Origin of the sequence: Mesorhizobium sp. ESP-6-4 (genome assembly GCF_020164735.1) — a bacterium.
Taxonomy (GTDB): domain Bacteria; phylum Pseudomonadota; class Alphaproteobacteria; order Rhizobiales; family Rhizobiaceae; genus Mesorhizobium.
Genome location: NZ_JAIUGS010000021.1, coordinates 1 through 55,065, shown reverse-complemented (window position 1 = coordinate 55,065; position 55,065 = coordinate 1). Strand labels below are relative to the sequence as shown.

The 55,065-nt window shown below is 64.0% G+C and carries 58 protein-coding genes and 1 tRNA gene (1 of these 59 only partly in view); 37 read left to right on the top strand and 22 right to left on the bottom strand.

What is annotated here, in order from left to right:
• On the bottom strand, positions 1-286 hold the start of the coding sequence (locus LB523_RS25655; RefSeq protein WP_224608248.1) for a bifunctional 5-dehydro-2-deoxygluconokinase/5-dehydro-2-deoxyphosphogluconate aldolase. The gene continues 1,649 nt to the left of window position 1, outside the view; 286 of the gene's 1,935 nt are visible here — the first part of the coding sequence; the start codon lies at positions 284-286; the stop codon falls past the left edge of the window.
• A gap of 154 nt (positions 287-440) precedes the next feature.
• Complete coding sequence (locus LB523_RS25650; RefSeq protein ID WP_176477064.1) at positions 441-1,286, bottom strand: MurR/RpiR family transcriptional regulator; 846 nt, start codon at positions 1,284-1,286, stop codon at positions 441-443.
• A gap of 158 nt (positions 1,287-1,444) precedes the next feature.
• Between LB523_RS25650 and LB523_RS25645 the strand changes: the two genes are divergently transcribed.
• Positions 1,445-2,554: a Gfo/Idh/MocA family protein gene (locus LB523_RS25645; protein WP_224608245.1), complete on the top strand. Its 1,110-nt coding sequence runs from the start codon at positions 1,445-1,447 to the stop codon at positions 2,552-2,554.
• 69 nt (positions 2,555-2,623) lie between these two features.
• Here the strand turns inward: LB523_RS25645 and LB523_RS25640 are convergent, their stop codons facing one another.
• The 7 genes from LB523_RS25640 to iolE all read right to left on the bottom strand — a co-directional run bounded on the left by LB523_RS25640 (position 2,624) and on the right by iolE (position 9,718).
• Positions 2,624-3,562 carry a sugar phosphate isomerase/epimerase family protein gene (locus LB523_RS25640; RefSeq protein WP_224608242.1) on the bottom strand — a complete coding sequence of 313 codons (939 nt, stop codon included), beginning with the start codon at positions 3,560-3,562 and terminating at the stop codon, positions 2,624-2,626.
• A 33-nt stretch (positions 3,563-3,595) separates the two neighbouring features.
• Entirely contained in the window at positions 3,596-4,588 is a 993-nt protein-coding gene (gene iolG, locus LB523_RS25635; RefSeq protein WP_224608240.1) for an inositol 2-dehydrogenase, read from the bottom strand.
• A 63-nt stretch (positions 4,589-4,651) separates the two neighbouring features.
• Positions 4,652-5,470 (bottom strand): carbohydrate ABC transporter permease, encoded by an 819-nt coding sequence (locus tag LB523_RS25630; RefSeq protein WP_095768049.1) that lies wholly within the window; start codon positions 5,468-5,470, stop codon positions 4,652-4,654.
• Positions 5,467-6,360 (bottom strand): carbohydrate ABC transporter permease, encoded by an 894-nt coding sequence (locus LB523_RS25625; RefSeq protein WP_224608236.1) that lies wholly within the window; start codon positions 6,358-6,360, stop codon positions 5,467-5,469. Before LB523_RS25625 ends, LB523_RS25630 begins: the two co-directional genes overlap by 4 nt.
• Positions 6,361-6,371: 11 nt before the next feature.
• Entirely contained in the window at positions 6,372-7,685 is a 1,314-nt protein-coding gene (locus LB523_RS25620) for an extracellular solute-binding protein (protein ID WP_224551448.1), read from the bottom strand.
• Positions 7,682-8,779 (bottom strand): ABC transporter ATP-binding protein, encoded by a 1,098-nt coding sequence (locus LB523_RS25615; protein WP_224608233.1) that lies wholly within the window; start codon positions 8,777-8,779, stop codon positions 7,682-7,684. Before LB523_RS25615 ends, LB523_RS25620 begins: the two co-directional genes overlap by 4 nt.
• 27 nt (positions 8,780-8,806) lie before the next feature.
• Complete coding sequence (iolE, locus tag LB523_RS25610; RefSeq protein WP_224525869.1) at positions 8,807-9,718, bottom strand: myo-inosose-2 dehydratase; 912 nt, start codon at positions 9,716-9,718, stop codon at positions 8,807-8,809.
• Positions 9,719-10,270: 552 nt separating this feature from the next.
• On the opposite strand from iolE, the gene LB523_RS25605 reads away from it, so the two are divergent.
• The 7 genes from LB523_RS25605 to LB523_RS25575 all read left to right on the top strand — a co-directional run bounded on the left by LB523_RS25605 (position 10,271) and on the right by LB523_RS25575 (position 18,893).
• Positions 10,271-11,743: a PLP-dependent aminotransferase family protein gene (locus LB523_RS25605; RefSeq protein ID WP_224608230.1), complete on the top strand. Its 1,473-nt coding sequence runs from the start codon at positions 10,271-10,273 to the stop codon at positions 11,741-11,743.
• 203 nt (positions 11,744-11,946) lie between these two features.
• Positions 11,947-12,873, top strand: a complete 927-nt coding sequence (locus LB523_RS25600) for an ArsR/SmtB family transcription factor (RefSeq protein ID WP_224608227.1) — start codon at positions 11,947-11,949, stop codon at positions 12,871-12,873.
• Between the two features lie 184 nt (positions 12,874-13,057).
• On the top strand, positions 13,058-14,569 hold the full coding sequence (locus LB523_RS25595) for an alpha-N-arabinofuranosidase (protein ID WP_224608224.1): 1,512 nt from the start codon (positions 13,058-13,060) through the stop codon (positions 14,567-14,569).
• 43 nt (positions 14,570-14,612) lie between these two features.
• A complete protein-coding gene (locus tag LB523_RS25590) occupies positions 14,613-15,704 on the top strand; it encodes an ABC transporter ATP-binding protein (RefSeq protein ID WP_224608221.1) in 1,092 nt (363 codons plus the stop codon).
• A 1-nt stretch (position 15,705) separates the two neighbouring features.
• Complete coding sequence (locus tag LB523_RS25585; RefSeq protein ID WP_224608218.1) at positions 15,706-16,641, top strand: carbohydrate ABC transporter permease; 936 nt, start codon at positions 15,706-15,708, stop codon at positions 16,639-16,641.
• The gene (locus LB523_RS25580) at positions 16,638-17,486 is read left to right on the top strand and encodes a carbohydrate ABC transporter permease (protein ID WP_224608216.1); all 849 of its coding nucleotides are present in this window, start codon (positions 16,638-16,640) and stop codon (positions 17,484-17,486) included. Before LB523_RS25585 ends, LB523_RS25580 begins: the two co-directional genes overlap by 4 nt.
• A gap of 93 nt (positions 17,487-17,579) precedes the next feature.
• Positions 17,580-18,893, top strand: a complete 1,314-nt coding sequence (locus LB523_RS25575; protein ID WP_411966495.1) for an ABC transporter substrate-binding protein — start codon at positions 17,580-17,582, stop codon at positions 18,891-18,893.
• Between the two features lie 103 nt (positions 18,894-18,996).
• Here LB523_RS25575 and LB523_RS25570 read toward each other — a convergent pair whose 3' ends face one another.
• Positions 18,997-19,641: a GntR family transcriptional regulator gene (locus LB523_RS25570; RefSeq protein WP_224526221.1), complete on the bottom strand. Its 645-nt coding sequence runs from the start codon at positions 19,639-19,641 to the stop codon at positions 18,997-18,999.
• A gap of 323 nt (positions 19,642-19,964) precedes the next feature.
• Here LB523_RS25570 and LB523_RS25565 point away from each other — a divergent pair, with 323 nt between their 5' ends.
• From LB523_RS25565 to atzF, 8 genes are read left to right on the top strand one after another with little or no spacing between them, the layout of a single operon-like run.
• A complete protein-coding gene (locus LB523_RS25565; protein ID WP_095768062.1) occupies positions 19,965-21,092 on the top strand; it encodes a BMP family ABC transporter substrate-binding protein in 1,128 nt (375 codons plus the stop codon).
• Between the two features lie 21 nt (positions 21,093-21,113).
• On the top strand, positions 21,114-22,238 hold the full coding sequence (locus tag LB523_RS25560) for an ABC transporter permease (RefSeq protein ID WP_224608212.1): 1,125 nt from the start codon (positions 21,114-21,116) through the stop codon (positions 22,236-22,238).
• Positions 22,238-23,164 (top strand): ABC transporter permease, encoded by a 927-nt coding sequence (locus tag LB523_RS25555; RefSeq protein WP_224608209.1) that lies wholly within the window; start codon positions 22,238-22,240, stop codon positions 23,162-23,164. The genes LB523_RS25560 and LB523_RS25555 overlap by 1 nt, the downstream gene beginning before the upstream one ends.
• Before the next feature lie 14 nt (positions 23,165-23,178).
• Complete coding sequence (locus LB523_RS25550; RefSeq protein WP_224525839.1) at positions 23,179-23,880, top strand: cysteine hydrolase family protein; 702 nt, start codon at positions 23,179-23,181, stop codon at positions 23,878-23,880.
• Positions 23,881-23,890: 10 nt separating this feature from the next.
• Positions 23,891-25,423, top strand: a complete 1,533-nt coding sequence (locus tag LB523_RS25545; RefSeq protein ID WP_224608205.1) for an ABC transporter ATP-binding protein — start codon at positions 23,891-23,893, stop codon at positions 25,421-25,423.
• Positions 25,423-26,091, top strand: coding sequence for a cysteine hydrolase family protein (locus tag LB523_RS25540; protein WP_140655605.1), 669 nt, complete (start codon positions 25,423-25,425; stop codon positions 26,089-26,091). Before LB523_RS25545 ends, LB523_RS25540 begins: the two co-directional genes overlap by 1 nt.
• On the top strand, positions 26,084-26,434 hold the full coding sequence (locus LB523_RS25535; RefSeq protein WP_224608202.1) for a cupin domain-containing protein: 351 nt from the start codon (positions 26,084-26,086) through the stop codon (positions 26,432-26,434). Before LB523_RS25540 ends, LB523_RS25535 begins: the two co-directional genes overlap by 8 nt.
• A complete protein-coding gene (gene atzF, locus LB523_RS25530) occupies positions 26,431-28,233 on the top strand; it encodes an allophanate hydrolase (RefSeq protein ID WP_224608199.1) in 1,803 nt (600 codons plus the stop codon). Before LB523_RS25535 ends, atzF begins: the two co-directional genes overlap by 4 nt.
• Before the next feature lie 328 nt (positions 28,234-28,561).
• Here the strand turns inward: atzF and LB523_RS25525 are convergent, their stop codons facing one another.
• Positions 28,562-28,801 (bottom strand): hypothetical protein, encoded by a 240-nt coding sequence (locus LB523_RS25525; protein ID WP_224608196.1) that lies wholly within the window; start codon positions 28,799-28,801, stop codon positions 28,562-28,564.
• Positions 28,802-28,812: 11 nt separating this feature from the next.
• Complete coding sequence (locus LB523_RS25520; RefSeq protein ID WP_224608193.1) at positions 28,813-29,547, bottom strand: phosphoribosyltransferase; 735 nt, start codon at positions 29,545-29,547, stop codon at positions 28,813-28,815.
• Between the two features lie 258 nt (positions 29,548-29,805).
• Between LB523_RS25520 and LB523_RS25515 the strand changes: the two genes are divergently transcribed.
• The 3 genes from LB523_RS25515 to LB523_RS25505 all read left to right on the top strand — a co-directional run bounded on the left by LB523_RS25515 (position 29,806) and on the right by LB523_RS25505 (position 31,544).
• Positions 29,806-30,234 carry a CBS domain-containing protein gene (locus LB523_RS25515; RefSeq protein ID WP_095768072.1) on the top strand — a complete coding sequence of 143 codons (429 nt, stop codon included), beginning with the start codon at positions 29,806-29,808 and terminating at the stop codon, positions 30,232-30,234.
• 353 nt (positions 30,235-30,587) lie between these two features.
• Positions 30,588-31,025: a DUF2267 domain-containing protein gene (locus tag LB523_RS25510; RefSeq protein WP_224608190.1), complete on the top strand. Its 438-nt coding sequence runs from the start codon at positions 30,588-30,590 to the stop codon at positions 31,023-31,025.
• A 48-nt stretch (positions 31,026-31,073) separates the two neighbouring features.
• On the top strand, positions 31,074-31,544 hold the full coding sequence (locus LB523_RS25505; RefSeq protein WP_224608187.1) for a YbhB/YbcL family Raf kinase inhibitor-like protein: 471 nt from the start codon (positions 31,074-31,076) through the stop codon (positions 31,542-31,544).
• Between the two features lie 39 nt (positions 31,545-31,583).
• Here LB523_RS25505 and LB523_RS25500 read toward each other — a convergent pair whose 3' ends face one another.
• From LB523_RS25500 to LB523_RS25485, 4 genes are all read right to left on the bottom strand, one after another.
• Positions 31,584-33,059: an FAD-dependent oxidoreductase gene (locus tag LB523_RS25500; RefSeq protein ID WP_224608185.1), complete on the bottom strand. Its 1,476-nt coding sequence runs from the start codon at positions 33,057-33,059 to the stop codon at positions 31,584-31,586.
• A gap of 1 nt (position 33,060) precedes the next feature.
• On the bottom strand, positions 33,061-34,050 hold the full coding sequence (locus LB523_RS25495) for a hypothetical protein (protein WP_224608182.1): 990 nt from the start codon (positions 34,048-34,050) through the stop codon (positions 33,061-33,063).
• Between the two features lie 394 nt (positions 34,051-34,444).
• Positions 34,445-34,521, bottom strand: a tRNA-Arg gene (locus tag LB523_RS25490).
• Positions 34,522-34,774: 253 nt separating this feature from the next.
• Positions 34,775-35,698, bottom strand: coding sequence for a DUF1003 domain-containing protein (locus LB523_RS25485; RefSeq protein ID WP_224608179.1), 924 nt, complete (start codon positions 35,696-35,698; stop codon positions 34,775-34,777).
• 500 nt (positions 35,699-36,198) lie between these two features.
• On the opposite strand from LB523_RS25485, the gene LB523_RS25480 reads away from it, so the two are divergent.
• On the top strand, positions 36,199-36,648 hold the full coding sequence (locus LB523_RS25480) for a universal stress protein (protein ID WP_224608176.1): 450 nt from the start codon (positions 36,199-36,201) through the stop codon (positions 36,646-36,648).
• A 243-nt stretch (positions 36,649-36,891) separates the two neighbouring features.
• Here the strand turns inward: LB523_RS25480 and LB523_RS25475 are convergent, their stop codons facing one another.
• Positions 36,892-37,908, bottom strand: coding sequence for a D-alanyl-D-alanine carboxypeptidase family protein (locus LB523_RS25475; RefSeq protein WP_224608298.1), 1,017 nt, complete (start codon positions 37,906-37,908; stop codon positions 36,892-36,894).
• A gap of 304 nt (positions 37,909-38,212) precedes the next feature.
• On the opposite strand from LB523_RS25475, the gene LB523_RS25470 reads away from it, so the two are divergent.
• From LB523_RS25470 to LB523_RS25455, 4 genes are all read left to right on the top strand, one after another.
• Positions 38,213-40,021, top strand: a complete 1,809-nt coding sequence (locus LB523_RS25470) for a methyl-accepting chemotaxis protein (protein ID WP_224546592.1) — start codon at positions 38,213-38,215, stop codon at positions 40,019-40,021.
• Positions 40,022-40,261: 240 nt separating this feature from the next.
• Positions 40,262-41,368: a hypothetical protein gene (locus LB523_RS25465; protein WP_224608173.1), complete on the top strand. Its 1,107-nt coding sequence runs from the start codon at positions 40,262-40,264 to the stop codon at positions 41,366-41,368.
• Positions 41,369-41,527: 159 nt separating this feature from the next.
• On the top strand, positions 41,528-42,154 hold the full coding sequence (locus tag LB523_RS25460; RefSeq protein WP_140843669.1) for a nucleoside triphosphate hydrolase: 627 nt from the start codon (positions 41,528-41,530) through the stop codon (positions 42,152-42,154).
• A 150-nt stretch (positions 42,155-42,304) separates the two neighbouring features.
• Entirely contained in the window at positions 42,305-42,622 is a 318-nt protein-coding gene (locus LB523_RS25455) for a hypothetical protein (protein ID WP_224608170.1), read from the top strand.
• A gap of 4 nt (positions 42,623-42,626) precedes the next feature.
• Here the strand turns inward: LB523_RS25455 and LB523_RS25450 are convergent, their stop codons facing one another.
• The 3 genes from LB523_RS25450 to LB523_RS25440 form a co-directional block, all read right to left on the bottom strand.
• Positions 42,627-43,331 carry a glutathione S-transferase family protein gene (locus LB523_RS25450; protein WP_224608167.1) on the bottom strand — a complete coding sequence of 235 codons (705 nt, stop codon included), beginning with the start codon at positions 43,329-43,331 and terminating at the stop codon, positions 42,627-42,629.
• Positions 43,332-43,468: 137 nt separating this feature from the next.
• Positions 43,469-44,677, bottom strand: a complete 1,209-nt coding sequence (locus tag LB523_RS25445; protein WP_224608164.1) for a beta-ketoacyl-[acyl-carrier-protein] synthase family protein — start codon at positions 44,675-44,677, stop codon at positions 43,469-43,471.
• Between the two features lie 4 nt (positions 44,678-44,681).
• A complete protein-coding gene (locus tag LB523_RS25440) occupies positions 44,682-44,936 on the bottom strand; it encodes an acyl carrier protein (RefSeq protein WP_041003067.1) in 255 nt (84 codons plus the stop codon).
• A 203-nt stretch (positions 44,937-45,139) separates the two neighbouring features.
• Here LB523_RS25440 and LB523_RS25435 point away from each other — a divergent pair, with 203 nt between their 5' ends.
• The 5 genes from LB523_RS25435 to LB523_RS25415 are packed head-to-tail and all read left to right on the top strand — an operon-like array spanning position 45,140 to position 47,544.
• Entirely contained in the window at positions 45,140-46,021 is an 882-nt protein-coding gene (locus LB523_RS25435) for an urease accessory protein UreD (RefSeq protein WP_224608161.1), read from the top strand.
• Between the two features lie 21 nt (positions 46,022-46,042).
• Positions 46,043-46,345 carry an urease subunit gamma gene (locus tag LB523_RS25430; RefSeq protein ID WP_041003069.1) on the top strand — a complete coding sequence of 101 codons (303 nt, stop codon included), beginning with the start codon at positions 46,043-46,045 and terminating at the stop codon, positions 46,343-46,345.
• A 12-nt stretch (positions 46,346-46,357) separates the two neighbouring features.
• Complete coding sequence (locus tag LB523_RS25425) at positions 46,358-46,612, top strand: DUF1272 domain-containing protein (RefSeq protein WP_140756795.1); 255 nt, start codon at positions 46,358-46,360, stop codon at positions 46,610-46,612.
• Between the two features lie 25 nt (positions 46,613-46,637).
• Positions 46,638-47,231, top strand: a complete 594-nt coding sequence (locus LB523_RS25420) for a HupE/UreJ family protein (protein ID WP_095768088.1) — start codon at positions 46,638-46,640, stop codon at positions 47,229-47,231.
• A 7-nt stretch (positions 47,232-47,238) separates the two neighbouring features.
• Positions 47,239-47,544 carry an urease subunit beta gene (locus LB523_RS25415; protein WP_224608158.1) on the top strand — a complete coding sequence of 102 codons (306 nt, stop codon included), beginning with the start codon at positions 47,239-47,241 and terminating at the stop codon, positions 47,542-47,544.
• Positions 47,545-47,564: 20 nt separating this feature from the next.
• On the opposite strand, the gene LB523_RS25410 is transcribed toward LB523_RS25415, so the two are convergent.
• Positions 47,565-48,050 carry a hypothetical protein gene (locus LB523_RS25410; protein ID WP_140843683.1) on the bottom strand — a complete coding sequence of 162 codons (486 nt, stop codon included), beginning with the start codon at positions 48,048-48,050 and terminating at the stop codon, positions 47,565-47,567.
• A 117-nt stretch (positions 48,051-48,167) separates the two neighbouring features.
• Positions 48,168-48,545 carry a hypothetical protein gene (locus tag LB523_RS25405; RefSeq protein ID WP_140843685.1) on the bottom strand — a complete coding sequence of 126 codons (378 nt, stop codon included), beginning with the start codon at positions 48,543-48,545 and terminating at the stop codon, positions 48,168-48,170.
• Positions 48,546-48,712: 167 nt separating this feature from the next.
• On the opposite strand from LB523_RS25405, the gene ureC reads away from it, so the two are divergent.
• The 8 genes from ureC (at position 48,713) to LB523_RS25365 (ending at position 54,942) form a co-directional block, all read left to right on the top strand.
• Positions 48,713-50,425: an urease subunit alpha gene (ureC, locus tag LB523_RS25400; RefSeq protein WP_411966493.1), complete on the top strand. Its 1,713-nt coding sequence runs from the start codon at positions 48,713-48,715 to the stop codon at positions 50,423-50,425.
• Between the two features lie 93 nt (positions 50,426-50,518).
• The gene (locus LB523_RS25395; protein ID WP_224608155.1) at positions 50,519-51,112 is read left to right on the top strand and encodes a hypothetical protein; all 594 of its coding nucleotides are present in this window, start codon (positions 50,519-50,521) and stop codon (positions 51,110-51,112) included.
• Between the two features lie 57 nt (positions 51,113-51,169).
• Positions 51,170-51,775 carry a glutathione S-transferase family protein gene (locus tag LB523_RS25390; protein ID WP_318011998.1) on the top strand — a complete coding sequence of 202 codons (606 nt, stop codon included), beginning with the start codon at positions 51,170-51,172 and terminating at the stop codon, positions 51,773-51,775.
• Positions 51,772-52,362: an urease accessory protein UreE gene (gene ureE / locus LB523_RS25385; RefSeq protein ID WP_224608149.1), complete on the top strand. Its 591-nt coding sequence runs from the start codon at positions 51,772-51,774 to the stop codon at positions 52,360-52,362. Before LB523_RS25390 ends, ureE begins: the two co-directional genes overlap by 4 nt.
• Positions 52,355-53,026: an urease accessory protein UreF gene (locus LB523_RS25380; RefSeq protein WP_224608292.1), complete on the top strand. Its 672-nt coding sequence runs from the start codon at positions 52,355-52,357 to the stop codon at positions 53,024-53,026. The genes ureE and LB523_RS25380 overlap by 8 nt, the downstream gene beginning before the upstream one ends.
• Complete coding sequence (locus LB523_RS25375; RefSeq protein ID WP_224608146.1) at positions 53,023-53,463, top strand: DUF3995 domain-containing protein; 441 nt, start codon at positions 53,023-53,025, stop codon at positions 53,461-53,463. The genes LB523_RS25380 and LB523_RS25375 overlap by 4 nt, the downstream gene beginning before the upstream one ends.
• Positions 53,460-54,092, top strand: a complete 633-nt coding sequence (gene ureG, locus LB523_RS25370) for an urease accessory protein UreG (RefSeq protein WP_224608143.1) — start codon at positions 53,460-53,462, stop codon at positions 54,090-54,092. Before LB523_RS25375 ends, ureG begins: the two co-directional genes overlap by 4 nt.
• A gap of 82 nt (positions 54,093-54,174) precedes the next feature.
• Complete coding sequence (locus LB523_RS25365) at positions 54,175-54,942, top strand: class II aldolase and adducin N-terminal domain-containing protein (RefSeq protein WP_224608141.1); 768 nt, start codon at positions 54,175-54,177, stop codon at positions 54,940-54,942.
• The last annotated feature ends 123 nt before the right edge of the window (positions 54,943-55,065 follow it).

Below are 55,065 nucleotides of genomic sequence, written 5' to 3'. Positions count from 1 at the left end.
GTTCCTTGTCAGTCTTCAGCCCGTCGACCGAGACGCCCTCGCGCTTGAGCTGCTCGCGGATGAAGCGGCCCATCTGCTCGTCGCCGACCCGCGTCAGCAGCGCCGAGCGCAGCCCGAGCCTTGCCGTGCCGACGGAAATATTGGCCGGACAGCCGCCGACCGACTTGGCGAAAGAGGTGATGTCCTCCAGCCGCGAGCCGATCTGCTGGCCATAGAGATCGACCGAAGCGCGGCCGATGGTGATGACGTCGAGCGGCGGGTATTTCCCTTCCACGGCTTCGCCCATTCGAACCTCCCATCGGCCTTGTTGGATAGAGCAGCGTCGTTTTGGACAGCACGCGCCGGCGACGGCGTGGTGTCGTCAATATGAAATATTAATTCCAATCTACAGTCAATATGGAACGAGCATTCCCGAACCGAAAAGCGCTCGTCTGGGAGGCTCAGCCCTTGCGTCGGCGCCCGGCTTCGCGGCGCTTCTCGCCCACGGCGACGGTCAGCGCCATGGCCAGCGCCATCGTCGCCGAGATCGAGCGGAAGCCGCCGAAATCGGCCTCGGCGACCTCGAACCAGACCTTGGCGAATTGCGCCAGCGGCGAGAAGGACGAGTCAGTGATCGCCACGATCGGCACTCCCTGCTCGGCGATCGAGCGCGTCTCCTCGATGGTCGCCGGCGCGTAAGGCGAGAAGCTGATGGCGATGACGGCGTCGCGCGGCGTGGCGAAGCCGATCATCTCGGCGTTCAGCCCCGCGGCCGATTCCACCAGCTGGTTGCGGATCTTGAGCTTGCCCAGCGCATAGGCGATGTAGGACGCCACCGGATAGGAGCGGCGCTTGGCCAGCACATAGATCGTCTCGGCCTTAGCCAGGAGCGCCACCGCCTCCTCGAAATGGGCATCGTTGAGCGAGCGTGAGATGTCGCCCAGCGAGGTGCTGGCGGCGGCGACGAAGCCGTCGAAGATCGCCCGATGCCCGCGGCCTTCCTCGGCCTTGGCGCGCAGCGCCGCCAGCCGCTCGTCATAAGAGGAGTTGCGCTCGCGCAGCCGCTCGCGGAAAACCTGCTGCAGGCTGGTGAAGCCGTCGAAGCCGAGCTGCTGGGCAAAACGGATCAGCGTCGAGGGCTGCACGCCGGCCGAGGCGGCGATGCTTGCCGCCGTGCCGAAGGCGATGTCGTCGGGATTGTCGAGCGCATAGGCGGCGATCTGCGCGATCCGCTTGGGCAGGCTCGCGCGCCTGTCCAGGATCGTCGCGCGCAGCGTTTCGAAATCGCGAGGCACCCGTTCGTCCATCGTCGCTCCGCCCACGCTCATAAGGTTTTGTCCCTCTCCTGCCTCATCATAGCGAGTTCGCGCAAGAACACCATAAAAAATGATTTAGATGTTCCATTCTTTACTAAAATGGATTAATTCATCCATACGAGCTTTCCTTTAGTCTGGAGACAATCGACATGGTCGGAGTGGGCCTCATCGGCACGGGCTTCATGGGCAAGTGTCACGCCATTGCCTGGAACGCGGTGGGCACGGTCTTTCCCGATGTCGACAAGCCCAAGCTGGTGCATCTGGGCGAGGTGAATGACGAGCTTGCAAAACGCAAAGCTGCCGAGTTCGGCTTCGCAAAAGGCTCCGGCGACTGGCGCGCCGTGGTCGAGGATCCGGATGTCGAAATCGTGTCGCTGACCACGCCCAACCAGTTCCACCCGGAAATGGCGATCGCCATCCTCGAAGCCGGCAAGCATCTGTGGTGCGAGAAGCCGATGGCGCCGAGTTTCGCCGAGGCCGAGGCGATGGCGAATGCCGCAAAAAAATCCGGCAAGGTCGCCGTGCTCGGCTACAACTACATCCAGAACCCCGCCATCCGTCATATCGGCGCGCTGCTCGAGGAAAAGATTATCGGCGATGTCAATCTCGTGCGCATCGAGATGGACGAGGACTTCATGGCCGACCCCGAAGCGCTGTTCTTCTGGAAGCACGAGGCTTCGTCCGGCTATGGCGCGCTCGACGATTTCGCCGTGCATCCGCTGTCGCTGATCAGGGCGCTGTTCGGCCGCGTTTCGCGCGTCATGTGCGACATGGTCAAACCCTATGCCGACCGCAGGACCGCTTCCGGCGCCCGCCGCGCGGTCGAGACCTATGACATCGCCAGCGTCTTGATGCATCTCGAGAACGGCGTTGCCGGCTCGCTGCTGGTCAACCGCTCGGCCTGGGGCCGCAAGGGCCGCATTGCCATCCAGATCTTCGGCTCGAAGGGCTCGATCCTCTACGACCAGGAGCGGATGAACGAGTTTCAGCTCTACCTCACCGCCGACCGGCCAACCGAGCAGGGCTACCGCACTATCCTGGTGGCGCCGCACCACAAGCCCTACGATTCCTTCCTGCCGGCGCCCGGCCACGGGCTGGGCTTCAACGACCTCAAGATGATCGAATGCCGCGAGCTCCTGATGCGAATCGCTGGTAAGCCGGCCCGCATCATCGACTTCGACGAGGGGCTGGAGATCGAGCGCTCCGTGCATGCCATGGCCCGTTCGTTCCAGGAGCAGCGCTGGGTTAATGTGAGATAGGCCTGCCGGCCATCGAGGCCGCCGCAACGGGCGGTGATCAACTACCAATGCAGGACCGGATCTGAGCATTCAGGCCAGGTTGATAGCGACGTTGCGCAGCAGCGCCACGGATTTGCGCATGCCTTCCATTGGTGACAGCATCATGTCCTCGTGCTCGATCGACAGCACGTCGTCGTAGCCGGCCTGCTTCAGCGCCGTGCAGAACTGCCGCCACCAGGTCTCGCCGTGGCCGTAGCCGAGCGTGATGTAATTCCAGGCCCTTTCGGCATAATGATTTGGCGGGCGCGCATCGAGCGTGCCGTCGATGGCCGCCGGTATAGGTTCGATGCGTGTGTCCTTGGCGTGGACATAGTAGATCGCCGAGCCAAGCTTGCGCACGGCGGCAATGGGATCGGCGCCCATCCACATCGGATGGCTCGGATCGTAGTTGGCGCCGACCGTCTCGCCGACCGCATCGCGCAGCCGGAACAGCGTCTGGACATTGTACACGGCCTGATGCCCATGCAGTTCCAGGCAAAGCTTCCTGATGCCCAGATTGTTCGCAAATTCGATGAGATCGCGCCAATACGGGATGATGCAATCGTCCCACTGGTAGCGCTGTATGTCGGCGCATTCGAGCGGCCAGTCGGTGATGATCCAGTTGGGATTGGTGTCGCCGGGTCCGCCCGGCAGCCCGGACATCATCACCACCCGGTCGATGCCCATCAGGCTCGCCAGCCGGATCGTGTCCTCGGTCACTTGGCGATGCTGCTTGCCCTGCGGTCCCGGATGCAGCGGGTTGCCGGAGCAGTTAAGCGCCGCGATCGTCAGCCCGTGGTCGCGAACCTTGGCGACGAATTCGGTTCGGGTCGTCTTGCTGTCCAGCATGGCGGTCAGATCGATGTGCGGCGCCGACGACCAGTTGCCGCAGGCGAACTCCAGCGTCTCCAGTCCGAGATCGGCCGAGGCGCGCAGCATCTCGTCGAAGGACAGGTTGCCGAGGCTGTCGGTGATCATGCCAATCTTCATTTCGGAAACTCCCGCTTATTTTGGACCATCCGCTCACAGCTCTACGGGTTCGAACCTGCCGGACCGGGCCGACGCTAGCGCTGCCTCGCAGAGGATCATGGCCTTGCGCCCATCGCTGGCCGTGACCGCCGGACTCCTGCCCGTCTCGACACAGGTGATGAAGTGATCGATCTCGGCGGCGTAGGATTCCGCATAGCGTTCGACGAAGAAGTAGTAGGGCTTGTCGCGCGATATACCTTTGCCGCCATACATTTCCACAGAGGTCGGCAGCCGGTTGCCGGCCTGCAGCATGCCGTCGGCGCCGTGCACCTCGATGCGCTGGTCGTAGCCGTAGGCGGCCCTGACGCTGTTGTTGATGTGACATTGCCGGCCGGACGCCGTTCGCAGGATGAACATCGCGGTGTCGTAGTCGCCGAGCTTCCTGTATTGCGGCGCAACAAGCGAGGAGCCGGTCGCGAAAAGCTCCACAGGCTCTTCGCCAAGCATATTCCGCGCCATGTCGAAATCGTGGATGGTCATCTCGCGAAAGACGCCGCCGCCTCCGGCCAGCGCTTCCTCGGTCTCCGGTTCGGGATCGCGGCTGGTGATGATGACCTGCTCGACGGCGCCGATCTCGCCATCGTCGAGGCGCTCCTTCAGCGCCCGGAAGCTCGGATCGAAGCGGCGGTTGAAGCCGATCTGGAACGGCACGCCGGCTTTCGCCACAGCGGCCAGGCACTCGTCCGTGCGCTTGAGGTCGAGGTCGATCGGTTTCTCGCAGAAGATCGCCTTGCCCTTTGCCGCCGCTGCCATGGCAAGCTCCGCGTGCGTGCGCGTGGCCGAGGCGATGAACACCATTTTCACTACCGGATCGTTCATAACGGTTTCGGTGTCCACGATCTCGGCGCCGGTTACGGCGGCGACCTTCTCGGCCGCCTCGCGATTGGGATCGACGACGTAGCGCAGCCGCACCTTCGGGTGGCGCGCGAGATTGCTCGCATGCACGCGGCCGATCAGCCCCACCCCGAACAGACAAACATCCATCATGCGTTCGACTTTCTCATCAGGCCGCTCCAGCGCTGCCGGCCGGTTCGTGTATCCGAGCGGCAATCATTTCACCGCGCCCATGGTCAGCCCGCGCACCAGATGCCGCTGCACCAGGAGTGCAAAGAAGACGATCGGCAACGCGCCGATGACGCCGGCGGCCGCCATCGAGGCCCAGTCGGTATCGATGCGCCCGATGAGTGTGGCGGTGCCGCGCGGCATGGTCATCGCCCGCGGCGTCGCGGTCAGCGCCAGCGCAAAAAGGAATTCGTTGAAGGTGACCAGCACGGCGAAGATCGCGGTGGCCGCGAGCCCTGGTGCCGCCAATGGCAGCGTGATGCGGCGGAAGGCGCCGAAGCGTGAATCGCCGTCCACCATGGCCGCCTCCTCGAGGTCGACCGGGATCTCGCGGAAGAAGCTCTCCATCATCCACACGCAGAAGGTGACGTTGAAGGCGGTGTAGGTGGCGATCAGTCCGAGCCAGCTGTCGAGCAGCCCGAGGCTCAGCATCAAGAGATAGACGGGTATCAGGATCACCACCGGCGGGATGATGCGCAGTGTCAGGAGGAAGAGCCCGATCTTGCGCTCCGCGGCGAACGGCAGGCGGAACCTCGCGATCGCGTAGGCGCCCATCGCGCCGAAGACCAGCGCTATCGCGACCGAGAAGAAGGTGACCACCACCGAGTTCGTCAGGTAGGAGCCGAACTGCTTTTCGGTGAACAGCCTGACGTAATTGTCGAGCGTCGGCACATGCGGATAGAGCGTGCCTTCCTGCGTGATCTCGCGGTTGGACTTGAGCGAGGTGGACACCAGCCAGTAGATCGGCAGCAGCACCACTGCCAGCACGAAAATGGTGGTGAGGATGCGCGCCAGGCGGGTGCTCATGACGCGTCGATCCTGCGCAGGAGCCTGATGGCGCTGAAGGCGAGCGCGAGCACGACGAGGCCGATCGTCACGAACAGCGCCGCCGCGTATCCGGTCTGCTGGAATTTGAAAGCGGTGTCATAGCCATAGATCGAGATCAGCCTCGTCGCTTCGCCCGGCCCGCCACGGGTCAGCACGAAAACCTGGTCGAAGGTGCCGAAGGCATCGATGGTGCGGAGCACGATGGCGACCGCCAGCACCGGCCGCATCATCGGGAAGGTGAGATCGGCGAAGACGCGCCAGGACCCGGCACCGTCGACGCGCGCCGCCTCGAACGGCTCGTGCGGCAGCGACTGCAGGCCGGCGAGCAGGATGAGGAACATCAGCGGCGTCCACTCCCAGACGTCGAGCACGACAAGGCCGATGAAGGCATTGAGCGGGTTTCCGAGGATCTGGACCTCGCCGCCGCCCATGGCCTCCGAGAGCGCCGTCAGCATGCCGGCGTCGCTGGCGTAGATCAGCCTGAACAGGATGGCGACGACGACCGGCGTGATCACCATGGGAATGATCAGCACCGTCCTGAGCAGCCGAATGCCGCGGAATTCGTGCAGGCAGAACAAGGCAAGCGCGAAGCCCAGCACCGCCTCGATCGAAACCGACAGCGCCACGAACTTGACCGTGACCCACAGCGAATTCAGGAACTGTGCGTCGCTCCAAAGCTGCACATAGTTCCGGAAGCCGACATGGGAGACCGGCGAGCCGTAGCGGTAAGCCCTGGTGCTGGCGCGCAGCCCGTCCCAGAGCGGGTAGACGAGCACGCCGAGCACGATCGTCAGGCCCGGCGCAAGCATGAGATAGGGGAGGGCGAGGTCGAGCCCCGCCCCCTGCAGGCGATATTTGCGTGCCTGCATGCCGGTTTGCATCAGTAGTACCCGGCCGTGGTCAGATAGTCCTTGACCTGCTTGGCCGCCGTGTCCAGGGCCGCACCGCCGCCGGAGCCGGCCTGCAAAGCCTTGTTGAGCTCGATGCCGAGCAGTTCCTCGACCTTCGCCCAGTCGGGGGTGCGCGGCCGCGGCAGCGCGCCGGCGTCGAGTTGCTGCAGGGCGACCGGTATCAGACGGTTGCCGGGCTTGGCGATGCCGAAGGCGCTGCGCTTGACCGGGATCGAGCCCGCTTCCGAGAGCTTGGCCTGTGTTTCGGCGCTGACATACCACTTCAGGAATTCGATCGAGTTCGCCTTGTTGGGCGCTGATTTCGGCACGCCGGCGATGAAGATGCCCATCTGGGCGATCGCCTTTTCCTGCTTCGGCACAACGCCGAAATCGAGCTTGCCGGCCACCTTGGTCTGGGCGGGGTCGTCCGCCTTCAATGCGTTGCCCGAATATTGGATGATCGCCCCTGCCTCCCCGCCGAGGATCGCCGCGCCCTCTTGGTCGGAGTCGAACTCGACCACGCCGCTCGGCGCGTTCTGCTTCATCGTGCCGACGAAGAAATCGGCCGAGGCCTTGCCTTCGGCCGAATTGAAGATCGGGTTCCACTTGTCGTCGAAGAAGGAGCCGCCGAACGACAGGAAGACCGGATACCAGCTGGTGACGATCGGGTTGCCGGAAACGCCGCGGAAGACGACCGGGTATTTGATCTTGCCGGCCGCGACGCCTTCCTTGCCCTTGGCGATCACCTCGTCCCAGGTCTTGGGCGCACCGCCGGTGAAGACGTCGTTGCGATAGGTCAGCGTCTGCAGGTCGCCGACGAAGGGCACGCAGATCAACGTCGGCTTGGCGTTCTCGAAGCCCTTGACGCGCGGCCCCTTCTGCGGCGGCCAATAGCCCATGTCGATCATCGCGCCGATCCAGTCCTTGTCCGACCCATCGATGCCTCCGGCGCCAAGATCCTCGAGCACGTTGGCGGCGCCGAACTGCGGCACCCATGGGTCGTCGAGCAGGTAGAGGTCATACTGGCCGGCGCCGCTCTGGGCGTCGGCGAACCACTTCTCGAGCGTCACCCCGTATTCGTCCTCGAGGAACTGGATGTCGAAGCCCTGCTCCTTGGCCAGCGGGATGATCTTTTCCTTGAACGGCGTCAGGCCGCCATCGGCGAAGGCACCGATGATCACCTTCTTTCCGGCTGCGCGGGCAGGCATCGGCAGGCCAAGCGTGGTGAGGGCGGTGGTCGCCAAAGCCAGGCCAAGCCCACCCTTGATGACGGAGCGGCGAGTAAGTCTGCTGGAATGCATCATGTCACTCTCCCATTGTTGTTGACCCTGTGGACGGCTGTCAGGCCGTCCGAATTGAAGAAACAGGCGTTCGCCGGGTCGAAGGCGACGCCGATGCTTTCACCCACCACACCCCTGAAATCGCGTCCGGCACGCACCTGGACGTTGCCGGCTTCGAGGCGGACATTGACCAGCGTCTCGTTGCCCATCGGTTCGACGACGTAGATTTCGCCGGGCAGGGCATCGGGCGTGGCGACGCCGGCAGCGCTGCAGTCCTCCGGCCGGAGGCCGATTTCGGCGACGGAGGCGGCGCGGCAGGCAGCAAGCCGCGCGGCGTCCAGTGGGACGACCTTGCCGGCCACGATGATGCCTTGCTCGCAAAGCGCTGCCGGCAGAATGTTCATCGGCGGGTTGCCGACGAAGGTGGCGACGAAGCGGTTTGCCGGGCGGTCGTATATCTCGATGGGCGGCGCCATCTGCTGCAGCTCGCCGCCATGCATGACGGCGACGAAGTCGGCCATCGTCAGGGCTTCGACCTGGTCGTGGGTGACGTAGATGGTGGTGGCGCTGAGGCGCTGGCAGAGCCGCTTGATCTCGCCGCGCATGGTGAGCCGCAGTCTTGCGTCGAGATTGGACAGCGGCTCGTCCATCAGGAAGGCCGCCGGGTCGCGCACGATGGCGCGGGCCAGCGCGACGCGCTGGCGTTGTCCGCCCGAGAGCTGGCGCGGACGGCGGTCGAGCAGATGGCCGATCTCGAGCACGGCGGCGACCTCGCCGATCTTGGCCTTTCGCCCGGCTTCGGGCGTGCCGCGTATCCACAGCGGATAGCCGATATTTTCGGCGACCGTCATCTGCGGATAAAGCGCGTAGCTCTGGAACACCATGGCGATGTCGCGGTCGCGCGGCTGCAGCCGGGTGACGTCGCGTTCGCCGATAAAGACCTTGCCGGCGGTCGGCATGTCGAGCCCAGCCAGGATGCGCAGCGCCGTCGTCTTGCCGCAGCCCGACGGGCCGAGCAGGGCGAGGAATTTGTGGTCCGGCACCGCAAGGTCAAGCGATCGCAGCACGTTGAGCGCGCCGAAGCTCTTGACCACCTTCTGGTACAGAACCGAACTCATCTGCCTCCCCGGCGCCCCATGCTTTCTTCAGGCCTTGCGCTCGTGGACGTAGAAGCCCGCGCCTTCGGCCAGCCTCTTCAGATTCCGATACCCCATCGTCGCGTAGGTCAAGGGATGCGCCTTGGCCGGATCCTGCTCGGCTTCCACAACCAGCCAGCCGGAATAGCCCTGGTCGGCGAGTATCTTTAAGAGCGTCGGATAGTCGATCGCGCCGTCGCCCGGCACGGTGAAGATGCCTTCCATCACCGCGCCCATGAAGCTCATGTCGGCCTCACGCGCCTTCTTTAAGATGGCCGGGCGCACATCCTTGCAATGGACATGCACGACGCGCTCGACATGCCGGCGCAGCAACTGCTCCGGGTCACCGCCGGAAAAGGCGCAGTGCCCGGTATCGTAGAGCAGGCCAACCGCCTCGCCGGTTGTATGCATCAGCCTGTCGATTTCCGCGTCGGTCTCGACGATCGTGCCCATGTGGTGATGGAAGGCCATGCCGACGCCGAAATCGGAAAACCGCTCGGCGAGCCGGGTGATCTTGGCGCCATAGGCCTTCCATTCCCCGTCCATCAGCTTCGGCCGCTGCGAGATCGGATCGTGGATCGCGCCATGCCGGCCGCGCGAGGTGTCGGCATAGACGACGCGCCTGGCGCCGAGGTCGCGAAGCAGCGTCAGATGCGGCCGGATCGCCTCGAACTCCTCGTCCACCTCCTTCTCGCAGATGCGACCGTCATACCAGCCGGAGACCAGCGCCAGTCCGTAATGGTCGAGGATGGGCCTCAGCGCACGGCTCTCGCGCGGGAACTTGCCGCCAAGCTCGGTGCCGGCATAGCCGGCTTCCGCTGTCTCGCTGAGGCAGGTCTCGAGCGGCGTGTCGCCGCCCAGTTCCGGCACGTCGTCATTGGTCCAGGTGATCGGGTTGATGCCAAGTCGAACTGTCGTCATTGCTCGCTTTCCGCCCCGCAGCCATGATGGCTGCGGGGTGTCCTGTCTCGGGAGGAGATGCTGCGGTTGCCGGCGGCGGGGCGAAAACCCTGCCGTTTCGTTCGGCAAGACGCCCTCCCAGCGCCGCGCCTCAGATGTCCCCGTCTTACATGTCCTTGTCGACGTCTTACCCCGACGTCATTGAGCGAAGTCTACGCCGCTCTGTCTCCATCGCGAGGGCCAGTTTTCCGGAAAATGAAGGAACCAGTTTGTGCGGAGAGGCGGGTGTGGCAGGATGGATAGATGGGCAACCTCGAAATCATTGATCGTCGGCGCGAGGCCCCCCTCTCTGGCCTGCCGGCCATCTCCCCCTCAAGGGGGGAGATCGGATGTCGCGCCGGCTTTCGCCAATCGCCGACGTCGCAAAGAAAAGCGAGACGCCTGAACTGCCAATCTCCCCCCTTGTGGGGGAGATGTCCGGCAGGACAGAGAGGGGGGCGAAGGAACTCGACCTTGCAGCACAAGCGTGTCGCGGCACGCCATTGCCATTGCATCCACGGGTGGGGATAAACGATGCGCTCCCACCCCAAACCCCAGGCGTTCCCGCTCGACATGCTGGCCGTGAACCGCTCGAGCCCCGAGCACCTTTCGCGCCAGCTCTATCACGGCCTCGTCGCCATCATCCGCAACCGCACGCTGGCGCCAGGCTCGGAGCTTCCTTCCACCCGCGCTCTGGCCGCCGAGCTCGGCCTTGGCCGCAACACCATCGTCGCCGCTTATGACCAGCTCGTCACCGAAGGCTATCTCGCCAATCGCCAGGGCGCCCGCCCGGTCATCGTCGACCTGCCCGAAGGCCCGCGCGAGACAGCGACCGAGGAGCCGCCGGTGCCGCTGCGCCAGCCCTCGCTGCGCGGCCAGCAGCTGCTGAGCCAGCCCTATCACCACGGCAGGCCGGGGCATGTCGCGTTCCACCCCGGCATGCCGGACGCGCAGAGCTTTCCCTTCGGCGTCTGGGGCCGCCTGGTTGCGCGCCGCGCCAGCCATGGCGGCGAGACGCTGTTCGGCACCTATGACGTCACCGGCCATCCAGCGCTCAAGGAAGCGATCGCCGGCTATCTCTATTCCGCGCGCGGCGTGCGCTGTCGTCCCGAGCAGATCGTCATCACCACCGGCGCGCAGGCCGCCTTCGATCTTTTGGCCCGCCTGCTGCTTGATCCCGGCGACACGGTGTGGATGGAGGAGCCAGGCTATTACGGCGCCAAGGCCGCCTTCACCGTGGCCGGCGCAAGAATCCTGCCGATTGCGGTCGACCAGGAGCGCGGCTGGCGTCTCGATGCGCCGGATTTTTCGCCCCGCCTCATCTATGCAACGCCGGCCTGCCAGCATCCGCTCGGAATCACCATGCGCATGGAGGAGCGGCTGCGCCTGCTCGACATCGCCGAGACCGCGAATGCCTGGGTGATCGAGGACGATTTCGACGGCGAGTACCGCTTTCAAGGGAGGCCCGTGCCGGCGATCCAAAGCATGGACCGCTCCGGCCGCGTCATTTATGTCGGCACCTTCGCAAAGCTCCTGTTCCCGGCGCTGCGCCTCGGCTTCATGGTGCTTCCGCCGGAGCTTGCAGGCCGCATCGTCAACGCGCTTTCCACCACCGGTCAGTTCGCGCCGCTGCTGCTGCAGGCCGCCTTGGCCGACTTCATCACCGAAGGCCATATGAGCCGGCATCTGAAGCGCATGCGCCGCATCTACGCCCAGCGCCGCCAGCTTTTTCGCGACATCGTGACCGAGCGCCTGCGCGATGAGATCACGCTGTCCCCCGCCGAAGCCGGCATCCAGGTGGTGGGCTATCTCAAGGATGGCATCGACGACATCAAGGTCAGCCAGGCCGCAGCAAAAAGGGCGATCAACGTCTCGCCGCTGTCGAAATATTTCCAGAATACGGCCCCGACGCAAGGCCTGGTGCTGGGCTATGCGGCGTGTGATGCCGCGCAGACGCGGGACGGGGTGGAGCGGCTGGCGCAGGCGATCCGCGAGACGCTGGTGTGAGGGTTTCGCGGCGCCGGTAAATGGCGCGCCCGACGTCCTGCTTGGCTAGGTCGCTCGAGGCGGCAAGCCTGCCGAGGAACAAATGGCCTCTTCGCGGTCGCTCAACCAAAAAGGTGCATGGAGTGCCGCCGCCGCATTGATTGAATCAATTATCCCGATATACAAGCTGATTTCGGGTGCAAATCGCATAGGCTGGAAATCCATTGAGTCGCAATTTTCTGGTGATCGACCCTGAGGAGGGCATGGCCGTTCTTAAGGGCCTTGCCTCTTCGGCGCGCATTTCCATGCTGAGGCTGCTGCATGAGAAGGGGCCGATGAATGTCAACGAAATAGCCTCCGTGCTGTCGCTGCCGCAGTCGACGGTCTCGACCAATATCCAGGTGCTTGAGGATGCGGGCCTGATCCGCACCGAGAACCAGAAGGCGAAGAAAGGCAGCCAGAAGATCTGCTATCCGACCGCCGAGGAAGTGCTCGTGGTCTTCAAGAGCGAGTATCGTGCGGTCAAGAACGACGCGATCGAAGTATCGATGCCGATCGGGCTTTACACCGGCTTCGAGGTCACCGCGCCCTGCGGTCTCTGTTCGCCGGACGGGATCATCGGCCTGCTCGATGTGCCCAACACCTTCCTGGATCCGGACCGTATGAAGGCCGGTTTGTTGTGGTTCACGCGCGGCTTTGTCGAATATCAGTTTCCGAACAATGCCAAGCTCGCCAATGCCGAGATTACCGAGCTCGAGCTGGTGGTGGAACTGTCCTCGGAAGTTCCAGGCACCAGCGCCGACTGGCCCTCCGACATCACGCTGACGATCAATGGCGTCGACGTCGGCACCTGGACGTCACCCGGCGATTTCGGCGACAAGCGCGGCGTTTTCACGCCCTCCTGGTGGAAGCTCAAGGGCTCGCAATATGGCAAGCTGAAGAACTGGCGGGTTTCCGCTGACGGAACCTATGTCGACGGTGTCAGGATTTCCGAGACCAGCCTCGCCGCCCTCGACCTCAAGGGCCATCATTCGATCCGGGTTCGTATCGGCGTCAAGGACGACGCCGAGCGTCCCGGCGGAATCAATATTTTCGGCAAGGGATTTGGAAATTACGATCAGGACATTCTGCTGAGGATCAAAACCGGTTGATATCGTCAAATCGGGTCTCAAAAATAGCGCAATAATTTCAAGCGCTTGGCTGCATTTGCGGCTGAGGCTGCCGGTCAATTGTCAGACTTTTGGCGGTTTTTCGCTTGACGAACGGATGCTGTTTCCCTTTGATATCTAATAAGGTGATTTAAATCAGCATTTATGATACTCTCGGAGGGAACGCATGAAGGCGGCCGTTACGGCGCATCCGCGTTATATCGTCTCGAAGATCGATCCCAGGCTCTATGGATCCTTCATCGAGCATCTTGGGCGGGCGGTCTATACCGGCATCTATGAGCCCGGTCACGCGACGGCGGATGACAATGGCATGCGTCGGGACGTCATCGATCTCGTCAGGGAGCTCAAGGTCCCGATCGTCCGCTATCCCGGCGGCAATTTCGTATCCGCTTACAATTGGGAAGACGGCGTCGGCCCGAAGGACGGGCGCCCGGTGCGCCTCGACCTTGCCTGGCACACGTCGGAAAGCAACGAAGTCGGCCTGCATGAATTTGCCGACTGGTGCGCCTCGGCGAACACCGAGATGATGCTTGCCGTCAATCTCGGCTCGCGCGGCCTCGATGAAGCCCGCAACCTTCTGGAATACGCCAATCATCCCGGCGGCAGCGAGTGGAGCGACAAGCGCATCGCCAACGGCCGCAAGGAGCCCTTTGACGTCAAGCTCTGGTGTCTTGGCAACGAGATGGACGGTCCTTGGCAGATCGGCCACAAGACCGCCGACGAGTATGGCCGCCTGGCCCACGAGACCGCCAAGGCCATGCGTGCCTTCTCCAAGTCGCTCGAACTCGTGGTCTGCGGCTCGTCAAATGCCAAGATGCCGACATACCCGGAATGGGAAGCGACCGTTCTCGATCATACTTACAACGAGGTAGATTACATCTCGCTGCACATGTATTTCGACAATGAAGCCAACGACGCGCCGAACTATCTAGCCATGAGCGAGAAGCTCGACGCTTACATTGTCTCGGTCGCCGGCGTCATCGATTATATCAAGGCCAAGAAGCGCTCCAAGAAGCAGGTCTACATCTCGTTCGACGAATGGAACGTCTGGTACCATTCCAAGGAGCAGGACAAGAAGATCCTTGGCGGCAATGAGGGTTGGCCCTTCGCCCCGCCATTGCTCGAAGACATTTACAATTTCGAGGACGTGCTGCAGGTCGGCCTGATCCTCAACACCTTCATCCGTCGCTCCGACGTGGTCAAGATCGCGTGCTTGGCGCAGCTGGTCAACGTCATCGCGCCGATCATGACCGTTCCCAACGGCCCGGCATGGCGTCAGACGATCTTCTATCCTTATCTCTATGCCTCGATCTACGGCCGCGGCAATGCGCTGGATCTCAAGGTGGAAAGCCCGACCTACAGCTCCACCGTCGCCGGCGACGTTTCCTATGTCGATGTCGCCGGCGTGCATGACACGGAAACCGGACATGTCACCTTCTTTGCCGTCAGCCGCCATTCGAGCCAGGAAATCGAAACCGCGATCGACATAGCGGGCTTCGGCGCGGCTGAGATCGTCGACCATCAGCTGATGACGCATGCTGATCTGAAAGCCGTCAATTCGGCGCAGAACCCAAGCAATGTCGGTCCCAGGAAGGGGACCGGCGCGTCGCTGGTGGGCGGCAAGTTGAGCCTGCCGCTGCCGCCCTATTCCTACCAGATGGTCCGCCTGAAGCTCTGACTTCAGGCGCATCGTCGTGCATGGGCTGAGGAGGAGCCTCGACGTGACGGCCGATATCGAGATCAGGAATGTGAGCAAGCATTTCGGCGCCATGACGGTGCTGGATGATCTGTCTCTCTCCATCAAGGCACGCGAATTCATCGTGTTTCTCGGGCCCTCCGGCTGCGGGAAATCGACGCTTCTGCGCATGATCGCGGGCCTCGAAACTGTCGATACCGGCGAGATAGCCATCAACAACGAACGTATCGATCATCTGCCGCCGGGCAAGCGCGGCATTGCCATGGTGTTCCAGTCCTATGCGCTTTATCCGCATATGAGCGTGCGCGACAACATGGCGTTCGGGCTTGAGAATATCGGCATGCCGCGCGACGTCATCGATGCGCGCATAAAAGAGAGCGCCCGCATCCTCGAGATGGAGCACCTCCTCGAGCGCAAGCCGGGCCAGCTCTCCGGCGGCCAGCGGCAGCGCGTCGCCATCGGCCGTGCGATCGTCAAGGAGCCGAAGGCCTTTCTGTTCGACGAGCCGCTCTCCAATCTCGATGCGGCATTGCGGACCCGTACCCGCATCGAACTTGCCCAACTGCACCAGCGCCTGCAATCGACGATGATCTTCGTCACCCACGACCAGGTTGAGGCGATGACGCTCGCCGACCGCATTGTCGTCATGAATAATCGCAAGATCGAGCAGATCGGCTCTCCCATGGAGATCTACGACCGCCCCGCGACCAAATTCGTCGCAGGCTTCGTCGGCGCGCCGGCAATGAATTTTGTCGAGGCGACGCTCGACAGGTCGAGCCGGAATGCCACGGCCAGGTTTGCGGACGGCATATCGGTTCAGACCGAGATCGCCTCCGGCCAGACGACCGATGGCAAATACACTTTCGGTATCCGTTCGGAAGACGTGCGCATCGCTCCCGCCGGGCAGGGCAATGCCGATGGCGTGGTCGATGTGCTTGAGCGGCTCGGCGAACGCACCTTGGTCTACGCCCGGCTTGGCGACGGCCAGCAGATCGTCGCCTCGGATGCTGGCAACAGCCGCGTTGCGGTCGGCGACAAGGTCGGGCTCGCCTTCGATGGCCGGAAATCGCATCTGTTCGGCGAGACCGGTCGCGCCTGGCACGCGAGGGAGGTCTGACATGGACGACCGACGGGCGACCCCGCGCACCGCGCTTCCGGCCGCCGGCGCCAGAGCTGCAAGCATCGATATCTACGCGCCGCAATGGCGAAACTTCATTTTCGTCGCGCCGTTCCTGTTCTTCTTCACGACGCTCCTGCTGGTCCCGCTGTTCTGGGGAATGTGGCTGAGCTTCCACAAGGCTGACACGTTCTCGTCCGGAAATTTCGTCGGTTTCGGCAACTATATCAGGCTGTTTCACGACAAGGTGTTCCTGCAATCGGTCTGGAATACCTTCTACTTCGTGCTTCTGACGGTGCCGACCCTGGCACTGATCGGCCTTTTTCTCGCGCTTTGCCTCAACCGCCGCACGCGCACCGCCGCGGTGCTGCGGACCCTGTTCTTTTCTTCCTCCGTGCTGTCGGTCACGATCGTCACGCTGATCTGGCGCATCGTGTTCATTCCGAATGTCGGCCTTCTGTCGACGATCTACGGATGGTTCGGCGCAACCGCCCCGGCTTTCATTTCCGATCCCAGCCTGGCGATGATCGGCATCGCCATTGCCACCGTCTGGTGGTGCATCGGCCTGCCCATGATGCTCTTTCTCTCCGCCCTCCAGCAGATTCCGCAGGATATTTACGAAGCGGCAGCCCTGGACAATGCCAATCGCTGGCAGACGTTACGCTCGATTACGCTGCCGTCGATCAAACGAACCTTCGTCCTGGTGGTCATCGTCCAGATCGTGCTGCAGTTCCAGCTGTTCGGCCAGGCCTGGCTGATGACACGCGGCGGTCCGAACAACCTGACCAAGCCGATCGTGCTGTACATCTATGACACCGCGTTCCGCCGCTGGGATCTCGGCATGGGTGCCGCGGCTTCGGAGGTCCTGTTCATCCTCATCCTGATGGCGGCCATGGCCCAGTACCTGGTCACGCGCAACAAGGCAGGTCAGGCATGAGGGCTCCAGCCATCTCCATCAAGGGACGCGCATTCGGCGACCGCGTGTTGCTGGCTCTGGTCATCCTGCTTTCCCTGGTCATGGTCGCGCCGGTCCTGTGGGTTATCGGCCTGTCGCTCAAGGAAAATGCCGAGCTGATGGCAAATCCGAATTCGGTGTTTCAGGCGCCCTATACGCTCAAGAACTACATCAACACCATCGGCACCTCGTCGGTGTTCGTCTGGGTGCTCAACAGCATCATCGTCTCCGGAGGATTGACGCTCGGAACGCTGATCCTGTCATCGCTTGCCGGCTATGGCTTTGCACGGCTGAATTTCCCCGGCCGAAACGCCCTGTTCGTGATCGTCCTCTTCGGCCTGGCGGTTCCGGAACAGGCCGTGCTTGTCGCCCGCCATCAGATCTTCAGCATGCTGAACTTCCACAACACCTATCACGGGCTCATTCTCCCGGGCCTGTCGGCTTCTTTCGGCGTCTTCCTGATGACCCAGTATTTCAAGGCCATCCCGAAGGAGCTGGACGAAGCCGCCATGCTGGACAATGCCAGCCGGTTCAGGACGTTCTGGAAGGTTCTTTTGCCGCTCACGGTGCCCGCCCAGGCAACACTCGGCATCTTCACCTTCCTCGGCGCGTGGAACGACTACTTGTGGCCGCTGATCTCGGCAACCAAGAAGGATATGTACACGCTGACGGTCGGCATGGCCTCGACACAGACCAATTTCGCCCAGTCGGAAGGCATCGGCTTCTTGATGGCACAGGCGGTGTTTGCCGGCGCGCCGATCCTGATCGTCTACCTGTTTTTCCAGAAATACATCGTCACGGCCGTCTCGGGCGCCGCGGTGCGATGACGAGATTGCCTGACGGCGGCGTCGCAGCGATTGAAGCATGAAGCCAGTCCAGCGTGGAATGGCGCAGACTCAGGAGGAGGAACTGATATGAAAATGAAGAAAGTCCTGTTTGCAGCGGTCTCGGCGGGCGTGCTGATGCTCGCAAGCCCGAGCCTTGCAGCGACGGAATTGACCGTGCAGCGGTTTTTCGGTGCCTGCGATGCCGATTTCGGCACCAACACCGATGTCGCCAAGGCAGTAGGCGAATGCGGCATCATCACCTCGCTGATCAACAAGTTCAACGCCGACAACCCCGATGTCCACGTCAGTGTCAGCACCGTGGAATGGCCGGGCTATGACCAGCTGACCGCGCAGTTCGCTTCGGGCGAGGCTCCCGACATCGTCACGATCCATGAATCCGCGCTTTCGGATTACCAGTCCAAGGGGCTGTTGATGCCGCTTGACGATCTGTTGAAGTCCGTCGGCGTCACACCCGATTCCTTCACGGACGCGGCGCGCAACGGCGCCACCAAGGACGGCAAGATCTATGGCCTGCCGATCGACAGCTGGACGATGCTCTATCACATCAACATGGATCTCTTCAAACAGGCTGGCCTCGTCAATGCCGACGGCACGCCGATCCTTCCGACGTCGCCCGAGGAGCTGCTCGCCCAGGCCGAACAGTTCAAGCAGAAGACCGGTAAGCCCTACTTCGTTCAGAACCTGGCCAATGAGACCGCGCTCTACACGCGCAATCTCTACACTTATCTCTTCCAGCAGAATTCTGATTTCTTCGCCGATCCAAAGCATGTGAAGCTGAACACGCCGGAAGCCAAGAAGGTCGTCGAGATGTACAAGGCGATCTTCGACAAGGACTACACCACCAAGGACCTCGACTATGGCGGCGCGATCAACGCCTTCCTTGCCGGTGGAGGCGGCGTGCAGCTCAACGGCACGTGGGTCGTCGGCGACAACAACGCCCAGTCCGAAACCAAGGGCACGGCCCTCAACAAGGGCGGCTATGCAGTCTACCCGTATCCGCAGCTATTTGCCGGCGCCCATGCGCAATATGCCGATGGCCACACCTGGGCAGTCTCGCAGAAGGACCGCACACCCGAACAGACCGCGGCTATCGGCAAGTTCCTGAAGTTCTTCGCCGACCATGACTTCGATTGGTCGCGCACCGGCCACCTGCCGGCCTACAAAGCCATCATCTCCTCGGACGCCTTCAAGGCGCTGCCGCATCGCAACACCATCGCCGCGGTCGCCGATCTCGGCCGGCCGCTGCCGTCCGCGGTACAGCGCCAGTTCGCGATCCAGGACATCGTGGGCGAAGAGATGAGCGCTGCAATCACCGGCCAGAAGGACGTCGATGCCGCGCTTGCCGACATGGAAAGCCGCGTCAACGAATTGCTCGCCAACATTTGACCGCAGGTTTCTCGAAAACGCTCTCGATGCCCGCGGCTGAAGGCCGTCGCGGGCATTCTTGGTCAATGAAGCAGCACCGCTTCTTCGGACCGTGCGGAAATTTTCAGGCCACATCCCGCCGATTTGGCTTGCGATCGTCAGCCGCGAACACCGCGCTCGCCTCGCTGACGATCGAGACATGGTCCCTGGCGGCCTTGCCCGCAGCCATGCTGTCTCCGCGCATTATTGCGGTGACGATCAGGTCGTGTTCCTGCCAGGATTTGGCCAGCCGTCCGGGCAGCATGAACTGGGCGCGGCGGAAGGGTGCCAACCGGCTGCGGGTCATCACGGTGAGTTCGTGGATATGCGCATTGTGGGCGCCACGATAGAGCCGGCTATGGAACTCGGTGTTGAAATACTCATAGTCCTCCTCGGCGCCCAGCTGCACCATCCGCGCCGAAGCCTGGTGCTCGATCTCGAGCCCGCGACGCTCGCTGCTGGTCATGCGCTCGGCCGAGAAGCGCGCGCAGATCGCTTCCAGTTCGGCCATGCTCTCGAACATCGAGGCGAGATGCTCCTGCGTCACGACGGCGACGATAGCGCCCCTGTTGGGCCGCCTCTCGACCAGTCCCATGGCGCTGAGCTGGCCGAGCGCCTCCCTGACAGGGGTGCGTGATACGTCGAAGCGAGCGGCGAGCGCGGTCTCGTCCAGCTTTTCGCCGGGGCGCAGGTAGCCGGTGACGATCCGGTCGCCGATCGCCCGGACCATCTGATCCACGGTCGTGCCCGACCTGATCAAGCTGCGCTTCCCCGACAATTTTCCTCCGTCGCGTCTTCTCTGGAGTCGGCCGACTCGTTGGCCTTTCGACTCAGGCATGCCCTCTATGCCTCTATTTTAATCTGTCTGTCAAATTGACTACTTTCAAGGCAAAAAGTGCATGCAATTGCCTCCGGCATAGGCACAAGCCTTCGACCTGGTAACTGATTTTATTGGATAAATTCCAAGACATAAACTGGCACGGCGGTTGCATGCACTTTCTTGGACGGCATGTTAACCGACCCGGAAAAGGGTCTCAAAGGGGAGCATTCACTATGACCGACAGATTCATGCTTAACCGCCGCCAACTGCTCAAGACCTCAGCCGCGGGAGCCGCGCTCGGCCTCGCCTCGGCATCCTTTCCGATCAGCCGTGCCTTCGCCGCCGCCGCCACTGTCGGCTTCATCTATGTCGGCCCGAAGGACGACTATGGCTACAACCAGGCGCATGCCGAGGGGGCGGCCGCGCTGAAGGGCATCGAAGGCATCTCCGTCGTCGAGGAGGAAAACGTTCCCGAGACGGTCGACGTCCAGAAGACGATGGAATCGATGATCAACCTCGACGGCGCCTCGCTGATCTTCCCAACCTCCTTCGGGTATTTCGATCCGCACATGCTGGCCATGTGCGCGAAATTCCCCGACGTGCAGTTTCGCCATTGCGGCGGCATGTGGGACAAGGCCAAGCACCCGATGAATGCCGGCTCCTATTTCGGCTATATCGGCATGGGCCAGTACCTGAACGGCGTCGTCGCCGGCCACACATCGAAGTCGAAGAAGCTCGGTTTCGTCGCCGCCAAGCCCATTCCGCAGGTGCTGCTCAACATCAACTCCTTCCTGCTCGGCGCGCGCTCGGTCGATCCGTCGATCACCTGCCAGGTCATCTTCACCGGCGAATGGTCGCTGGCGGTGAAGGAAGCGGAAGCCACCAACGCGCTGGTCGACCAGGGCGCCGACGTCATCACCTGCCATGTCGACAGCCCGAAAGTAGTGGTCGAGACGGCCGCGGGCCGCGGCGCCTTCGTCTGTGGCTACCACGCCAACCAGAGCCCGCTGGCGCCGGAAAAATACCTCACCGGGGCCGAGTGGAACTGGGCCAAGGTCTATAAGATGTTCGTCGACGACCTCATCGCCGGCACGCCGCTGCCCAATTTCACCCGCGGCGGACTGGCCGACGGCTTCGTTAAGATGAGCCCGCTCGGTCCCGCCGTCGGCGAGCCGGCCCGCAAACAATTCGACGCCACTCTGGCCGAAATGATGAAGGGCGGCTTCTCTGTCATCAAGGGCCCGCTGAAGAGCAACAAGGGCGCCGTCGTGGCGACGGAAGGCCAAGCCTTCGTAGAGACCGCCATCGAGCTCGAAAGCATGGACTATCTCGTCGAGGGTGTCGTCGGCTCGACCGCCTGAAGCCGAGCGGAGACGGGGACCATGACCGATACGGTCAGCAGTGCGGAGGCGCCGGCCCTGCTCCGCGCGAGGGGATATCCGGCGGCGCTGGAATGGATCGCGCGGCGAGCGGAGGCTTTCGTCATTCCGCTCGCGGCCCTTGTCGTCGGCATGGCGCTGTTCAGCCTGTTCATCGCCCTGGTCGGCAAGTCGCCGGTCCTGCTCTACGAGACCATGTGGCGGGGCGGCTTCGGCTCGTGGTTCTCCATTCAGAATTCGCTGTCGCGGGCCGCACCGCTGCTGCTGGCGGCGCTGTGCGTGGCACTGCCGGCGCGGCTCGGCCTCGTCGTCATCGGCGGCGAGGGCGCCATCGTGCTCGGTGGCGTCAGCGCAGCTGCCATAGGCGTGATGCTGAGCGGCGCGCCTTCCTTCATCGTCATTCTTGCCATGGGCGTGGCGGGCCTGGCCGCCGGCGGCATCTGGATCGGTGCCGTCGGCGCGCTCCGCCACTACCGGGCCGTCAACGAGACCATTTCCAGCCTGCTGATGGCCTACATCGCCATCGCCCTGATGAACCAGCTGGTGGAAGGGCCGCTGCGCGACCCGGCCTCGCTCAACAAGCCCTCGACCCAGCCGCTCGCGGACATCTACCGCATCGGCAACATTCCGGGCATGGAGGTGCATTGGGGGCTTGCCGTCGGCGTCGTCGCCTGCGTGCTCTCCTGGGTGCTGATCGAAAAGACCCGCTGGGGCTTTGCCGCCCGCATTGCCGGCGGCAATGTCAGGGCAGCGCAGGTGCAGGGGCTGGCCGTCGGACCGCTCATCGTCGGCTTTACCGCGCTTGCGGGCGGCTTTGCCGGTCTTGCCGGCATGCTGGAAGTCGCAGCCGTGCAAGGCAGCGCCAACGGCTCGCTCGCCGCCGGCTATGGCTACACCGGCATCCTCGTCGCCTTCCTCGCCCGCCACAACCCACTGGCCATCATCCCTGTCGCCATCCTGCTTGGCGGCATCGACGCATCCGGCGGGCTGATCCAGCGCCGCATGGACCTGCCCGACGCCACCGTGCTGGTGCTGCAAGGCATGCTGTTCATCGTCATCCTGCTCAGCGAAACCCTGTACGGCCGCTTCAAGGCCTTCGATCCCGATTTGTGGCGGAGGGCCTCGTGATGGATGCGACCGGGATCGGCCTCTGGGGCGTGCCGCTCGCCATCCTCGGCGGCGCGATCCGCGTGTCGACGCCCTTCATCTTCGTTTCGCTGGGCGAAGCCATCACCGAGCGCTCCGGCCGCATCAATCTGGGGCTGGAAGGCACGCTCGTCTTCGGCGCCATGACCGCATATGCGGTCGCGGTCATGACCAGCTCGCCATGGCTCGGCCTGCTGGCCGCCGCGGCCGCCGGCCTTTGCTTCGGCCTGTTCCATGGCTGGATCTGCAAATTCCCGAAAGTCAACGACATCGCCATCGGCATCGCGCTGATGCTGTTCGGCTCGGGGCTCGCCTTCTTCTTCGGCAAGCCGTTCATCAAGCCGAAAGCACCCAATCTTCCGGCCATTCCCTTCGGCGCCTGGTCCGACATTCCGCAGGTGCAGGCGGCACTCGACGTTAACGTCCTGTTCCTGATCGGTGCGGTGCTTTCGCTGGTCCTGTGGTGGGCGTTCCGCAACACCCGCGCCGGCCTCATCGTGCGCGTCGTCGGCGACAGTTCCGATGCCGCGCGCGCCATGGGCCTCAACCCGAACACAGTGCGCCTCATCGCCACCGGCGTCGGCGGCGCTTTGGCCGGCATCGGCGGCGCCTATCTGTCGCTCTACTATCCCGGCAGCTGGACCGAGCGCATCTCGTCCGGTCAGGGGCTGATGGCGGTGGCGCTGGTCATCTTCGCGCGCTGGAATCCGCTCGGCTGCTTTGCCGCCGCGCTTCTGTTCGGCGGCGCTGGAGCGCTCGGACCGGCGCTGCAGTCGGTCGGCGTCACGCAAGGCTACTATTTGTTCTACGCCGCCCCCTACATCCTCACCCTCATCATCATGATCGCCACCTCGTCGCCGACACGCTCGCTAGCGGGCGCGCCGGGCGAATTATCGATCACCAAATAGCTGGAGTTTTTGCCATGAACGCCAGAGCCGAAATCACCCAGCGCTATATCGACGCCGACCCGTATCCGTGGCCCTACAATGGCGAGCTTCGCCCCGACAACACGGCGTTGATCGTCATCGACATGCAGACCGATTTCTGCGGACCGGGCGGCTATGTCGATCATATGGGATACGACCTGTCGCTGGTGCGCGCGCCGATCGAGCCGATCAAGTCGGTGCTGTCGGCCATGCGCGCGAAAGGCTACACCATAATCCACACCCGCGAGGGCCACCGGCCCGACCTCGCCGACCTGCCCGCCAACAAGCGTTGGCGCTCGCGCCGCATCAATGCCGGCATTGGCGACCCCGGCCCCTGCGGGCGCATCCTGGTGCGCGGCGAGCCGGGTTGGGACATTATCCCCGACCTCTACCCGATCGACGGCGAGCCGATCATCGACAAGCCCGGCAAGGGCTCGTTCTGCGCCACCGACCTGGAGCTGATCCTCAACCAGCGCGGCATCGAAAACATCGTGCTCACAGGCATCACCACCGATGTCTGCGTGCACACCACCATGCGCGAGGCCAACGACCGCGGCTTCGAATGCGTGATGCTGGAGGACTGCTGCGGCGCGACCGACTACGGCAATCATCTTGCCGCGATCAAGATGATCAAGATGCAGGGCGGCGTCTTCGGCGCGGTGTCGAGCTCGGCGTCCTTCGTCGCCCAGCTGCCGTAAGGAAACCAGGATGAGCGCGATCACCGGCAACAAGGCCGTCGGCGTCGAGACGATCGGCATGACCATGCGTTTCGGCGCCTTCACGGCGTTGGGCGACGTCTCCATCAAGGTGCCGGCCGGATCGTTCCACGCCCTGCTTGGCGAAAACGGCGCCGGCAAGTCGACGCTGGTCAAATGCATGATGGGTTTCTATCACCCGACCGCCGGCGACATCCTCGTCGACGGCCGCGAGGTCGCGATCGCCAGCCCCAGGGACGCCTCGGCGCTCGGCCTAGGCATGGTCTACCAGCATTTCACGCTTGTCCCCTCGCTGACCGGCGCCGAGAATCTGGTCATTTCGCGTGAGAAGGTTCCCGGCGTGATCGACTGGCGCAAGGAGCGCGGCGAGCTCGCAAAGTTCATGGATCGAATGCCGTTCAAGCTGCCGCTCGACGTCAAGGTGGCCGAGCTCGCTGCCGGCGAGAAGCAGAAGCTGGAGATCATCAAGCAGCTTTATCTCGGCCGCTCCTTCCTCGTGCTGGACGAGCCGACCTCCGTGCTCACTCCCGGCGAGGCGCAGGAAGTGCTTGGCCTGGTGCGCGCCATGACCAGGGCCGGCGACCTGACGGTGCTGATGATCTCGCACAAATTCCATGAGGTGACGGCATTCGCCGACGATGTCAGCGTGCTGCGCAAGGGCAGGCTGACCGGCACTGGGCGCGTCGTCGACCTCGACCGCAAAGCCATGGCGGCGATGATGATCGGCGACCAGCCGATCGCGGTCCTCGACAGCCGCGCCGAGCCCAGGCCGGACGCCGAGATCGTCCTCGAGGTCACGGCGCTGAAGGCGCCGGACCGCACCGGGCTGAAGTCGATCCGGATCGAGGATCTCGGCGTGCGCGCCGGCGAGATTGTCGGCATCGCCGGCATTTCCGGCAACGGCCAGAAGGAATTGCTCGAAGTGCTGGCCGGGCAGCGCCCCCGCGATGCCGGCGAGGTCATGGTGCGCGGCACCGCCTATGCGGCAACGCGGGCCCAGGCGCGCGCTCTCAATGTGCGGCTCATTCCCGAGGAGCCGCTGAAGAATGCCTGCGCGCCGAAAATGACGGTGGCCGAAAACATTTCTTTCCGCACCTTCGACATCGACGGCAACGGCAAACCGGTGAGCTGGATCAGTGCCGGCGCCATCAGAGCATTCAGCGCCAGGCTGGTCGAGCAGTTCAAGGTCAAGACCGCATCGCTTGCCTCGCCGATCGCCTCGCTGTCGGGCGGCAATGTGCAGCGCGCCGTGCTTGCCCGTGAGCTCACCGGCAAGGTCGACCTCCTGATCGTCTCCAATCCGTGCTTCGGCCTCGACTTCTCGGCCGTGGCCGAAATCCGCGCCCGCATCATGAAGGCGCGCAATGCCGGCGCCGCCGTGCTTCTGATGTCGGAGGATCTCGACGAACTGCTCGAGCTCTCGGACCGCATCTTCGTCATGTCGGACGGCGCGCTGGTCTACGAGACGCCGATCGCGCAGGCTAGCGTGCAGACCATCGGCGAGCACATGGCGGGACATCACTAATGGCGGAAATCGCAGCGCAGCCATTTCCGTTCGCCTTCAAGCCGCGGACCATGGCGCTGGTCGTCATCGACATGCAACGCGACTTCGCCGAGCCCGGCGGCTTCGGCGCCAGCCTCGGCAATGACGTCAGCCGGGTGACCGCGATCGTGCCGACGGTGAAGCGGTTGATCGACGGCTTTCGCGCCGCAGGCCTTCCGGTGATCCACACGATGGAGTGCCACCGGCCCGACCTTTCCGACCTGCCGCCGGCCAAGCGCAATCGCGGCAATCCGTCGGTTCGTATCGGCGATGCCGGGCCGATGGGCCGCGTGCTGATCGCCGGCGAGCCGGGCACCGCGATCCTCGACGAGCTTGCGCCGCTGCCCGGCGAGATCGTCATCGAGAAGCCGGGCAAGGGCGCCTTCTATGCGACCTCCTTCGGCGATGACCTGAAAAGGCTCGGCGCCGAGCAGCTCGTCTTTGCCGGCGTCACCACCGAAGTCTGCGTGCAGACGACGATGCGCGAGGCCAACGATCGCGGCTATGAGTGCCTGCTCGCTGAGGACGCCACGGAAAGTTACTTTCCGGAGTTCAAGGCGGCGGCGATCGCCATGATCAGGGCGCAGGGCGCCATCGTCGGCTGGACGGCGACGACCGACCAGGTGCTCGAGGGAATTGCCAATGCCTAATCTTGCCTTTGCCGGCCTGCTCGACGGCGGCTGGCGCGATCTGGCGTTCGAGCCTTTCCGCGACGGCATCGGCGTGCATTGGCTGCTGAAGGGTGGGCCGGTCGAGCCGTCGGTCGCGATCCTGAAATACCGGCCGGGCGCCAGCGTGCCGCGCCATCGCCACGTCGGGCTGGAGACCATCGTCGTGCTGGAAGGCACCCAGAGCGACGAGAACGGCGACTATCCTGCCGGCAGCGTGATCCTCAATCCGGTCGGAACCGAGCATTCGGTGTGGACGAAGGACGGCTGTGTCGTGCTGATCCAATGGGACCTGCCGGTGATCATTCTGGGGGAGACGAAATGAGTGATGCCCACTTCGACATAGCGAGCCTGCGCGCCGCCTATCGTGGAGGTGTCGGCGTTGGCGATGTGATCGCGGCGATTTATGCCCGCATCGAGGCTGCCGACGATCCGGGCATCTTCATCCATCTCGCCGCCAGGGCGGATCTGCTTGCCGCGGCCGAAGCGCTCGGCCCGTTCGACCCGGTGGCAAAACCGCTGTGGGGCATTCCCTTCGCCGTCAAGGACAACATCGACGTCGCCGGCATGCCGACGACGGCGGCCTGCGCGCAATACACCTACTGGCCCGACAAGGACGCCACCGTGGTGGCGCGGCTCAAGGCCGCCGGCGCGCTGGTCGTGGGCAAGACCAATCTCGACCAGTTCGCCACCGGCCTCGTTGGTGTGCGCACGCCCTGGCCGATCCCGCGCAACGCCATCGACGCGGAGCTGGTGCCGGGCGGCTCCTCCTCCGGGTCGGCGGTGGCGACGGCGCGCGGCATCGTCTCCTTCGCGCTTGGCACCGACACCGCCGGCTCCGGCCGCATCCCGGCCGGCCTCAACAACATCGTCGGGCTGAAGCCGACCGTCGGTGCGTTGTCGACAGGCGGCGTCGTTCCGGCCTGCCGCACGCTCGACTGCGTGTCCGTGTTCGCGCTGACCGTCGACGACGCCTATGCAGTGTTCTGCGTCGCGGCAGGGCGCGATGCGGCCGATCCCTATTCGCGCGACATCGCCGTCCGGCCGCTCGCCGCGCGCCCGCCTGTGCTGAGCGTCGGCATCCCGGCAAGAGCCGACCGGAAATTCTTCGGCGATGCGGCGATGCAGGCCGGCTTCGAGACCTCGCTCGCCATGCTGTCGCGGCTCGGCTGCCGGCTGGTCGAAATCCCGTTCGGCGATTTCTACGCCACCGCCAACCTTCTCTATGAGGGTGCCTGGGTGGCCGAACGCTATGCCGCGATCCGCGATTTCATGGAAGCCAACGAAGCCGCCATGCATCCGGTGACGAGCAGGATCATCGGCGGCGCCAGGAAGCTGTCGGCGGCGGACGCCTTCCGCGGCCTTTATGCCTTGCAGGCCTACCGGGCCAAGCTCGCCCCGCTCATCGCCTCGGTCGACCTGTTCTGTGTGCCGACCGCGCCGACGCATTACACCACCGCCGCCGTGCTCGCCGATCCGGTCGAGACCAACAGCCGGCTCGGCACCTACACAAATTTCGTCAACCTGCTCGACATGTGCGGCATCGCCGTGCCGACCGGCACGCGCGACGACGGCCTGCCGATGAGCGTGACACTGCTTGCGGCCGCCGGACTGGACGGCCTTGTGGCGTCCATCGCGCGCGATCTCCATGCCGCGAGCGGTCTCACCCTCGGCGCGACCGGCTGGGGGCAGCCGAGCGTGCAGCCTGTCGGCGCGTCGGCCGAAGACGGCACGATCGAATTGGTGGTGGTCGGCGCTCACCTCTCGGGAATGCCGCTCAATGGCCAGCTCAAGCAGGCCGGCGCCCGGTTCTGCCGGGCGACGAGGACGGCCTCCTCATACAAGCTTTATCAGCTCGCCGGCCAGGCCACCCCCAAGCCCGGACTGGTCCGTGTGGAGAACGGCGGCACTGCGATCGAGGTAGAGGTCTGGCGGCTGCCTGCCGAGGCCTTCGGCCGCTTCGTGGCCGCCATCCCGCCGCCGCTGGGCATTGGCAACATAGAGCTTGACGACGGCAGCAGCGCCAAAGGCTTCCTGGTGGAATCCGTGGGCTTGCTGGGCGCTTCCGACATCTCGTCATTCGGCGGCTGGCGCCGCTTTCTGTCTGATCGCGTTCCCGTTTGAATGTGTCGTCAACGGACTCCGCGAACTGCTTTGCATGGAATCAGTGCCGGGCACGTCGTTCGAACGATGACGAAGACGGCGCCGCTCAACGATTGCTATTATGCGCTGCTGCCGAAGTCGAACCGCTCGGGCAACTGCCAATCCATGGCTTTTCTCCTGATCAGATTTCCACTGGGATCGAAATCACTCGTGCTAGCCAGGTAGAATCCGGATTACGGCCGTGAACAACGAATGCACGCAGCGCACTCCCCAGCCCGTGCCCGACTGGCACCTTAAGACAGCATCTGCAGACATCCGGCGGCCATGCATGGGAAATGACCGATGCCATTCACGGGCCGGTGCAAATGATCCCGGGACCAGTGATCCAAGCCCCGACTGTCAGAACCTCGACGCCGATCTGTCCGAAATCAGATGGCGCAAGAACCATTGAGCCGGCGAGATCCGCGACTTCGTCCAGGGCGCCGGGCTCCTCGAACAGATGTGTCGCGCCAGGGACGATGGCGAGCTCCTTCTCGCTGGGCAGCGCCCCCGCGGGAACATGCACGACGTGCTCGCTATGCCAGTCCATATCTAATTCCGCTATGGCGATCTGTTGCCGCGCGCCGAACCCGCGGCCGCGTGCCCGGCCAACTCTTCTTCGGCAGCGGCAGTCTTGTCGGAAGCGGCAGGCTTGGGCACGGACCTGGCGAGGAGCGCGCGGACCTCTTCATCGCTCGTCTGTGAGAAATCCACGTACCAGCGCCCGACACCGAGCAGCGGCTCTGGCGTCGTCGCGCAAACGACTTCGTCGGCGTCCGCCCGCATCGCGTCGCAAGTGTCGGGGCTACCGACGGGAACGGTCGCGACGATATGGGCGGCGAGGTTTTTTCGCAGCGCCTTGATCCCCGCCCGCATGGTCGATCCGGTCGCAAGCCCGTCATCCACCAGGATAATGGTCCGTCCATTCAACTGCGGCTGTGGCCGCACGGTCCTATAGAGGTGCTCACGGCGCAGAAGCTCTTTTTCTTCCTTTGCAGCGACCGCGTCGATGACCTGCGGCGGGATCCCGAGGCCGGCGACGATTTCGTCGCTCAGGACACGTACGCCTGAGGGCGCGATTGCCCCCATAGCCAGTTCCTCGTGGCCGGGGACGCCGAGCTTGCGCACGACGAAGACGTCGAGCGGTGCCTTGAGTGCCTGCGCGACCTCGTAGCCAACCGGCACCCCGCCTCGGGGCAGCGCCAATATGATGACGTCGTCGCGCCCGGCAAAGCGAACGAGTTCCCCGGCCAGTCGCCGTCCGTCCTCGCGGCGATCTGTAAAGATGGCAGCCATGACCTTCGATCCGCGTGCATCTGCTTTCCCGGTGTATATTCTTTCAGTCTGCGGCCACTCTCGTGGGATGGGCTGCGGCACCGGTATCATTTTGGAACTCGCTCGCTGTCTCGACGTTCCAAGAATAGTTTCGATCGCGAGGGAGGCGCGTTGGCGCGCGGATCGAGCAGACCGCGATCCGTGTCCGGACGCGTGGCGGTCTCGCGTTGCGCAGCAGGAGGCGGGGTGGGCCCCAGCAATCAGAGAGAGGAACATCCCATGCAAGTTCAGGAGATCATGTGCCGTCGGACCGAACTGGTCGGCCCGAACACGACGATCAGGGATGCCGCCAGGAAAATGCGGGCCGACAATCTCGGCGCCCTTCCGGTCGGCGAGAATGACAGGTTGGTCGGCATGGTGACAGACCGCGACATTGTGATGCGTGGCGTCGCCGAGGAGCGCTCAGCCGGCAACACGACCGTTCGCGAGGTCATGTCCGAGCATGTCCATTGGTGCTTCGACGACGCCGACATCACCGATGCGGCGAAGATCATGGCCAAGCATCAGGTGCGTCGTCTTCCGGTGATCAACCGCGACAAGCGTCTCGTCGGCGTCATTGCTCTGGCTGACCTCGGGCGGACCGATGAGGAAGCCGCCAAGATCGCCCTGGAAGGCATTTCGGAGGCGACGGACGATCCTCGGCGCTAGGGCAATTCCAGGAAAAGTGCGTAGCGGTTTTCCGTCCGGAATTGCGTAAAAACAAAAGCTTGGAGCGGTTTGGCGATTCCGTGAAACACTGAACCGCTCTAGACGCTCGCCTGAGCGGTTGCGGCCATGCGTTCTCCTCCGTCGGGGCTGAACGTCTCCTGCTCAGGCAGCCTTCAGTTTGGCTACTATCGCGCTTTGACGTCTATGCGGCGTGTCTTGTCCTTTGCAGCGGGATTCTTCGGAAGCTCGACAGCCGACAAGAATGCGCCTCGGGACATGCGATCGCGGAACAACGGGCCGACACGGCTGTTTGGCCAATCCACCTAGTCGGATTTGAACGGAAGGAGGATTCGATGAACGCCACCGGACTCGACGTATTCGACAAGACACTGCAGACCACAAACATCTGGCTCGACGAGATCATGGACGAGATTGGACCGGATCGGCAGGTCGCCTGGCACGTTCTCGGAGCGGTGCTGCACGCCCTGCGCGACCGTATCCAGCCGGATCTTGCAGCCCACCTCGGCTCGCAATTGCCGATTCTGGTTCGTGGCGCCTTCTATGACCAATATCAGCCCTCCAAAGCTCCCGAGAAGGTGCGGTCGCTCGACGAGTTTCTGGCCAAGATCAAGGCGGAGCTTGAGCTCATCCGTGCGCTCGATTCCGAGGATGCATTCAGGGCCGTGTCCAAGGTGCTTGCCCATCATGTCGAAGAAGGACAGATGCACAAGGTCTGGGACTCCCTGCCAGGAGAGATCAGACGGGTCGCCGAAGCCCAGCAAGCGGCGTGAACGGCGCCGGCGCGGGTTTCTCGGTCGCAATCTCCTGGGGAAATAGCAATGCCACTCACCCTTATCAGCCCGGCGTTCGCGGCAGGCGGAAAAATTCCCGAAAAGTACGCGCGCGACGGCCAGAACGTCTCGCCGCCGCTGAAGTGGTCCGGTGTTCCTGGCGGTACCAAGAGCCTTGTTCTAGTCGTGCAGGATCCCGATGCGCCAAGCGGGACGTTCGGGCACTGGGCGGTCTTCAATATCCCGCCGGATGCCGGCGGACTTGCCGAAGCCGAAGATGGCAAGCCCGGTCCGTCGGCACTCAGGCAAGGCACCAACGATTTCGGCAATGCCAATTACGATGGTCCGCAGCCGCCTGCGGGGCATGGCGTCCACCATTACCACTTTCGGCTGGCCGCGCTCGACGTACCGAGTCTCGGCGTGCCGGGACAGGCGGGCGTGCATCAGGTCTGGAAGCAAGCCCAGAAACACGCATTGCAGGAGACGGAGTTGGTCGGAACCTACGAACGGCCAGTATGAGGCCGGCGGCATTGGTCGCCGCCTTCACAGCTGCCGCTTTCACAATGCAATCTGGGCAAGCGGTTTTCGGGCAGGGCCGTGGATGACCGAGCCGTCGGCGGCAAAGACCGAGCCGTGGCAGGGACAATCCCAGGTGCGGTCGGCATTATTCCAGGATACCGTGCAGCCTTTGTGGGTGCAGGTCGCCGAAACCGCCCGGAGTGCTCCTTCGGTGTCTCTCCACGCCGCAATCTTTTCGTCTCCCCTGACGATCACGCCACCCATGCCAGGCGCGATATCGTGCGTGCTCGAGACGATCGATTGACTGCGGCCATTCTTGTGGAAGTCCTCGGGATAGGGCCGCGCCGGATCGTAGAGTTTTTGCCATCGGCTTGGGCGGCCGCAGATCAGGTCGGCGATCATCGTGCCCGCGACCGTTCCGTTGGTGATGCCCCAGGCGTTGAAACCCGTGGCAATGTGGAAGCCGGCCGCCTTGGTGGAATCGGGTTCGCCGGCGTATGGGATCCTGTCGGCCGTGTCATAGTCCTCATTGCACCAGCGCCACGCAACGTCACCGACGGGAAGGTTCTTTCTCGCCCATTTTTCCAGTTCGATGAACCGCCGCGCCACGTCGCCATCCCAGCCAGTGTTGAATTTGGGGCCGAGCGCGACCAGCAGTGGACCTTCGGCATCACGGCCCGTGCGAATGGAATGCGTCGGATCGTCGATGCCGATAAACATGCCGTCGACAGGGCGGGGATCATCGATCCGAAAGGCCATGGCGGTGTGGCAGCGCGGTTGCGTCCGGTTCGCCATGCCGACGGGACTCTTCACCGTCATGTTGGTGGCCACGATGACGTCTTCGGCATCAACGGCGCCGCCATCGGTGACCACGCGCCAGCGGCTTGCCTCGTCGATCGAGGTGGCGCGGCTGTTTTCGAAGATACGACCACCATGGGCTGTCACCGCTGCCGCCAAGCCAATCAGATACATCGTTGGATTGAACTGCGCCTGGTCGGGGAACCCTAATGCTGCGGTCGTTTCGAAAGGCAGCGGCGCGCGATCGAGGAGATCGGCCTCCAGCCCGACCTGGCGCGCGGCCTCCGCCTCGGCCACGACCTCCGCGCGCCGGCTTTCACTGCACGTGTAGGTATAGGCGTCCTTGCTCTCGAGATCGCAGGCGATGTCGTAGTTGTTGATCCAATCGCGGATTTGTTGCGCGCCAGCGGAATTCGCGTCGGCGTAGTCCTGGGCCAACTCCAGGCCGACAGTGTCGATGAGATGACGATAGATCAGGGCATGCTGCGTGGTGATCTTGGCCGTCGAGCGGCCGGTGACCTGGCCGCCTGTCCGCAGGCCTTCGAGGACGACCACCAATCGGCCCGCCTCGCAAAGGCGAAGCGCCGTCGTCAGGCCGACAATTCCAGCCCCCACGACAACGGCGTCCGCACGGAGCGAACCTTCGAGCCGGGGAAAGTTGGTGGCGGTGGCTGCCGCAACCCAACAGCTTCCCGGTTTTCCCAAGAGAATGGCCATTTCAACCGTGTCCCTTGCGTCTCGATGCGCTTCCATCGACAACCGGGCCGGCGGAGGAACGTTCCCGGGGTTCGTCGCTTTCAGTCGATCCCTCGCCACCCCGGGTCAGAAAAGCGCCGGGAAGATGCGAGGTGCAGGCCATCACCCAAGTGATCGCCTCGCGGTCGTATTCGTCGCCCGAGCGCCAGTCCTCGAAGAAGGCGTTCAGCCTGTCGATACGCCCCGGCCAGATACCGGCGGCCTGCAGGCCGAGTGAAACGCCGTAATTGGTGAAGGCGAACTTGGTATCGCCCAGCCATGGGGCGCGGCTGAAATAGCCGGGCGGGTCGACCCACATGGTTTCCAGGGTTCGCAGCGAACGCCTCGTCTGCGCCTCTGCCCACGGCTCGTCGGGAAAGAAATGGGCGAGCCACAGCATCATGCCCAGGCCGAGGTCCTGCTCGATGTCGAGGGTGCGCCAATCCCGCTCCATCAGGTCGCGCATTTGCGCGATCTCGACCGCCAGCGCGTCCTCACCGAGCATCCGGTAAGAGACGTAGCCGTCATAGGCATCCATGCTGCCGAGACCGTAGCCAGGATATGGGCTGCTCAGATCCTCCTGCATCTTCCAGATCACGCCGCGTCCGGGGATCACAAAGGCCGGGTGAATGTCACGCGCCAGCGCAATGCCCCGCTTGCGGTATTCCGGCTTCAGATCGCCGAGACGCGCCAAGGCGAACAGCCACATCGCCAGATAATGGAAATACTGGCCATCGCGATCCGCCGCCTCGCCGATCCTCAATCCGCGCCTGCGGCCGAGCACACGCTCGACATCGGCCACCAGCCGGTCGGCCGCGCCCAGCCAGCGCTCTTCGCCAGTTTCTGTGTAAAGCGAGACATAGAGCACGACGCCGAATGCATCGGTCCAAAGATACCGCAAGCCGTTGGGCCAGATGCCTTCGGCGCGCAGCCAATCGAGTTTTCGCAGGACATAGTCGACGTCATGCAACATTGAGCCAAAGTCCTAAAACTGGCGGAACTGGCCGGTATTCGGCACCGCGCGACTGCGAGCATGCCGAATTTCGAGTTCTCCTCGGTCCGTTGATCTGGCCAGATATCGCGAAACGATCTGATCGGCGGCGGGTTCCTTGGCCGCTTTGCCCGGCGCGACCGGATATCCTCGTCCTGATCACGAGTTCCGGGTCCAGACACTCATAGCGGGATGTGCGAGGTTGCCATGCGTTTCGGGCGTTTCGATCGGGGAGGCAAAGTTGCGACGCCGCAAATCCGAATTGAGGCTGGCGAGGCCGCAGCCGAGCGCGGTTCTCAGCGCTTACGCCGCTCAACCCCGAACGACTTCAGCTAAGCAAAGCCTAGTGCTAACTACCTGTTATGCAATGAGAAATTGGCGCACCCGACAAGATTCGAACTTGTGACCTCTGCCTTCGGAGGGCAGCGCTCTATCCAGCTGAGCTACGGGTGCTTCCCGGGAAAACGAACCGGCCGGTGAGCCGGCCAGCCACGGCTTCATAGCGGAAGCCGGCCGTGGCTTCAACGGCCAATTGGCGATTGTGCGGCGGCCTGAGACGGGTTGAATTGTCTCACCGATAGCTATCGGACATGGCGCTCCTTCGACGTCGCGGCTTCGCCGAGCCCACCGTTTCGGAGCAAGCCGCGGGTCTCGCCGCCCTTCGGACCTCCGTTTTTTGGGCGCGAGGAACCCAAGCTCTTGGGTCTCACCCCTCCGCCTCCACCTTCGCCACCCTCCTTCTCACCGCCCTTGTCGCCCGCTTCTGCTTCTTAGCCCCCGCCAACTCGTGCATCGCATCCAGCTGCATCTGCTGCATTTCGGCCAGCCGTTGCCATTGGCGCGAGATCAAATAGTCGAGCTTTTCGTGCAGATGGCGCACTTCGAGCTCGGCCTTCAGGTTCACCCGGTAGTCGTTGAAGGAGCGCAGCCGGTCTTTGGCTTCCTGCCGCTTCTGGCTCATCATGATCACCGGCGCCTGGATGGCGGCGATGCAGGAGAGCAGAAGGTTGAGCAGGATGAACGGGTAGGGATCGAAGGCGTGCGCCAGGCCGGCGATCAGGTTGATGCCGATCCAGACCAGAAGCACGGTAGCAAACGAAATCAGGAACCACCAGCTGCCGCCGAACTCGGCCATCGTGTCGGAGACGCGGTCGGCGAACGAGCGGTGCTCCTCGAACTCCTCTTCCGAGTTTTCCGAAATCGTGTCTTGTCTCGCGATCGATTCCACCACCTGGCGGTCGAGCTCGGAGAACTCGCCGTGCTCCTGCTGCAGCAACTCCTCCATGTAGCGCATGCGGTAGCGGCCGAGCTCCTCGCGGCTGATGCGGGCGCCGCGCGGCAGGTCGGGATGGTCGGAGCGGATGCGGTCGGCAAGGCTGGGCCTGAGGTCGTCGATCCGCACCAGGTCGCGCTTGCGGAATTTCCGGCCGCTGATCGCCGAGGGTTTTTTCTTCGGCTTGATCCGGCCGGGCACATGCGGTTCGGAATCCGGCACTTCCGGCGCTTCGAGGATCTCGTCGGCTCCGTGCTGGGCATCCTCCAACACGGTTTCCGCCTCGAGATATTCGCCGGCGACGTCGTTCTCGTTGTCCGCCTGCTTCTGCGCGGCTGCCTTCGGGTCGCTGGCCATGGTCGGTGCTCCTGTTCGAGGCTTTGCGATACGATACGCCAAGCCGGCGGCATATCCATGGTCAGTATGAAAAGCGTGTGACGGAACAAGTTCTTGTGATGGGGGGCAGGGTGCGTTCTTCGCCGACCTTCGCGCCGCGATCGCACAGGTCGGCGCAGCCCCCTCTCCGTCTCGGCGCTTCGCGCCGATCCACCTCTCCCCCGCTTTGCGGGGGCGAGGAAACGCCAATCGCCATTGCCGCGCCGTTCGCAATCCTGGGTTCCTCGCCCCCGCCGGAGGCGGGGGAGAGGTGGCTCGGCGAAGCCGAGACGGAGAGGGGGAGCGCCGTCGGCAATTTCTCACCACCCTGGAGCAATCGTCTCCGCCCCCTGGCCTTGATCCGGATCAACCTGGCCCCTGTGGCGGGCCTGATAGGCTGACTATATCGAGATCAGGCCTGACCGTTCAGGCTCCCGCCACCTGGGCCGCGCGCAGCGCCCCGCAAATGAGGGATCGCCACCATGTACAAGACAATCCTGATTGCCACCGACGGTTCGGAACTCGCCCAAAAGGGCGTCGCCCACGGGCTTGAGCTGGCCAAGGGGCTCGGCGCCACTGTCGTCTTCGTCACCGTCTCCGAGCCGTTCCCGACGCTGGCCTGGGGCGGTGCCATGGCCGGCTATGTCGCCGCCGACGAGCTCTCCAATTACGAGGAAAGCGCGCGCAAATATGCAAGCGAGGTGCTCGACAAATGCAAGGCCGAAGCCGAGGCCAAGGGTGTGGCCTCCAAGGGCGTCCACGTCGAGAACAAGGCGCCGGCCGAGGCGATCCTTGAAGTTGCGGGCGCCGAGGGCAGCGACCTCATCGTCATGGCCTCGCACGGCCGCCGCGGCCTCGGCCGCCTGATGCTTGGCAGCCAGACGGCGGAGGTGGTGTCGCTGACGCGGATCCCGGTGCTGGTGGTCCGGTAGGCTCCGCCGATATTCAGGTGATGCCGGCCTGCGAACGACGATTTCCTGCGCTTCCGGTGCTCACGTGCTTAAAGTACGCTCCGCTCGGTTCTCGGAAACCATCATTCTCGGCGCGGCCTGGCCTGAATCTCGACAGACCCGGGCCGTCGGGCGCCGTTTCTATCGGTTCGTCATTCTAGGGTCTGCGCGCGTCGCTTCGCTCCTTGCTCCGCCCTGGAATGACGAGCCGACAAGGGCGCCGCGCTACTGCGCCGGCAGCAGCAGCGGCGAAGTGGGCGACGCCAGATCCGGCGACGGCAGGTCGGACGCCGGCTGGCCAGCCTGCATCGACGCAGGGGGCGCGGAACCCGGTGCCGGCAGCCCTGGCAATGCCGAGCCGGGCGGCTGCAGGCCAGGCGGCGGCGAGGCCGGCTGTTGCCCGGAATACATCAGCCTGGGCTGGCCGGCATCGGCTGTCGTCGGCCCCAGGCTTCGCTGGATCAGCGCCTCGACATGGTTGTTGCGCTGGCGCGCGCTGTCGGCGCCCATCACCACCACGATCAGATGCCTGCCGTCGGCATTGTAGGAGGTGACGATGTTGTAGCCGGAGGCACGAATGTATCCGGTCTTGATGCCGTCGACGCCGCGCACGCGGCCCAGCATGTCGTTGTGGCCGCGCACCAGCCGGCCGCGGAACATGAAGTCGCTTTCGGAGAAATAGTGGAAATGCTGCGGAAAGCGCTTTTCCAGCGCCATGCCCAGCACCGCCATGTCGCGCGCCGTGGTCACCTGGCCGTCATCGGGCAGGCCGCATGCATTGCGGAAATTGGTGCCGGTCATGCCGAGCGAGCGGGCCCTGGCGGTCATCATGGCGGCGAACTGGTCCTCCGAGTCGCCGCCAAGATATTCGCCCACCGCCACCGCCACGTCGTTTGCCGACTTCACCACCATGGCACGGATGGCGGAATCGACGTCGATCGTCTCGCCGCGCCGGAAGCGCAGTTTCGTCGGCGGCTGCGTGGCGGCGTGGTCGGAAACCGGGATCTGCGTCTGCTTGGTGACGCGGCCGGACTCCAGCGCCTCGAACAGCATATAGAGCGTCATCATCTTGGTCAGCGAGGCAGGATATCGCTGCGCCGTGGAATTGACCTCGAACAAGGTCTTGCCGGTCGAGGCGTCTACCACGATCGCCGCATATTTCTGCGGCTTCGCCGGCACGGCAAGCACGCTTTCAGGCGGCGCGGCCGTGGTGCAGCCGGCGACCAGCAGGAGCAGGGCCATCGCAGCGATGAGTTTTTGGAGGATGAGGAAGGGACGGGGCAAGACGGTTCTAAAGCTGTTGCTGAGATGCGGCGAAGCTAACGTAACGCATGTGCCGCGTCCAACTGGTTAACGGCGGCAATAAGGCATTTGCCCAGGTTTTGGAGGTTCGAGCCCTCGCCGAAGCTGCCAATCTCCCCCTTGCGGGGGAGATCGGATGCTGCTTGGCTTTCGCCAATCGCCGGCCAGCTGCTTACCCCCGTTTTGCCTTCCGCCCCACCTTTCCGTTAATATGCGCGCGGCTTGGTTTTTGGGGGGATCGGCAATGTCGGAAATCGCCACGGGCACCACCTCGCTTCTGCGGGCATCGCTTAGCCGCACCGGCAAATGGGCGGCGAGTTTCGCCTTTGTCAGCGGCGCGGTCGGCGATGTGCTCAACCCGCTCGGACCCTTTGCCGCCTATATCGCGCTCGGCGCCGCGGTCGCGGCGTTGATCATCGCCATCGCCATGGTGCTGCGCCTGGTGCTGGCGGCAAAAGCCATGCCGGCGCTGATCTTCGCCACAAGCGCGGCGGCAATCGCCGGCGGCGTCTACGGCATCCAGCAGCAAACGAATTCGCAGAATGGCGTGATCGCCGGCCTCGTGCCGGCGGTGGCCGAGCTGCAGCAGTCGCTGGGCATCGTCTCGCAGAAAGTGGCGAAGATCGAAAAGACCGTCACAGAGACGCAGAAGACCGTCGAAGCGGTCAAGAAGTCCACCGACACGGTAGCGAAGACGACCGAAGAGATCGCGCTGACGCAGACCAGGCAGACCCAACAGGGCACCGAGACGCAGAAGACCGTGGAGGCGGTCAAGCAGACCACCGACAGCTTGGCCGCGGGCCAAGAACAGCAGCAGGCGCAGGCCGAAAAGCTGCAGGCGACCACCGAGCAGATCGCCGCTTCTATCGACACCATCGCCAAGGGCTTTGCGCAGCTTGCGGCGCAAGGCGGAACGATCGCCGATCCGAAGCGCCCGGACGAGTTCTATCACAATGCCCGCGTCTACGAGCTGGCCGGCGACATGCTCAACGCCCGCCGTTCCTATCTTGCCTTTGCCGGCTTCGATGTCGATGCGATCGACCCCTATACGCGCTTTGCCACGCTGCTCAGGGTCCAGGACGGCAAGGCGAGCGCCCGCGAAGTGTTCGGCCAGCTCGCCGAAAAGGCCAAGGCGCCCTCGCTCAAGCTCGTCCATCTGTTGCAGTTCGACGACGCGCAGCGGCTCGACAAGCTAAACGCCTTCATCGCGGCCAACCCGGATTACGCGCCGGCTTATTTCCTCCTGGCGCAGGAGTTTTCGGAAGACCGCCTGGGCAGCCAGACGCTGGCCGACAAGCGCAGCGAGGCGACCGCGCTGACCAAATTCGTCTCGTACGAAAAAGACGGCGGCCTGCTCAAATATTTCGTCGATCAGACCCAACTGGCCGACTGGCTCGACCGCAGCCGCGCCCGGCTGACGGCATTGGGCGACGTGCTCGACCCGTCGCGCTTCGTGCCGACGCTGACGCCGACGCGCTCCAACGCCGGCTGGTCGATGACGATCTCGCTGCCCGAGCCGGCGACGGCGATTTCCTGGCGGCTCGGCGCCAATGGCCCGTTCACCGAGACCGGCATGCTGGCGATGAACGACCAGCGCACCGGCAAGCCGATGCCCAATCCGAGCTTCGAATTGCCGGACAGCACCGCGGCGACCAATATCGGCATCAAATATCTCGACATCCGCGGTCGTGAGACCGGCCCGTTCGACATCCGCTTCGATCCAGATTCAGCGCTCCAGCAGGGCAACAAGCAGATCCTCGACCAGTTCTGGACGTCGTGGATCGCCTTCGATGCAGGCGGCAATCGCGGCCTGGTCTATTTCACCCAGATGCTCTCCTTCCGCTGCGCCATCAGGCAAGTGCATTACAGCCTGAACGGAACCGCGCTCGACAAGGAGATCAAGATGCCGCCCTGCGACGCCAAGGACCCTTATGCAATTCCTTCCGACTACCAACCCTATTTCAAGGTCAAGGACGACGTGAAATCGATGGCGGTGCAGGTGACCTATACCGATGGCACCAAGTCGCCGGTCAGGGAGTATAAAAGGCAGTAGGGTCGTTTTCAGCGTGGCGCTGTTCCCCTCTCTTGCGATTTTTTATCGCGCGTGAAGCGGCGACCTATCCTTCGTCATTCTAGGGTATGCGCGCGTCGCTTCGCTCCTTGCTCCGCCCTAGAATGACGAAGGATAGGTTGGCGGGGGCGAAAACGCCTGATGCAAATTGCCAGCCATCACGCTTGCGTATCCGGTGCCGGACAGGCTTTGCTGCCGCGAGAAGAGATTCGGGAAGCATTCATGGACACGCTCACCATCGGCGCAAAGGGCATCTCGGTTTCGCTCGATCTTGCCGTCGGTCACATCAGTGCCATGGAGGTCGAGGCCGAAGGCCGCATCCTGAAGCCCCTGCACCGCGCGCCCTGGGTCGGCTCGCCGCGCGAGAGCCTGCCGGAAACCCTGCCCGAAGGCACGGTGCGGCTCTCAGGCGATTTTCTCTGCGCGCCTTTCTCCACCAGTGACGTCGAGACCGCGCCCCTGCATGGCTGGCCGGCCAACAGTGAGTGGGACGTCGTCGACAACGGCGCGGTTCCCGGCGGCTGGCGCGCCGTCGTCCGGCTGCGCCGCAAGGTCATGGGCGCCACTGTCGACAAGGTCTTCACACTGCGCGACAGCCATCCCTTCCTCTACCAGGAGCACATCTTTTCCGGCGGCTCAGGCGCTATCTCCGTCGCCCATCATCCGATGACGGCGATGACGGGCGGCGGCCGGCTCGCCTTCTCTGCGAAGCGCATGGCCGTCACGCCGCCGATGCCGCCGGAGCCCGATCCGGCGCGCGGCCGCTTCATGCTGGCCTATCCGGCTCGCGCCGCCGACCTCACAAAATTCCCGCTCGCCGCCGGCGGCACAACCGACCTCACCGGCTACCGCATGGAAGACAGGCGCGAGGATTTCATCACCCTGGTCGAGGCGGACCACGGCGGTCCGGGCTGGACGGCGATTGCCCGCCGCGCCGAGCAGGATCTGGTTCTGGTGCTGAAGAACCCGGCCGAGCTGCCGGTCACCATGCTGTGGTTCTCGAATGGTGGCCGCGACTACGCGCCCTGGAGCGGCCGCCATCTCGGCGTGCTCGGCATCGAGGACGGCCGCACGGCCGTCGGCCACGCCGCTTCGCTCGGCGACAACTGGTTGAAGCATGAAGGCGTGGCCACAGTCTTTGCACTCGCCGAGGGGCGGTCGGTGTCGTTTCGCCATGTCATCGGTGGGGTTCCGTCCGCGGATGTGGAGCCGCCGAGCGGTTTGGAATCGGCGCCCGACCGCCTGCGTGTCCTTGCTGCCGGCGGGGCAGCGCGGGAGGTGCCGTTCGACGGCGGGTTCCTGCGCATCGGCCGCTCGGTTCCTGATTGAGACGTCGGCCAGCGCCTGAGAGTTCGTCATTCCAGGGGACGAGGATGGACGCCTCGGCTAACCTCGAAGGTGCGCAGGCCGCCTAACTTCGGAACGAGGTTTGAATTTTCCGCCGACACCCGCCAAGATGTCGGCTGAACCGCAGCCGGAAAGCCGCCGATGTCCGAGATCGCCCATATCACAGCCGCCATCTTCAAGCGCGCCGGCGGAGCCAGGCGCTTCGTTGTCGCCATCGCCGGTCCGCCCGGCTCCGGCAAGTCGACGCTGTCAGCTGCATTGCATGAACTGCTGCCGGAAGGCACATCCGAGGTCGTACCGATGGACGGCTTTCATTATGACGACATCATTCTCAACCGCCGCGGCCTGCGCCCCCGCAAGGGCGCGCCGGAAACGTTCGATTTCGCCGGTTTCGAGACGCTCTTGAAGCGCATCCGCTCCGGCGAACCCGATATCGCGATTCCCGTGTTCGACCGCAGCATGGAACTGTCGCGCGCGGCGGCCGAAATCGTCGGCACCGACACCAAGTTCATCCTGGTCGAGGGCAACTATCTGCTGCTCGACGAGGAGCCGTGGTCGCGGCTGGCGCCTTTGTTCGATTTCACCATCTTCGTCGACGTGCCGCGGGCCGAGCTCGAAAGCCGCCTGATGGAGCGCTGGCGCGAACATGGCAAGTCCGACGAGGACGCCCGCGCCTGGATCGCCTCCAACGACATGCCCAACATCGAGCGGGTGCTGGCGCGGCGCCGGCCTGCCGACATGGTCGTTGGTTCCTTGGTTATTGGTTAACCTGCTCAATTTTCAATAGTTTTGGGCGGGAACCTTAAGGTTTTCGCGCCGTTATGACCCTATCCCGAATTGTCCGGCGCCGGAGCAATTCCAGGAAGGCGGTGGACGCTTTCCCTCCGAAACTGCGACCGAGAATGCAGGAGCCGTCAGATGGCAACGAACAGCAGAAAAACCGCGCCCAAAAAGGCCAGGGCCAGCCAATCCAGGACGACGCAAGCCCAAGCCGGCGCCGCGGCGGCCGAACGATCGAAGGACGCCAAGCCGACCTTCGGTAAGGCAGCGCCGAAGAAAGTGACGCCCGGCGCGGCCCACAAGGTCGCGGCCAAGGCGCAGAAGCCCCATAAACCAGCCGCAAGCAGGCCGGGTCCGATCCGCACGGTTGCAAGCGTTGCGACCGGCGCGGTGGTGGCGACTGCAAGATTGGCCGCGTCCATGCTTGGCAGGGGAACCAGCGCTAAGTCGAAATAAGAGCCTAGCCCTTCGCCGGGATGGTCAGGCCCCTCTTCACCGCAGGCCGTGCCAGGCCGCGCTCCAGCCATTCGGCAACGGTCGGGAAATCGTCGAAACCGACCAGGTCGCGCGCCTCGTAGAACCCGATCAGGTTGCGCACCCAGCCCAGCATCGACACATCGGCGATGGTATAGTCGTCGTCCATGATCCACTTGCGACCCTTCAGGCGCGTTTCCATGACGCCGATCAGCCGCCGCGACTCGTCGCGGTAACGCTCCAGCGGCCGCTTATCGGCAATCTCGCGCCCAGCGAATTTGTGGAAGAAGCCGACCTGCCCGAAGATCGGGCCGATCGCCGCCATCTGGAAGAACACCCACTGGATCGCCTCGTAGCGGCGCGCCGGATCGGCGGGAATGAGCTTGCCGGTCTTGTCGGCCAGATAGAGCAGGATGGCGCCGGATTCGAACAGGCCGATCGGCTTGCCGCCCGGACCGTCCGGATCGATGATCGCCGGTATCTTGCCGTTCGGATTGAGCGACAGGAATTCCGGCGTCCAGCTCTCATTCTTGCCGATATCGACATAATGCGACTCATAAGGCAGGCCGATCTCCTCCAGCGCGATCGACGCCTTCACGCCATTGGGCGTCGTGGCGGAATAAAGCTGCAGGCGCTCGGGGTGCTTGGCCGGCCAGCGCTTGGCGATCGGAAAGGCGGACAGGTCGGTCATCGCAAACTCCGGATGCGGATCGGCGGCGGGCGGCGCTCATGGCGGGTCAGGGAGAATTAGGACCCCGGCCGGCCGGGATCAATACGCCGCCAGCCGGCTCGCCGTGCACACACAGTCAACCGGTAGGCTTCGGCCGGTCAAACCGCCCTGAAGGCCAGCACTGCATTGGTTCCGCCGAAGGCGAAACTGTTGCTGAGCGCCGCGCGCACCCCGCGCTCGCGCGCCGTGTTCGGCGTCACGTCGAGATCGCATTCCGGATCCGGCTCGCGGTAATTCGCGGTCGGCGGCACGATGCCGTCGCGGATCGCCATAACGCAGGCGAGCATCTCCAGCCCGCCGGAAGCGCCGAGGCAATGCGCATGCATCGACTTGGTCGAGGACACCGAAAGCGAACGGGCATGCTCGCCGAAGACGCGCTTGATTGCCGCGGTCTCGATCTGATCATTAGCCTTGGTGCCGGTGCCGTGCGCGTTGAGGTAGTCGACATCTTCCGGATTGAGCCCGGCATCCGCGAGGCAAAAACGCATTGCCGCTTCCGGTCCCTCGATGGTCGGCGCGACGATGTCGGAGGCATCGGCCGAAAGCCCGACGCCGGCGATCTCGGCCAAGATGGTGGCGCCGCGCGCCATCGCGTGATCGTAGCTTTCGAGCACCGCCATGCCGGCACCTTCGCCGAGCACCAGGCCGGCGCGATCGGCCGAGAACGGCCGGCACGTATCGGGCGAAAGCACCCTGAGCGCCTCCCAGCCCTTGAGCACGCCCCACACCAGCGGCGCTTCGGTGCCGCCGGCGACCATCACGTCGGCGCGGCCGAGCCTGATCTGGTCGACCGCCGAGGAAATCGCATGGTTGGCCGACGAGCAGGCCGAGGTGGCGCCGAAAACAGGGCCGCGCAACCCGAGATTCATGCTGACCTGGCCGGCGGCCGCGCCCGGCATCACTTTCGGCACGGTGAAGATGGCGGCGCGGTTGCGCCCTTCGAGCAGGATGGCGCGGTAGTTCTCCTCGATCGTCTCGAAGCCCGCGACGCCGATGCCGACGATTGCGCCCATCCGGTAAGTGTTGTCGGCATGCGCGGTCAAGCCCGATTGCTGCATGGCTTCCCGCGCCGCGATCACGGCCAGCAGGCTGAAGCGGTCCATCGACACGACCTGCTTGCGGTCGATGCCATGGTCCGGCAATTGCTTGATTTCGCAGCCGGTCTTGACCTTGAGGTCATGCAGCGACGGATTGTCGATAGGGCCGATGGCCGAGCGGCCGGCGCGCATGGCGTCCCATATCGCCGCCGCATCGTTGCCGAGCCCGCAAATCCCGCCAATACCGGTGATGACGACGCGTTTTTGCATGCAGTCAGGCTTTTTTCGCGATCAGTTCGCGAACCGCCTCGACCATGTCGCCGACGTTCTTGAGGTTGCTCCAGGCATCAACCGTGTTCATCTCGATCTCGATGCCGTACTTTTCCTCGAGATCGAAGATGATCTCGGTCAGCTCCAGCGAATGGATGCCGAGCGTGCCGAGATCGGTGCTGGCGGTGATTTCCTCGCCGCCGGTATCGGCATGCGCCTTGATCTTTTCGATGATCTCGGTCGTCAGCTGGTCAGCCATTCGGTTCCTTCCCTGTCGTTGCCCGACGCCAACTGATCAGCGCCTCTTTTTTTGATCCCCGGACCCAACAAACGCCGTTGCCTTACCTCGCCAGGCACCGCGCGACCGCTCCAAGGTGGCTTCCCTCTATAGAAACCGAAACGATGTCAAGCAACAAGCGATATCGACAAAGCCGCCGGAGTGCTTAACCTGGGATCATGGACATGATCGGCAACACTTTGACATCCCAGCCTGCCTCGCCTTTGGCCGCCCCTCCCTTGCCTGCCGCGCAACGCGTTGCCGGCCTAGGCAGGCTTTTCTGCGGCAAGAGCGGGGGCCGGACGCGCCTGCGGCGGCTCTATCAGGACGGATCGGCCAAGATCCGCCTGCCGGCGGTGCAAGGCGATCCGCTCGAGGCGGTGCTGATCAACACCGCCGGCGGACTGACCGGCGGCGATCGCCTCGGCTGGACGGTCGAGGTCGGCGCCGACGCCTCCGCCGCCGTCACCACCCAGGCCTGCGAGAAGATTTATCGTGCCGCCGCCGACAGGGCCGAGACAAGCGTCAACCTGCGGGTCGGTCCGGGCGGCCGCATCGCCTGGCTGCCGCAGGAAACCATCGTTTTCGACCGCGCCGCCTTCGCCCGCACGCTGGATGTCGAGCTTGGCGACGATGCCGAGGCACTGGTGCTGGAGGCCGCGCTGTTCGGCCGGCTGGCGATGTGCGAGCGGACAACCAACGGCAGTTTCCATGACCGCTGGCGGGTCCGCCAGGGCGGCGCGCTGATCCATGCGGAGGATTTTCGGCTCGGCCCGGACATCGCCGCAACGCTCCAGCGGCCGGCGGCGACCGGCGGCGCGCTTGCCGTCGCCACATTGCTGCTGGTGTCGCCGCAGGCCGAAAGTCTGCTGGAGCCCGCCCGCGCCATCATCGGCGACCCCGCCATCGGTGGTTGGGGCGGCGCCAGTTTCTGGCGCGTCGGCCGATCTGGCAAGCTTCTTGCGAGGCTCTGTGCCGGCGACGGCTACCAGCTCCGCAAGCGGCTGGTTCCGCTCGTCGAACTGCTCAATGGGCGGGCGGGCCTGCCTAAATTGTGGTCACTCTGATTTCGATTGCCGGGAAGTTGCATGAACCTGACGCCGCGTGAAAAAGACAAGCTGCTCATCGCCATGGCGGCGATGGTGGCGCGCAAGCGGCTGGAGCGCGGCGTCAAGCTCAACCATCCCGAAGCCATCGCCTTGATCACCGACTTCGTCGTCGAAGGCGCGCGCGACGGCCGCCCGGTCGCGGAATTGATGGAGGCGGGTGCGCATGTCGTCACCCGCGCCCAGGTCATGGACGGCATCGCCGAGATGATCCACGACGTCCAGGTCGAGGCGACATTTCCCGACGGCACCAAGCTGGTGACCGTGCATGAACCGATCCGGTGAGGAGGAAGACAGATGCTGGAGCTCAGGCCGAATTGCGAATGCTGCGACAAGGATCTGCCGCCGGAAGCGACCGATGCGCTGATCTGCACCTTCGAGTGCACCTTCTGCGCCGACTGCGTGGACAATGTGCTGGGTGGCGTCTGCCCCAATTGCGGCGGCAATTTCGCGCCGCGGCCGATCCGGCCGGCGGCCAAGCTGACGAAATATCCGCCGTCGACCAGGCGCGTGCTCAAGGCCGAAGGCTGCGGCCCGCGCAAGGCCGCTTGACCGGCTCAATTGGAAGGGCAGAAAGATGATCCCCGCTTCGACGAAACGTACCACGCTTGCCGCGATCCTTTTCCTGGCGGCCGCCATGCCGGCCTATGCCCATGTCGGCATCGCCACGACCTCGTCCTTCGCCGCCGGTTTCGCGCACCCGCTGTCCGGTCTCGACCACATGACGGTCATGATCGCCGTCGGCCTGTGGGCGGCGCTGAAGGGCGGCAAGGCTATCTGGGCCTGGCCGCTGGCCTTTGTCGGCGTGATGCTGGCCGGCGGCGCGCTCGGCATGCTGCATGTGCCGATGCCTTTCGTCGAGCCCGGCATCCTCGCTTCCGTGGTGACGCTTGGCCTGCTGGTGGCGCTGGCGATCGACCTGCCGGTCTCGACCGGGATCGCGGTCATCGGTCTGTTCGCGCTGTTCCATGGTCACGCCCACGGCACGGAAGTGCCCGAAAACGCCGGCGGGCTGGAATACATTGCGGGCTTCGCCGCCGCGACGGCCCTTCTCCATGCCGTGGGCATCGCGGCGGCCCTCAGCCTCGGCATGCGCTTCCGCAGCCTGGCGCGCGCTGCAGGTGCGGCTTGCGCGGCGGCCGGCGTCGGCCTCGCCTTCGGCGTGTTGTGAGGGCGCGATGATCCCCGGCGAAATCATCGCGGCCAAGGGCGAGATCGCGCTCAACGAGGGCCTGCCGACCGTCACGCTCAAGGTCGCCAACAGCGGCGACCGGCCGATCCAGGTCGGCAGCCACTATCATTTCTACGAAACCAATGAGGGCCTGAAATTCGACCGCGAGAGGGCGCGCGGCATGCGGCTCGACATCGCCGCCGGCACCGCGATGCGCTTCGAGCCCGGGCAGGAGCGCGACGTCACGCTGGTGCCGCTGGGCGGCAAGCGCGAGGTCTATGGCTTCCAGCAAAAGGTGATGGGCAAGCTGTGACGTCCGCCGGCGCGCTCACATCACTTCGGAGGCTTGGCGGCGGCATAGATGACGACCTTCCCCGGATTGTCGAATTCTACGGCGAGCACGTCCTCGGCCTGCACGCGTCGCGAATCGATCGCGTTGAAGAGCAGGGCGTTCGCCTCGATCTCCTGGCGCAATTCGGCGACATCCTCCTGATGCTGCTTCACCTTGTTCTCTATCGCCGGCGGCGGCCCGCCCTCGCTGCGCGCCGCGTCGGTCAGGAACACGATGTCGACCGTATCGAGCTTGGTTGTCTTTCGCACCGTGCCGATGTTGTCGCGGGTGCGGTCGATGGCAGTGATGACCTTTCCGGCCTCCGTCGAGGAAAGCGCCTCTTCCTGCCGGACATCGGAATCGACGATTGCCGCGGCAGGCCTGTCGTTGTCCAGCGGCTGCGCCGCGGGCGCTGCATGCGGCGCGGCCACGAAAAGCGTGGCGGCAACCGCGGAACTCCATCTTTTAAAACGCGGGGCTTTCGCCATCGCTCGCTCCTGACTGAACTCGTGGCGGGGCGACAACAGCGAAACGGTCCTGCTTGGCCGGAGGTTCCCTTCAAAAGCCGGCAGGCGGGCCGCAAGGCGGCCCGCCAAGGCACGCAATCAGCTCGCTTTCTTGGTGATCAGCGTCAGCGCGCCATTGGGCTGCATGCTTGCAGCGATCACTTGCGCGGAGCTCATGCCCTTGGCTTCGAGCGCGGATTTGACCTTGGGCGTGGCGTCGATCGACTTGCGCAATGTCTGCAGGCCGGCATCGCCGCGCTGCGCGACGATCTGGTTGACCTGCGTCTGCGTGTCCTTGGGCAGTTCGGTGATATCGACGACGTTGACGCTCTGGATAGCGGGCGCCGCGGGCTGGGCTTTCGGCGCGGCGGGCGCGGTCGGCGCGGGACTGGGCTGCGGCGTCGGCTGCTGCTGGGCATTGGCAGTGCCCGCCATCAACGTGGTGGCGGTTGCGGCGAGAAGAATCGCTTTGAGCATGGATATTCCTTCCATCGGTTTGGCAAACGGTCCTTTTGGGCTGACCGGGGCACCTCAACCGCCAAATGGGAGCGCAAGGTGTCGCCGAGCGGGTCATTGCGTGACCATTGGGTGGCGACAATGTGCACCTCGCGTTCATTCAACCTGAATTTCGGGAGCAATCGCTGATGGCCAGGATAAGCCGTGCCGCCTATGCGCAGATGTATGGACCAACGGTCGGCGACAAGGTGCGGCTTGCCGACACCGAGCTCTTCATCGAGGTGGAGAAGGATCTCACCGTATACGGCGAGGAAGTAAAATTCGGCGGCGGCAAGGTCATCCGCGACGGCATGGGCCAAAGCCAGGTGACGCGGGCCGGCGGTGCGGTCGATACCGTCATCACCAATGCGCTGGTCGTCGATGCGCTCACCGGCATCGTCAAGGCCGATATCGGCCTGAAGGATGGCCGCATCGCCGCGATCGGCAAGGCCGGCAATCCGGACACGCAGGCCGGCGTCACCATCATCATCGGCCCCGGCACCGAGATCATCGCCGGCGAGGGCAAGATCCTCACGGCCGGCGGCTTCGACGCGCATATCCATTTCATCTGCCCGCAGCAGATCGAGGAAGCGCTGATGAGCGGCGTCACCACCATGCTTGGCGGCGGTACCGGCCCGGCGCATGGCACTTTGGCCACCACCTGCACGCCGGGACCCTGGCACATGGCGCGCATGATCCAGTCCTTCGATGCCTTTCCGATGAATATCGGCCTGTCGGGCAAGGGCAATGCGTCAAAGCCGGCGGCGCTGGAAGAGATGGTGCTGGCCGGTGCCTGCTCGCTGAAGCTGCATGAGGACTGGGGCACGACCCCGGCCGCCATCGATTGCTGCCTGTCGGTTGCCGAGGATTACGACGTGCAGGTGATGATCCACACCGACACGCTGAATGAATCGGGCTTCGTCGAGAACACGGTGGCGGCTATTCAAGGCCGCACCATCCATGCCTTCCATACCGAGGGCGCCGGCGGCGGCCATGCGCCCGACATCATCAAGGTCTGCGGCCTGCCCAACGTCATCCCCTCCTCGACCAATCCGACCAGGCCCTACACGGTCAACACCTTGGCCGAGCATCTCGACATGCTGATGGTGTGCCATCATCTGTCGCCCTCGATCCCCGAGGACATCGCCTTCGCCGAGAGCCGCATCCGCAAGGAGACGATCGCCGCCGAGGACATCCTGCACGACATCGGCGCCTTCTCGATCATCTCTTCCGACAGCCAGGCCATGGGCCGGGTCGGCGAGGTGGCGATCCGCTGCTGGCAGACCGCCGACAAGATGAAGCGCCAGCGCGGCGCGCTGCCTGACGAGACCGGCGACAACGACAATTTCCGCGTCCGCCGCTACATCGCCAAATACACCATCAATCCGGCCATCGCGCACGGCCTGTCGAAGGAGATCGGCTCGATCACCGTCGGCAAGCGGGCGGATCTCGTGCTGTGGAACCCGGCCTTCTTCGGCGTCAAGCCGGAGATGGTGCTGGTCGGCGGTTCGATCGCCGCTGCCCCGATGGGCGACCCCAACGCCTCGATCCCGACGCCGCAGCCGATGCACTACCGGCCGATGTTCGGCGCCTACGGCAAGGCCCTGACCAACTCCTCGGTGACCTTCGTCTCGAAGGCGGCGCTCGAGGCCGGCCTGCAGGGCAGGTTGGGTGTCGACAAGGCGATGATCGCGGTCGAGAACACCCGCGGCGGCATCGGCAAGCATTCCATGGTGCTCAACGACGCGACGCCGCATGTCGAGGTCGATCCCGAAACATACGAAGTGCGCGCCGACGGCGAGCTCTTGACCTGCGAGCCCGCGACCGTGCTGCCGATGGCGCAACGGTATTTCCTGTTTTGACAGTCGGCTGATCGGGGAGTGGGCAAATATCGTTGCGGCTCGCGCGCGCAGACCGCAATATGCGGCAAAGCAGCAGCCGCATTGTGATTACGCATGCCCACCGAAATAGCCTCCCCGCATGACATCTTTCCGCATATCCGCATCGTCATGGGCATGGTGATCGGCCTCGGCGTCACGCGTCTGCTTTCGGGAACTGCCCGCATCGTCCAGCATCCAGGCCAGTACCGGCTCTATGCGGTGCATCTCGCCTGGGTCGCTTCGGTGCTGTTGATGCTGGTGCATTTCTGGTGGTGGGAATTCGGCCTCTACGCCATCGAGAACTGGACCTTCGGCAAATATCTTTTCATCATCTTTTACGCCATCACGCTGTTCCTGCTTTGCGCGCTGCTGTTTCCGGATTCGATGCTCGACTACACCAGCTACGAGGATTATTTTTACTCGCGCCGCGCCTGGTTCTTCGGGCTGCTGGCGGCTACCTATCTGCTCGACGTGATCGACACGCTGCTCAAGGGCCCGGAGCATTTCGCCCGCTTCGGCAATGAGTATCTGTTCCGCACACCGGTCTTCGTCGCGCTCTGCCTGGTGGCGATCCTGGTACGCGACCGCCGTTTCCACGTCGCTTTCGTCGCAGCCGCGCTGATCTATCAGATATCATTCATCCTGCGGCTCTTCGACACCATCGTCTGAGCGCCATTGGGCTGATGCATGCGTTGATCTAGGATCGGAGAAATGCAGGACTCAACCATGTACAAGGCCGTCGGATCGCGCGGATCCCGGGTCAGCCGGGTGCTCTGGATGCTCGAGGAGCTCGGGCAGCCCTACGAATTCGTCGAGGTGAAGCTGCGCTCGCCGGAGGCCTATGCGCTCAACCCTTCCGGCAAGGTGCCGATCCTGATCGACGGCGAGCTCAAGGTCACGGATTCAGCGGCGATCTGCGTCTATCTGGCCGATAAGCACGCCGACAAGGGCATGGGCGCCAATCCGGGTCTCGCCGGCCGCGCCGAGATGGACTCCTGGATGCACTTCGCCCAGAGCGAACTGGAAGCGCCGCTGTGGAACAAGCTGCGCCACCGCTTCCTGCTGCCCAAGGATGTGCGGGTCGATGTCGGCCCGGCCGCAGCCTATGATTTCGCATCCGAAATAAAGGCGCTGGATCGCCGGCTTGGCGACAAGCCGTTTGCGCTGGGCGACCGGTTCTCGGCCGTCGACGTGCTGCTCGGCGATATCGGCGGCTGGGCTCGTGCCGGCCGTTTCCCGATCGAGTCCCAGCGCGTCAACACCTATTTCGATCGTGTCCTCGGGCGCCCCGCTCGTGCCCGTGCCCAAGCCAATGGCGGAGCCATGAAATGAAGCTCAACATCACCACCGATTTCACCAAATTCCCGCGCGCCGTCTCGGTGTTGCCAGCCGGCGAGGCTGGCTCGGCGGCGCCCTATGACAAGGCCGTGCTGCCGCATGACGAGCGGCATCTGCGCCGCCGCGCCGTCGAAACCGCCGGCGGCGACAAGGTGCTGGTCGACCTGCCCGAGCCGGTGGCGCTCGGCAATGGCGACCGGCTGGTGCTGGAAGACGGCCGCCAGCTCGAGATCGTCGCGGCGCCGGAGGAGGTCTACGACATCCGCGCCCGCGATGCGGCTCATCTCGCCGAGCTCGCCTGGCACATCGGCAACCGTCACCTCGCGGCGGCGATCGAGGCGGAGCGCATCCTTATCCTACGCGATCATGTCATCAAGGCGATGCTCGAAGGCCTCGGCGCCACGGTGAATGAGGTTTCGCAGCCGTTCAGCCCGGTGCGCGGCGCCTATTCCGGCCATGACCACGGCTATTCGCATGACCACGGCCATTCACATGACCATCACGATCATGACCACCAGCACCATGATCATCACGATCACGATCACGACCACGACCATCACCACCACCATCATCATGACTGAGGAGCTTTCCAGCGTCGCGCTGCTGCGGCTGATGGCCTGGCTGTCGCCGGCCTTTCCGGTCGGCGGCTTCTCCTACAGCCATGGCCTCGAGCGCGCCGTGCATGACGGGCTGATCGCCGACCGGGACGATCTCGCCGGCTGGCTGGAGACGCTGGTCGAGATCGGCTCGGGCTGGAACGATGCCGTGCTCTTCGCCGAAAGCTGGCGCTGCGGACGTGACGGCGGCGATCTCAGCGAGGTTGCCGCGCTGGCCGAGGCGCTCGCCGGGTCGCGGGAGCGTCATCTCGAAACCATGCTGCAGGGCACGGCCTTCCTGCAGGCGGCTTCGGCCTGGTCGTCTCCAGCGCTGGAGCGCCTGCCGGCCGATTGCCCCTATTGCGTAGCAGTCGGCGCCGTTGCGGGCGGCAGCGGCATCGGCCTTTCGGATGCGCTTTCCGCCTTCCTCCAGGCTTTCTTCTCCAATCTCGTGCAGGCGGCAATCAGGTTGGGTGTTGTCGGCCAGGTCGACGCCGTCGCATTGTTAGCCGGCTTCGAACCTCTGGCGCTGGCGACCGCATCGCGCGCCGCCACTTCCAGCCTGGACGATCTGGGTGGCGCGGCCTTCATGTCCGACATCATGGCGATGCAGCACGAGACGCAATACTCCAGGCTGTTCCGCTCATGATCGTGCTTGCCGGCATCCTCTCCTTCGTCCTGCTCCTGATCACAACGCTGCATGTCTATTGGGGCATAGGCGGCATCTGGCCGGGCACGGACCAGGCATCCTGCGCCCGCGCCGTCGTCGGCTTCCGCGGTGTCGATGAGATGCCGTCGTCATTCGCGAGTTTTGCTGTCGCGGCCTGCCTGACATTGGCAACGCTCTGGCCGCTGGCGTTGGCCGGTGTCTTTGCGACGCCCTTTCCACGGGAAGGCCTGGCTGCCACGGCTTTGATGATCGGCCTCGTCTTCCTCGGCCGCGGCATCGCCGGCTTCACGCCCTGGTGGCGCCGGTTTGCGCCCGAACAGCCTTTCGCGCGGCTTGACCAAAGTCTTTATTCGCCGCTTTGCCTCTTGATCGGGGCAGGCTTCTCAATCCTTGCCATCACGGAGTTTCCGGCATGACATCGAAAAACGGTCCTCTTCGCATCGGCATCGGCGGGCCGGTCGGCTCCGGCAAGACGACGCTCACCGAAAAGCTCTGCAAGGCGCTGCGCGACGACTTTTCGATCGCCGTCGTCACCAACGACATCTACACCAAGGAGGATGCGATGATGCTCGCGCGGCTACAAGCATTGCCCGAAGAGCGCATCGTCGGTGTCGAGACCGGCGGCTGTCCGCACACCGCCATCCGCGAGGACGCCTCGATCAATCTGCGCGCCATTGCCGAGCTGAACAAGAAATTCCCCGATCTCGACATCATCTTCATCGAATCCGGCGGCGACAATCTCGCCGCCACCTTCTCGCCTGACCTTGCCGACTTGACCCTCTACGTCATCTCGGTCTGCCAGGGCGAGGAGATCCCGCGCAAGGGCGGCCCGGCCATCACCCGCTCGGATTTCCTCGTCATCAACAAGAGCGATCTGGCCCCCTATGTGAACGTCAACCTCGACGTCATGGAGAGCGATGCCGGCCGCATGCGCGGCAAAAGGCCCTTCGGCTTCACGGATCTGTCGCGCGGCAAGGGCTTGCAGGAAGTGATCGACTTTATCGTCGAGCAGGGCGGCCTGCAGTCGGCGCGCCCGGCGGCTTGATCCGCTGAGCCAGCGTTTATCGGTTGCTGGCAGCCGCCATGCGCGGCATTCTCGGAAAACAAACCCAAGCGGAGGATTTTCGATGAGCCTTGCCCGCCTGCACAAGGAACCGCTGAGCAACCTGCCTTACTATGAGGAGCGGGTCGATCTCGCCGCCGCCTTCCGCTGGACGGCGCGGCTCAACATGCATGAGGCGGTGGCAAACCATTTCTCGCTGTCCGTCAACGAGGTCGGCACGAAGTTCCTGATGAACCCCAACCAGGTGCATTTCTCGCGCATCAAGGCGAGCGACCTGCTGCTGATCGACGCCAACGATCCGGACACGCTGTCCGGCCCCAACGCGCCCGATCCGACCGCCTGGGGCCTGCATGGCGCCATCCATCGCAATGTCCCGCATGCGCGCTGCGCCATGCATGTCCATTCGATCCACGCCACGGTGCTTGCTTCGCTGGCCGATTCGACGCTGCCGCCGGTCGACCAGAACTCGGCCATGTTCTTCAACCGCCATGTTGTCGATGCCAGTTATGGCGGGCTGGCTTTCGAGGAAGAGGGCGAACGCTGCTCGCAGCTTCTCACCGACCCCAAGGTCAAGGTGATGGTCATGGGCAATCACGGCGTGATGGTCATCGGCGACACCGTCGCCGACACCTTCAACCGCATGTTCTATTTCGAGCGCGCCGCCGAGACCTACATCAAGGCGTTGTGGACCGGCCGCCCGCTGCGCACGCTCTCGGACGAGATCGCCGAGAAGACCGCGCGCGAAATGGATGATTATCCCGGCCAGGCCGAGCGTCACCTTGCCGAGTTGAAGGCAATCCTCGACGAGGAAGAGCCGGTCTACCGGAATTGATGCTGGACCCCTTCCTTCTTCCCCCGGTTACGCTATGCACACATCTTCTGTGACTGGCGTGACTGATCAGGCCGAGGCTTGATTGCCAGGTGGTTCCCCCAATCCGTCGCTGCTTCGCAGCGC

Coding starts and splice junctions, on each gene's coding strand:
- LB523_RS25650 (WP_176477064.1), bottom strand. CDS start 1,286: ATGGACGAACGGGTGCCTCGCGATTTCGAAACGCTGCGCGCGACGATC.
- LB523_RS25645 (WP_224608245.1), top strand. CDS start 1,445: ATGGTCGGAGTGGGCCTCATCGGCACGGGCTTCATGGGCAAGTGTCAC.
- LB523_RS25640 (WP_224608242.1), bottom strand. CDS start 3,562: ATGAAGATTGGCATGATCACCGACAGCCTCGGCAACCTGTCCTTCGAC.
- iolG (WP_224608240.1), bottom strand. CDS start 4,588: ATGATGGATGTTTGTCTGTTCGGGGTGGGGCTGATCGGCCGCGTGCAT.
- LB523_RS25630 (WP_095768049.1), bottom strand. CDS start 5,470: ATGAGCACCCGCCTGGCGCGCATCCTCACCACCATTTTCGTGCTGGCA.
- LB523_RS25625 (WP_224608236.1), bottom strand. CDS start 6,360: ATGCAGGCACGCAAATATCGCCTGCAGGGGGCGGGGCTCGACCTCGCC.
- LB523_RS25620 (WP_224551448.1), bottom strand. CDS start 7,685: ATGATGCATTCCAGCAGACTTACTCGCCGCTCCGTCATCAAGGGTGGG.
- LB523_RS25615 (WP_224608233.1), bottom strand. CDS start 8,779: ATGAGTTCGGTTCTGTACCAGAAGGTGGTCAAGAGCTTCGGCGCGCTC.
- iolE (WP_224525869.1), bottom strand. CDS start 9,718: ATGACGACAGTTCGACTTGGCATCAACCCGATCACCTGGACCAATGAC.
- LB523_RS25605 (WP_224608230.1), top strand. CDS start 10,271: ATGCGCTCCCACCCCAAACCCCAGGCGTTCCCGCTCGACATGCTGGCC.
- LB523_RS25595 (WP_224608224.1), top strand. CDS start 13,058: ATGAAGGCGGCCGTTACGGCGCATCCGCGTTATATCGTCTCGAAGATC.
- LB523_RS25585 (WP_224608218.1), top strand. CDS start 15,706: ATGGACGACCGACGGGCGACCCCGCGCACCGCGCTTCCGGCCGCCGGC.
- LB523_RS25580 (WP_224608216.1), top strand. CDS start 16,638: ATGAGGGCTCCAGCCATCTCCATCAAGGGACGCGCATTCGGCGACCGC.
- LB523_RS25575 (WP_411966495.1), top strand. CDS start 17,580: ATGAAGAAAGTCCTGTTTGCAGCGGTCTCGGCGGGCGTGCTGATGCTC.
- LB523_RS25570 (WP_224526221.1), bottom strand. CDS start 19,641: ATGGTCCGGGCGATCGGCGACCGGATCGTCACCGGCTACCTGCGCCCC.
- LB523_RS25565 (WP_095768062.1), top strand. CDS start 19,965: ATGACCGACAGATTCATGCTTAACCGCCGCCAACTGCTCAAGACCTCA.
- LB523_RS25560 (WP_224608212.1), top strand. CDS start 21,114: ATGACCGATACGGTCAGCAGTGCGGAGGCGCCGGCCCTGCTCCGCGCG.
- LB523_RS25555 (WP_224608209.1), top strand. CDS start 22,238: ATGGATGCGACCGGGATCGGCCTCTGGGGCGTGCCGCTCGCCATCCTC.
- LB523_RS25550 (WP_224525839.1), top strand. CDS start 23,179: ATGAACGCCAGAGCCGAAATCACCCAGCGCTATATCGACGCCGACCCG.
- LB523_RS25545 (WP_224608205.1), top strand. CDS start 23,891: ATGAGCGCGATCACCGGCAACAAGGCCGTCGGCGTCGAGACGATCGGC.
- LB523_RS25540 (WP_140655605.1), top strand. CDS start 25,423: ATGGCGGAAATCGCAGCGCAGCCATTTCCGTTCGCCTTCAAGCCGCGG.
- LB523_RS25535 (WP_224608202.1), top strand. CDS start 26,084: ATGCCTAATCTTGCCTTTGCCGGCCTGCTCGACGGCGGCTGGCGCGAT.
- atzF (WP_224608199.1), top strand. CDS start 26,431: ATGAGTGATGCCCACTTCGACATAGCGAGCCTGCGCGCCGCCTATCGT.
- LB523_RS25525 (WP_224608196.1), bottom strand. CDS start 28,801: ATGGACTGGCATAGCGAGCACGTCGTGCATGTTCCCGCGGGGGCGCTG.
- LB523_RS25520 (WP_224608193.1), bottom strand. CDS start 29,547: ATGGCTGCCATCTTTACAGATCGCCGCGAGGACGGACGGCGACTGGCC.
- LB523_RS25515 (WP_095768072.1), top strand. CDS start 29,806: ATGCAAGTTCAGGAGATCATGTGCCGTCGGACCGAACTGGTCGGCCCG.
- LB523_RS25510 (WP_224608190.1), top strand. CDS start 30,588: ATGAACGCCACCGGACTCGACGTATTCGACAAGACACTGCAGACCACA.
- LB523_RS25505 (WP_224608187.1), top strand. CDS start 31,074: ATGCCACTCACCCTTATCAGCCCGGCGTTCGCGGCAGGCGGAAAAATT.
- LB523_RS25500 (WP_224608185.1), bottom strand. CDS start 33,059: ATGGCCATTCTCTTGGGAAAACCGGGAAGCTGTTGGGTTGCGGCAGCC.
- LB523_RS25495 (WP_224608182.1), bottom strand. CDS start 34,050: ATGTTGCATGACGTCGACTATGTCCTGCGAAAACTCGATTGGCTGCGC.
- LB523_RS25485 (WP_224608179.1), bottom strand. CDS start 35,698: ATGGCCAGCGACCCGAAGGCAGCCGCGCAGAAGCAGGCGGACAACGAG.
- LB523_RS25480 (WP_224608176.1), top strand. CDS start 36,199: ATGTACAAGACAATCCTGATTGCCACCGACGGTTCGGAACTCGCCCAA.
- LB523_RS25475 (WP_224608298.1), bottom strand. CDS start 37,908: ATGGCCCTGCTCCTGCTGGTCGCCGGCTGCACCACGGCCGCGCCGCCT.
- LB523_RS25470 (WP_224546592.1), top strand. CDS start 38,213: ATGTCGGAAATCGCCACGGGCACCACCTCGCTTCTGCGGGCATCGCTT.
- LB523_RS25465 (WP_224608173.1), top strand. CDS start 40,262: ATGGACACGCTCACCATCGGCGCAAAGGGCATCTCGGTTTCGCTCGAT.
- LB523_RS25460 (WP_140843669.1), top strand. CDS start 41,528: ATGTCCGAGATCGCCCATATCACAGCCGCCATCTTCAAGCGCGCCGGC.
- LB523_RS25455 (WP_224608170.1), top strand. CDS start 42,305: ATGGCAACGAACAGCAGAAAAACCGCGCCCAAAAAGGCCAGGGCCAGC.
- LB523_RS25450 (WP_224608167.1), bottom strand. CDS start 43,331: ATGACCGACCTGTCCGCCTTTCCGATCGCCAAGCGCTGGCCGGCCAAG.
- LB523_RS25445 (WP_224608164.1), bottom strand. CDS start 44,677: ATGCAAAAACGCGTCGTCATCACCGGTATTGGCGGGATTTGCGGGCTC.
- LB523_RS25440 (WP_041003067.1), bottom strand. CDS start 44,936: ATGGCTGACCAGCTGACGACCGAGATCATCGAAAAGATCAAGGCGCAT.
- LB523_RS25435 (WP_224608161.1), top strand. CDS start 45,140: ATGATCGGCAACACTTTGACATCCCAGCCTGCCTCGCCTTTGGCCGCC.
- LB523_RS25430 (WP_041003069.1), top strand. CDS start 46,043: ATGAACCTGACGCCGCGTGAAAAAGACAAGCTGCTCATCGCCATGGCG.
- LB523_RS25425 (WP_140756795.1), top strand. CDS start 46,358: ATGCTGGAGCTCAGGCCGAATTGCGAATGCTGCGACAAGGATCTGCCG.
- LB523_RS25420 (WP_095768088.1), top strand. CDS start 46,638: ATGATCCCCGCTTCGACGAAACGTACCACGCTTGCCGCGATCCTTTTC.
- LB523_RS25415 (WP_224608158.1), top strand. CDS start 47,239: ATGATCCCCGGCGAAATCATCGCGGCCAAGGGCGAGATCGCGCTCAAC.
- LB523_RS25410 (WP_140843683.1), bottom strand. CDS start 48,050: ATGGCGAAAGCCCCGCGTTTTAAAAGATGGAGTTCCGCGGTTGCCGCC.
- LB523_RS25405 (WP_140843685.1), bottom strand. CDS start 48,545: ATGCTCAAAGCGATTCTTCTCGCCGCAACCGCCACCACGTTGATGGCG.
- ureC (WP_411966493.1), top strand. CDS start 48,713: ATGGCCAGGATAAGCCGTGCCGCCTATGCGCAGATGTATGGACCAACG.
- LB523_RS25395 (WP_224608155.1), top strand. CDS start 50,519: ATGCCCACCGAAATAGCCTCCCCGCATGACATCTTTCCGCATATCCGC.
- LB523_RS25390 (WP_318011998.1), top strand. CDS start 51,170: ATGTACAAGGCCGTCGGATCGCGCGGATCCCGGGTCAGCCGGGTGCTC.
- ureE (WP_224608149.1), top strand. CDS start 51,772: ATGAAGCTCAACATCACCACCGATTTCACCAAATTCCCGCGCGCCGTC.
- LB523_RS25380 (WP_224608292.1), top strand. CDS start 52,355: ATGACTGAGGAGCTTTCCAGCGTCGCGCTGCTGCGGCTGATGGCCTGG.
- LB523_RS25375 (WP_224608146.1), top strand. CDS start 53,023: ATGATCGTGCTTGCCGGCATCCTCTCCTTCGTCCTGCTCCTGATCACA.
- ureG (WP_224608143.1), top strand. CDS start 53,460: ATGACATCGAAAAACGGTCCTCTTCGCATCGGCATCGGCGGGCCGGTC.
- LB523_RS25365 (WP_224608141.1), top strand. CDS start 54,175: ATGAGCCTTGCCCGCCTGCACAAGGAACCGCTGAGCAACCTGCCTTAC.